Source organism: Scopulibacillus darangshiensis, from assembly GCF_004341035.1.
Taxonomy (GTDB): Bacteria; Bacillota; Bacilli; order Bacillales; family Sporolactobacillaceae; genus Scopulibacillus; species Scopulibacillus darangshiensis.
The window spans coordinates 1-50254 of the sequence record NZ_SLXK01000031.1; the positions used below are offsets into that span (position 1 = coordinate 1).

Annotated in this window: 44 protein-coding genes and 1 riboswitch; of the genes, 12 read left to right on the forward strand and 32 right to left on the reverse strand. The window is 42.4% G+C overall.

What is annotated here, in order from left to right:
• Positions 1 to 212: 212 nt before the first annotated feature.
• The 4 genes from EV207_RS16935 to EV207_RS16950 all read right to left on the reverse strand — a co-directional run bounded on the left by EV207_RS16935 (position 213) and on the right by EV207_RS16950 (position 6712).
• A complete protein-coding gene (locus EV207_RS16935) occupies positions 213 to 2006 on the reverse strand; it encodes an ABC transporter ATP-binding protein (RefSeq protein WP_132747337.1) in 1794 nt (597 codons plus the stop codon).
• Positions 2003 to 3760, reverse strand: a complete 1758-nt coding sequence (locus EV207_RS16940) for an ABC transporter transmembrane domain-containing protein (protein ID WP_132747338.1) — start codon at positions 3758 to 3760, stop codon at positions 2003 to 2005. The genes EV207_RS16935 and EV207_RS16940 overlap by 4 nt, the downstream gene beginning before the upstream one ends.
• Positions 3761 to 4024: 264 nt before the next feature.
• Positions 4025 to 5029: a proline racemase family protein gene (locus EV207_RS16945; RefSeq protein WP_132747339.1), complete on the reverse strand. Its 1005-nt coding sequence runs from the start codon at positions 5027 to 5029 to the stop codon at positions 4025 to 4027.
• 60 nt (positions 5030 to 5089) lie between these two features.
• Positions 5090 to 6712, reverse strand: coding sequence for a peptide ABC transporter substrate-binding protein (locus EV207_RS16950; protein ID WP_165886988.1), 1623 nt, complete (start codon positions 6710 to 6712; stop codon positions 5090 to 5092).
• A gap of 293 nt (positions 6713 to 7005) precedes the next feature.
• On the opposite strand from EV207_RS16950, the gene EV207_RS16955 reads away from it, so the two are divergent.
• Positions 7006 to 8088, forward strand: coding sequence for a M24 family metallopeptidase (locus tag EV207_RS16955; RefSeq protein ID WP_279389202.1), 1083 nt, complete (start codon positions 7006 to 7008; stop codon positions 8086 to 8088).
• Positions 8089 to 8803: 715 nt separating this feature from the next.
• Positions 8804 to 9349, forward strand: coding sequence for an HXXEE domain-containing protein (locus EV207_RS16960; protein ID WP_132747341.1), 546 nt, complete (start codon positions 8804 to 8806; stop codon positions 9347 to 9349).
• Between the two features lie 35 nt (positions 9350 to 9384).
• On the opposite strand, the gene EV207_RS16965 is transcribed toward EV207_RS16960, so the two are convergent.
• Positions 9385 to 10407, reverse strand: coding sequence for a proline racemase family protein (locus EV207_RS16965; RefSeq protein WP_132747342.1), 1023 nt, complete (start codon positions 10405 to 10407; stop codon positions 9385 to 9387).
• The gene (locus tag EV207_RS16970) at positions 10404 to 11573 is read right to left on the reverse strand and encodes an NAD(P)/FAD-dependent oxidoreductase (RefSeq protein ID WP_132747343.1); all 1170 of its coding nucleotides are present in this window, start codon (positions 11571 to 11573) and stop codon (positions 10404 to 10406) included. The genes EV207_RS16965 and EV207_RS16970 overlap by 4 nt, the downstream gene beginning before the upstream one ends.
• 160 nt (positions 11574 to 11733) lie before the next feature.
• Between EV207_RS16970 and EV207_RS16975 the strand changes: the two genes are divergently transcribed.
• Positions 11734 to 13476, forward strand: coding sequence for a sigma-54 interaction domain-containing protein (locus EV207_RS16975; RefSeq protein ID WP_132747344.1), 1743 nt, complete (start codon positions 11734 to 11736; stop codon positions 13474 to 13476).
• A gap of 62 nt (positions 13477 to 13538) precedes the next feature.
• On the forward strand, positions 13539 to 14600 hold the full coding sequence (locus tag EV207_RS16980; protein ID WP_132747345.1) for a M24 family metallopeptidase: 1062 nt from the start codon (positions 13539 to 13541) through the stop codon (positions 14598 to 14600).
• A 59-nt stretch (positions 14601 to 14659) separates the two neighbouring features.
• On the opposite strand, the gene EV207_RS16985 is transcribed toward EV207_RS16980, so the two are convergent.
• Positions 14660 to 16273: an APC family permease gene (locus EV207_RS16985; protein ID WP_132747346.1), complete on the reverse strand. Its 1614-nt coding sequence runs from the start codon at positions 16271 to 16273 to the stop codon at positions 14660 to 14662.
• 243 nt (positions 16274 to 16516) lie between these two features.
• Here EV207_RS16985 and EV207_RS16990 point away from each other — a divergent pair, with 243 nt between their 5' ends.
• The 5 genes from EV207_RS16990 (at position 16517) to EV207_RS17010 (ending at position 20745) form a co-directional block, all read left to right on the forward strand.
• Positions 16517 to 16783, forward strand: coding sequence for a (2Fe-2S)-binding protein (locus tag EV207_RS16990; RefSeq protein WP_132747347.1), 267 nt, complete (start codon positions 16517 to 16519; stop codon positions 16781 to 16783).
• A gap of 3 nt (positions 16784 to 16786) precedes the next feature.
• Positions 16787 to 17122 carry a (2Fe-2S)-binding protein gene (locus EV207_RS16995; RefSeq protein WP_132747378.1) on the forward strand — a complete coding sequence of 112 codons (336 nt, stop codon included), beginning with the start codon at positions 16787 to 16789 and terminating at the stop codon, positions 17120 to 17122.
• Positions 17119 to 18306 carry an NAD(P)/FAD-dependent oxidoreductase gene (locus tag EV207_RS17000; protein ID WP_132747348.1) on the forward strand — a complete coding sequence of 396 codons (1188 nt, stop codon included), beginning with the start codon at positions 17119 to 17121 and terminating at the stop codon, positions 18304 to 18306. The genes EV207_RS16995 and EV207_RS17000 overlap by 4 nt, the downstream gene beginning before the upstream one ends.
• Before the next feature lie 71 nt (positions 18307 to 18377).
• On the forward strand, positions 18378 to 19259 hold the full coding sequence (locus tag EV207_RS17005) for a dihydrodipicolinate synthase family protein (RefSeq protein ID WP_132747349.1): 882 nt from the start codon (positions 18378 to 18380) through the stop codon (positions 19257 to 19259).
• Positions 19260 to 19284: 25 nt separating this feature from the next.
• The gene (locus EV207_RS17010) at positions 19285 to 20745 is read left to right on the forward strand and encodes an aldehyde dehydrogenase family protein (RefSeq protein ID WP_243647123.1); all 1461 of its coding nucleotides are present in this window, start codon (positions 19285 to 19287) and stop codon (positions 20743 to 20745) included.
• A 164-nt stretch (positions 20746 to 20909) separates the two neighbouring features.
• Here the strand turns inward: EV207_RS17010 and EV207_RS17015 are convergent, their stop codons facing one another.
• Positions 20910 to 22091 carry an aminotransferase-like domain-containing protein gene (locus EV207_RS17015; protein ID WP_132747350.1) on the reverse strand — a complete coding sequence of 394 codons (1182 nt, stop codon included), beginning with the start codon at positions 22089 to 22091 and terminating at the stop codon, positions 20910 to 20912.
• A 174-nt stretch (positions 22092 to 22265) separates the two neighbouring features.
• Here EV207_RS17015 and EV207_RS17020 point away from each other — a divergent pair, with 174 nt between their 5' ends.
• Positions 22266 to 24356 (forward strand): DNA topoisomerase III, encoded by a 2091-nt coding sequence (locus tag EV207_RS17020; RefSeq protein ID WP_132747351.1) that lies wholly within the window; start codon positions 22266 to 22268, stop codon positions 24354 to 24356.
• A 41-nt stretch (positions 24357 to 24397) separates the two neighbouring features.
• On the opposite strand, the gene EV207_RS17025 is transcribed toward EV207_RS17020, so the two are convergent.
• The 8 genes from EV207_RS17025 to EV207_RS17060 form a co-directional block, all read right to left on the reverse strand.
• Entirely contained in the window at positions 24398 to 25018 is a 621-nt protein-coding gene (locus EV207_RS17025; RefSeq protein WP_165886989.1) for an NAD(P)-binding protein, read from the reverse strand.
• The gene (locus EV207_RS17030; protein WP_132747353.1) at positions 24993 to 25754 is read right to left on the reverse strand and encodes a sirohydrochlorin chelatase; all 762 of its coding nucleotides are present in this window, start codon (positions 25752 to 25754) and stop codon (positions 24993 to 24995) included. Before EV207_RS17030 ends, EV207_RS17025 begins: the two co-directional genes overlap by 26 nt.
• Before the next feature lie 3 nt (positions 25755 to 25757).
• The gene (cobA, locus tag EV207_RS17035; protein ID WP_132747354.1) at positions 25758 to 26528 is read right to left on the reverse strand and encodes a uroporphyrinogen-III C-methyltransferase; all 771 of its coding nucleotides are present in this window, start codon (positions 26526 to 26528) and stop codon (positions 25758 to 25760) included.
• A gap of 22 nt (positions 26529 to 26550) precedes the next feature.
• Positions 26551 to 27150 (reverse strand): adenylyl-sulfate kinase, encoded by a 600-nt coding sequence (gene cysC / locus EV207_RS17040; RefSeq protein ID WP_132747355.1) that lies wholly within the window; start codon positions 27148 to 27150, stop codon positions 26551 to 26553.
• 13 nt (positions 27151 to 27163) lie between these two features.
• The gene (gene sat / locus EV207_RS17045; protein ID WP_132747356.1) at positions 27164 to 28324 is read right to left on the reverse strand and encodes a sulfate adenylyltransferase; all 1161 of its coding nucleotides are present in this window, start codon (positions 28322 to 28324) and stop codon (positions 27164 to 27166) included.
• Complete coding sequence (locus EV207_RS17050) at positions 28321 to 29382, reverse strand: inorganic phosphate transporter (RefSeq protein WP_132747357.1); 1062 nt, start codon at positions 29380 to 29382, stop codon at positions 28321 to 28323. Before EV207_RS17050 ends, sat begins: the two co-directional genes overlap by 4 nt.
• A gap of 18 nt (positions 29383 to 29400) precedes the next feature.
• The gene (locus EV207_RS17055) at positions 29401 to 30111 is read right to left on the reverse strand and encodes a phosphoadenylyl-sulfate reductase (protein ID WP_132747358.1); all 711 of its coding nucleotides are present in this window, start codon (positions 30109 to 30111) and stop codon (positions 29401 to 29403) included.
• 90 nt (positions 30112 to 30201) lie between these two features.
• Positions 30202 to 30342 (reverse strand): YezD family protein, encoded by a 141-nt coding sequence (locus EV207_RS17060; RefSeq protein ID WP_243647124.1) that lies wholly within the window; start codon positions 30340 to 30342, stop codon positions 30202 to 30204.
• Positions 30343 to 30422: 80 nt separating this feature from the next.
• A riboswitch (SAM riboswitch) is annotated at positions 30423 to 30529 on the reverse strand.
• A 330-nt stretch (positions 30530 to 30859) separates the two neighbouring features.
• Here EV207_RS17060 and EV207_RS17065 point away from each other — a divergent pair.
• Positions 30860 to 34024, forward strand: a complete 3165-nt coding sequence (locus tag EV207_RS17065; protein ID WP_132747359.1) for an efflux RND transporter permease subunit — start codon at positions 30860 to 30862, stop codon at positions 34022 to 34024.
• Positions 34025 to 34484: 460 nt separating this feature from the next.
• Here the strand turns inward: EV207_RS17065 and EV207_RS17070 are convergent, their stop codons facing one another.
• The 9 genes from EV207_RS17070 to EV207_RS17110 form a co-directional block, all read right to left on the reverse strand.
• Positions 34485 to 34940, reverse strand: coding sequence for a UPF0158 family protein (locus EV207_RS17070; protein ID WP_132747360.1), 456 nt, complete (start codon positions 34938 to 34940; stop codon positions 34485 to 34487).
• 1 nt (position 34941) lies between these two features.
• A complete protein-coding gene (locus EV207_RS17075; protein WP_132747361.1) occupies positions 34942 to 35322 on the reverse strand; it encodes a hypothetical protein in 381 nt (126 codons plus the stop codon).
• A 152-nt stretch (positions 35323 to 35474) separates the two neighbouring features.
• Positions 35475 to 36443, reverse strand: a complete 969-nt coding sequence (locus EV207_RS17080) for a sugar phosphate isomerase/epimerase family protein (protein WP_132747362.1) — start codon at positions 36441 to 36443, stop codon at positions 35475 to 35477.
• Positions 36444 to 36446: 3 nt separating this feature from the next.
• Positions 36447 to 37505, reverse strand: a complete 1059-nt coding sequence (locus EV207_RS17085) for a Gfo/Idh/MocA family protein (protein WP_132747363.1) — start codon at positions 37503 to 37505, stop codon at positions 36447 to 36449.
• Between the two features lie 28 nt (positions 37506 to 37533).
• Positions 37534 to 38244: a ThuA domain-containing protein gene (locus tag EV207_RS17090; protein ID WP_132747364.1), complete on the reverse strand. Its 711-nt coding sequence runs from the start codon at positions 38242 to 38244 to the stop codon at positions 37534 to 37536.
• A gap of 15 nt (positions 38245 to 38259) precedes the next feature.
• The gene (locus EV207_RS17095; protein ID WP_132747365.1) at positions 38260 to 39087 is read right to left on the reverse strand and encodes a carbohydrate ABC transporter permease; all 828 of its coding nucleotides are present in this window, start codon (positions 39085 to 39087) and stop codon (positions 38260 to 38262) included.
• A gap of 12 nt (positions 39088 to 39099) precedes the next feature.
• The gene (locus EV207_RS17100; protein ID WP_132747366.1) at positions 39100 to 40413 is read right to left on the reverse strand and encodes an ABC transporter permease subunit; all 1314 of its coding nucleotides are present in this window, start codon (positions 40411 to 40413) and stop codon (positions 39100 to 39102) included.
• 39 nt (positions 40414 to 40452) lie between these two features.
• On the reverse strand, positions 40453 to 41745 hold the full coding sequence (locus EV207_RS17105; RefSeq protein ID WP_132747367.1) for an ABC transporter substrate-binding protein: 1293 nt from the start codon (positions 41743 to 41745) through the stop codon (positions 40453 to 40455).
• Between the two features lie 65 nt (positions 41746 to 41810).
• Positions 41811 to 42803, reverse strand: coding sequence for a LacI family DNA-binding transcriptional regulator (locus EV207_RS17110; RefSeq protein ID WP_132747368.1), 993 nt, complete (start codon positions 42801 to 42803; stop codon positions 41811 to 41813).
• 283 nt (positions 42804 to 43086) lie between these two features.
• Here EV207_RS17110 and EV207_RS17115 point away from each other — a divergent pair, with 283 nt between their 5' ends.
• A complete protein-coding gene (locus EV207_RS17115; RefSeq protein WP_424511380.1) occupies positions 43087 to 43689 on the forward strand; it encodes a pyridoxamine 5'-phosphate oxidase family protein in 603 nt (200 codons plus the stop codon).
• 6 nt (positions 43690 to 43695) lie between these two features.
• Here EV207_RS17115 and EV207_RS17120 read toward each other — a convergent pair whose 3' ends face one another.
• The 7 genes from EV207_RS17120 to EV207_RS17150 all read right to left on the reverse strand — a co-directional run bounded on the left by EV207_RS17120 (position 43696) and on the right by EV207_RS17150 (position 50077).
• Complete coding sequence (locus EV207_RS17120; protein ID WP_165886990.1) at positions 43696 to 43905, reverse strand: hypothetical protein; 210 nt, start codon at positions 43903 to 43905, stop codon at positions 43696 to 43698.
• 52 nt (positions 43906 to 43957) lie between these two features.
• Complete coding sequence (locus tag EV207_RS17125; RefSeq protein WP_132747371.1) at positions 43958 to 44173, reverse strand: hypothetical protein; 216 nt, start codon at positions 44171 to 44173, stop codon at positions 43958 to 43960.
• 215 nt (positions 44174 to 44388) lie between these two features.
• On the reverse strand, positions 44389 to 45909 hold the full coding sequence (locus EV207_RS17130; protein ID WP_132747372.1) for a tripartite tricarboxylate transporter permease: 1521 nt from the start codon (positions 45907 to 45909) through the stop codon (positions 44389 to 44391).
• A gap of 15 nt (positions 45910 to 45924) precedes the next feature.
• Positions 45925 to 46380 carry a tripartite tricarboxylate transporter TctB family protein gene (locus tag EV207_RS17135; RefSeq protein ID WP_132747373.1) on the reverse strand — a complete coding sequence of 152 codons (456 nt, stop codon included), beginning with the start codon at positions 46378 to 46380 and terminating at the stop codon, positions 45925 to 45927.
• 79 nt (positions 46381 to 46459) lie between these two features.
• On the reverse strand, positions 46460 to 47449 hold the full coding sequence (locus EV207_RS17140) for a tripartite tricarboxylate transporter substrate binding protein (protein ID WP_132747374.1): 990 nt from the start codon (positions 47447 to 47449) through the stop codon (positions 46460 to 46462).
• A 341-nt stretch (positions 47450 to 47790) separates the two neighbouring features.
• Positions 47791 to 48474 (reverse strand): response regulator, encoded by a 684-nt coding sequence (locus tag EV207_RS17145; RefSeq protein ID WP_132747375.1) that lies wholly within the window; start codon positions 48472 to 48474, stop codon positions 47791 to 47793.
• Entirely contained in the window at positions 48461 to 50077 is a 1617-nt protein-coding gene (locus EV207_RS17150; RefSeq protein WP_132747376.1) for an ATP-binding protein, read from the reverse strand. Before EV207_RS17150 ends, EV207_RS17145 begins: the two co-directional genes overlap by 14 nt.
• Between the last annotated feature and the right edge of the window lie 177 nt (positions 50078 to 50254).

The window sequence follows — 50254 nt, forward strand, 5'->3', positions numbered from 1 at the left end:
ACGTGCTAGTACTGGCGTTGTAACAGGATGTTACGTCTTTAGCCAGTGCACTTATGTGCGTCAGAAAGTTATACTTTCTGATTAACTAAAGAAAAAGGCTACATTTCGTTCAAAATCAAACGAAATGTAGTCTTTTTAAATATAGATACACTTATAAATTTGAAAAAGGTATGTTTTTTCAGCGGCCTCTCACTTAATGAAGGGGGACTTTCTTACTCATTTATAACCTTTTCCAATTCCTTTTCACCTTGCTGTAAAACAAACATTTTATGGTATAAGCCCCCCTCTCCGAGCAGCTCTTGGTGTGTCCCGCGTTCGACAATTTCCCCCTGATGCATGACCAAGATTTGATCAGCGTCCTGAATCGTTGACAATCTATGGGCGATAGCGATTGTTGTTCGTCCTTTTCGCATTTTCTTCAAAGCTGCTTGGATATTTTCCTCGGTCTCGGTATCGACACTCGCCGTCGCTTCGTCAAGGACAAGGACCTTAGGGTTGATCGCCATTGTTCTGGCAAATGACAATAATTGCCGCTGTCCGCTTGACATCGTCGCCCCTCTTTCGCCAATGGGTTCATCGTATTTCCCCGGAAGCTTTTGGATGAAGGGGTCCGCCTGAACAAACGTTGCAGCCGCTGCCACCTCCTGATCTGTCATATCAAAATTGCTTAACCTGATGTTTTCTTTGACATCTCCGACAAATAAGAATGAATCCTGCAGCACTAGACCGATCCTCTTTCTTAATTCCGTGTCATCAAAAGTTTTTAGCGGTGCGCCGTCAATTCTAATCTCGCCTCTTTCCACAGAATAGAAGCGCATTAATAAATTGATTATCGAGCTTTTGCCGCTCCCTGTATGGCCGACGAGTGCCACAGTTTCACCCGGTTTCGCTGTAAACGATATATTTTTTAACACATCGGTTTTGCCGTCGTACGAAAAAGTGACGTCACGAAATTCTACCATTCCTTCATTTATTTGAGGATAGTGATTGTCTTCCTTAACAGGAGCCATCCGCTCATCATCGAGCAGACCGAAGACCCGCTCAGCTGAGACAATCGCTTGTTGAAAACGGGTCAGCTGAAACATCATGGAATTAACGGGCTCAAAGAAACGGTCAAGGTAGCTGACAAAAGCATACAACACACCGATCTCGATCGGCCCGCCAAAAGATTTAATCCCAAAAAAGCTTAAAATAATGATTAAAACGATCAAATATAATACGGTTACTGCAGGTCTTAACATAAGGCTATTCAAACGGATGCTTCTCATGATCGACGTGTTATGCTGCTGGTTAATAACTGCAAACTCGCTCTTTAACCGCCCTTCTTGCCGCATAGCTTGAATCATATTCATCCCCTGCAGCGATTCATTTAATTTTGCATTTAGCTGACTTAGCTTTTCTCTCGATACACGGTATATTTTCGAGCTGAGCAACCTATAAGCTTGCATCAAAATAAAGATCACCGGGAGGATCACAAGGCAGAGCGCTGCAAGCTTTACGTCCAAGAAGAACATGCCGACAAAGATGCCAATTAAGAAAATAATGCTTTGAACAAAAGTTGACAGCACACTGACATATAAATCTTTAATGGCTTCTGTATCATTAGTAATTCTTGAGACAAGGCTGCCGCCTGGCGTTTGGTCAAAAAACTTTAGCCCCAAATGCTGAACTTTGCCAAACACATCGACCCGCAGCTTCTGGATGATTTTCAATGCGATTTTTTGGAAAGAGATCAGCTGGAAGTAATGAAGGACAACGGATATCGCATAAAGCATAACAAATCCGCCTGCAAGCAATGTTAACGGTTGCCAGTCAAAATTCCTTGGTGTTAAATAATCGTCAATAAACACTTTGGCTAAAATTGGACCTAAGACATCCGCAGCGGTTGCCAGGATTAGCATAGTAAAAGCAAGGGCAAGGGCTGATTTGTGGTTTTGCGTATAACCAATCAGCCTTTTGAAGACATTTTTCCGTGATAATACCTCCTTTGTATAATCCTCGCTCATATTGTTACCCCTCCTTTCTCCACCAGTGATTCGAGCTGTTGTCTCCTGTACATTGCCGCGTACCACTTCTCCTCAGCCATTAGGGAATGGTGTGTCCCCCGTTCCACAATTTCTCCGTCCTCCATGACAATAATGAGGTCGGCATGTTTGATCGCACTCAGTCGATGTGCAGATATCATTGTTGTTTTATTTTCCCGATTCGCTATTAATGCCTCAAGAATCGCTTCCTCTGTATGGGCATCAACGGCTGACAGTGAATCATCAAGAATAAGAATTTCCGGATTAATAAGCAGCGCCCTTGCAATCGATATCCGCTGTTTTTGACCACCGGATAAAGTGACACCGCGCTCACCGACAACCGTATCGTATCCATTCTCAAATACGAGGATATCATCGTGAATTTTGGCGAGTCTCGCAGCATGGTGTATCTCGGCTTGTGTGGCTTCAGGCTTTGCAAAGGCTATGTTCTCGGCAATTGTTGCCGAGAACAAGAAATGATCTTGCGGCACATAGCCGATGATCCCGCGCAATGACGCCTTTTGGTAGCTATAAATTGATTCATTGCCGATCTTTATATAACCGTTTTCACAATCGAATTCTCTTAAAAGCAGCTTGAGAAGAGTTGTTTTGCCGCTGCCTGTTTTTCCGACAACACCCAATGTCTGCCCTTGTTTTAATGAGAATTGGATGTGCCTAAGTGCAGGGATTGTTTTCTCTGGATAAATAAGTTCTTTTATGTCATAGACGATATCACCGCTTGGTGCTTGAGACAGCGCCTCTTCTCTATCTACAATGTCAGGCTTAATCGAAAGCAAAGTGCGAATTCGGTCATATGAAGCGCGGCCGCGTTCTACAATATTGAACAATAAGCCGAAGGCCAGCATCGGCCAGACAAGCTGCCCCAGATAGAGTGTGAAACTCGTCAGTTGACCGATTGTCATTGATCCATGGACAACAAACACAGCACCAAAGGCTATTGACAGAAAATAAGACATGCCTACGATAAAGGTGATTGTTGGGTCAAATAGAGCATCTACTTTAGCGACGGCAATATTCTTTTCCACAACATCAGCTGATTCTTTCCGAAACATCTTTTTCTGGGCCCCTTCTTCACCAAACGCCTTAATGACCCGTACCCCTGAGACATTTTCCTGCACTTTATCATTTAAATCGGAGAATGCCGCTTGAGCTTTATGGAATCTTTGGTGGAGCAGTGAACCATAGTGGCTAACCGCCCACGCCATAAACGGCATGGGGACGAGCGCGATCAATGTCAGTTTCCAGCTGATCAGCCATGACATGGCGGTGATAACCATGGCACCCATTGTAATGGAATCAACAAGTGTCAGGATGCCATCCCCAGCTGCTTCTTCGACGGCTTTAACATCATTTGTTGAATGGGCCATTAAGTCGCCGATTCTGCTTTTGCTATAAAAGTTGGGCGAAAGTTTTGTAAAATGTTCATAGAGACGATTCCGCAAAAGTTGTTCTAACCTGAGCGACGAACCAAAAATAAATTGACGCCAGGCATAATTTCCGGCATAACATACTAGTCCCGCCAAAGCCATAAGTCCGAGCCATTTCCCCAAAACAGCAGGCGTCAAATGATCTAACCTGATTGCATCGACAATGACTCCAACCACATAAGGCGGAAACATGGATAAAAGACTCGAACAAATCATTATGACGATGCCAAGAATATACTTCCATTTTTCTTGTTTGAAATACCACCATAAATCCAAAAATATTTTCATGCCCTGCCCCCCTTAAATGCAAAAATGCCATGGGAGAGACACTTCCCCCATGGCATAAATAGACCTTTTTGCAAAAAGCCTAAATTCTTAAGTCAGCCGGTTATAGCGGACTTCGAAGGGGTTGTCATATCAGTCAAATGAAAATAGTTAATTTCAATATTGAACTTAGACATGACAACATCCCCCTTTTTTTGAAATGAAATGATTACCAAATTAATTATACAAATTTTATAATTGTCTGTAAAGATAAATTGTTAAAAATATTTATTTCAATAGAAATCCTTCCTTAAGCGGATCAGCCGGGTCAACAACAAACTGATGGTAACCGGTGATAAAAGCACTGCCTGTTAGTTCCGGAAGGACAGCATTGAAAGGTCCAACTGTTGTCTTAGCCAATACCCGGCCTGTTAGTTGACTCGCTACGATGCTTTCTGACACAAATAACTCCCCTTGTTTTAATTGTCCTTTATGAAAGAGCTCGGCCATTTGAGCACATGTGCCCGTCCCGCATGGGGAGCGGTCAATCTGCCCATCGGCAAAAATGGTGACATTTTTCCTGTCTGAATCTTCTTTTTCAGCATCATCACAGATAATAACCCCATAGATCCCCTTAAGTTCCTTTTCCAAAGGATGAACAACGTCCAGCTCTTTTTCGATTTGCTCCTTTATTACCTCTCCCCAGTCTTTAAGTTTTGCGACTTTTTCAATACCCACGCTGACACCGAGGTCTTTTGCTTGAACAATTGCATAAAAGGCGCCGCCAAATGCAATGTCTATCTCAAATGTTCTTCCCTTTAATTTAAGTGGAACATGTGACTGATAAATAAAGGACGGGACATTCTCAAATGAAACTGATGCCACTTCAAGACCATCATGTTCCGCGCGGGCGATAATTTTTCCAGCGGGGCTATCTATGACAAATCTTACCTTTTCTTCCCGGCTTTTAAAATATCCCGTTTCCACAAGCGCCGTTACCACGGCGATAATGCCATGGCCGCACATTGTACTAAAGCCTTCATTATGCATGAAAAGCACACCGAAATCGGCATCATCCGATACCGGAGGAGTGACGACACATCCATACATCCCTTCATGTCCTCTTGGTTCATGCATCAACACCTTGCGAATATGATCCCATTCTTTCTTAAAAAACGCCCGTTTTTCAAGCATTTTCTTGCCCGGAACAGGCGGAATCCCTCCTGTTATAATCCGCAGCGGCTCACCAGCTGTATGGGCATCAATGGTTGTATATTGATCTTCAAATTGCATGCTATTCCCTCCAAAATGGTTTGACCTAGTCAATCTAACATAATGCAATTTCCGTGCCATTTAATTTTTAATGACTGTCCATTTGTAACTGGAAACGCCTGTCGTTGGAATCATTAAATATCCCTTTACATAGGGCTTCATTAAACGCGCCTGTCCCGCTTGATACATGGGGGATATCACCGCATCTTCTTGAATTAAAATGTGCTCGGCTTTTCTTAAATCATTAAATCTTGTTTTTAGATCTGATTCATTTATTGCTTTTTGAATAAGTTGATCATATTTAGGATTAGAATAATCCGACCAGTTGAACGGGCCATTTGATACAAATATATTTAGGAAAGGCATTGGATCTCTATATTCCGGACGCCATCCGGAAAAATCCAAATCATAATTCTGTTGACCCTCCAATTTTAATTTCTGTTTATTTGGCATTTGTTTTATGTTAATTGTCAGATTGGGCAAATTCTTTTCTAACTGATTTTTTATATAGCTGGAAATTTCTTTACTCTGGTCCTTATCGTAGCTTAAAAATTCCAGATCTACTTTTTTCACCCCTAATTCCTTCAAACCCTTTTCCCAAAATTCATGAGCTTTTTTGATACCTCCTTTGTTATAACCTTTGTATTTATTGCGAAAATCTTCGTCATTAGGTCCAAACGCAAAGTTTTCCGGTACTAAATAATAGGCTGCCTTTGATCCGTTTTTTAATAGATTTTCAACACCTTTTTTATCCCAAGCCATATCAATTGCCTTTCTAATATTCCTATTTTTCAAATATCTATTTTCCTGATTCATCCTAATAAAGTACATTTCAGGTTTTTGTATCGTTTCAAAATCATCGTGGTTTCGATATTTTGTTACAAACTCTGCTGAAAGATCCGCAATATCAATTTTATTTGTTTCATACAAATTGACTATTGAGCTCACTTCTTTAACAATTTTCACATTAATCTTATCCAATTTTACATTTTTGGCATCCCAATAAGTTGGATTTTTTTTGTAAGTCCAGCTTGCGCCGTGGTTCCACGAATCTAAAATAAATGGGCCGTTGAAAATTAAATTTTTGACTTCTAAACCATATTGTTTACCTTCCTTTTCTACAAATGTTTTCAGTTGTGGATAATAAACAGGTAGTGTTGTGAGAGTAAGAAAATAAGGAGTAGGATGTTCGAGTTTTACTTGTAATGTATGGTTATCGATTGCCTTAGCCCCTAAAGTGTTAACTTTTCCGTAAAACTCGCTTTTCTTGTTACCTATTTTTTTAGCATTTTCTATGCTATCCATCAAATATGCATGCGGTGAAAGTGTTTCGGGATTTAAAGCCTTTTTCCAGGCATAGATAAAATCTTGTGCTGTAACAGGTTTGCCATTGCTCCATTTTGCATTTTTACGCAAATAAAAAGTATAAGTCTTTCCATCTTTGCTTTTATCGTATTTCTTTGCCATGCCAGGTACAGGCTCATTATTGGGACCTATCCTATATAGCCCTTCGAACACGTTATTCATAGCTGTACCCACTGTTTCGCTAATAACACCCGTACTATCCATAGTGCCGATATCATCAGTTGCTACAAGATTCAATGTTTGTTCTTTTTTCTGCTCTTTTTGTACTGAGTTTGAACACCCTGAGAATAGGATGATGATCAGCAAAAAAGATATGACAAAAAACTTTTGTTTAATCATTTTGAACCCTTCCTCCCTCATTAAATAAGTTGTAACCCCGTTTTACCATAGCTGTCTAAATCTTCATACTTATCCACTTGCAATAAGTGTGCCAATATTTATTAAATTAAAGTTTAGCAATCAATCTACCAACTTTATAACGATGGATGTTTAAAATATAAGACATAATCTTTCAATGTGTATAATTTTTTGGAAAATCTAATGATTGCCATGACAATTGCAGATTTATATTTTTTGGCATAGATTTTGCATATTGAAAATTAGTATAGTAAAAGGGGGAAAGGACATTGACATTGACATTGAAATTGCAAAAGCTTCGGGACCAACTAGTAAAAAGTAGTGTCGACGGTATCTTAGTCACTAGTCCAACCAATCGAAGATATCTTACTGATTTTACAGGTACTTCTGGTGTGGCTATTGTCTCCGCAACACAAGCTAAACTAATTACTGATTACCGGTATATTGATCAGGCGAAAACACAATCACAAGATTTCGACATTATTATTCACAAAGGACATAAAGGACCAAAAGGCTTAATATTTGAGGAAGTCGGCAAACAAGTGAATAAAATGGGTATTAAGAAGCTTGCTTTTGAAAAGGATCATCTTTCATATGGGGTATTTTCCAGTTGTAATGAGTATATTACTGCAGAAATGATACCGACATCAGGAATTATTGAAATATTGCGGAAGGTTAAAACCGATGTTGAAATAGGAAAACTAAAAATTGCAGCAGATATTGCTGACAATGCCTTTAATCATATTTTAGAATTCATCCGGCCTGGTATTTCGGAAATAGAGATTTCTAATGAATTGGAATTCTTCATGCGAAACCATGGTGCTGCAGCGTCAGCCTTCGATACCATCGTTGCATCGGGCTGGCGCTCCTCACTGCCCCATGGTGTAGCTTCGGATAAAAAAGTTGAAAACGGGGACATGATTACACTTGATTTTGGTGCAAATTACCAAGGTTATCGATCAGACATTTGCAGAACAATCGCTTTAGGACAGCCAATAGAACAATTAAAACGCATTCATGCCATTGTTTTAGAAGCCTTCCAGCGTTGTGTAGAAGGTTTAAAACCTGGTTTATCGGACCATGATGTCGATGCATTAATGAGAAATGTTATACGAGAAAACGATTTCGAAGATAAATCTGGAACTGGAACGGGTCACGGTGTGGGCTTGGACATTCATGAAAAGCCTTTTTTTTCTACCGACAAGAAGGATGTGTTACAAGCTAATATGGTTATTACCGTCGAACCGGGAATATATCTTCCAGGTGTTGGTGGCGCACGGGTAGAGGATGTCATTTTAATCACACCATTCGGCAGTGAAGTTCTCACACCTTCCGCTAAAGAGTTGATTATTTTATAATATTTTTAACCCCCCATTCCCATCGTTTCGGTCATATGACTAGAAATGGGGTGATTTTATGTTCAGGAAATCTTCATTTTATTTATGCTGCTTTTACCGTTAAAGTTGACTTTGATCTTGGTTATATTTTTAAGCAGATGGCTTATTGATGCATATTGATTGCGTGATGTGCTAGGCTGGTTCACACATGAATTTATTATAATTTACCACTTTTAAAGGGGCAGTACCAGCAAAACTGGCACACTGCCCCTTTTATACTATAGCAACATATTTTAAAAATATTACCCCTCTTATATGTCCTGGTACATATAAAACATTTAATGCAACCGAACATGGTCCCATCTGATAAGCAACATATAATCTATTTGATTCCAATTAAGCTTTCCTAGGAAACAACCCACCATTTTAAAAAATATTCTCTTCACTTATTCCATTCTGAACGTCTAATTTAAACGTGACACCGGTATTACCTACACCGCAGTTGGGTGCTTCTTAAAGTATTACGTAAAAATGATATGGTGGTTGTCTATAAATCAAATTAGTGCACCTATGGAGCATTTTGAGGCAGAGGGTATTCATTTAATACCCTTTAAAGACAAGTTTTACACGATAACTGCAATAACTTTCGGTATAGTTTTTAGTGCTTGGACATATATCATTAACAGGACAACAAATCGGTAAAAAGCCTGTAACCTTAAGGAATAGGAGACAAAAAATGTTTGAGGGACTGCACAAACTTTTTGATATTGAAACAGTTATTTGGTTGTTCCCAGTCTTTTTTATGTTTCATGACTTAGAGGAGATCATAACAATTGAAAGTTTTATGACTAAGTACAAAAACAAAGCCCCGAAGGTTTCACTCGCCAAACTTGCGTTAAAGATTAAAAAAAAATTAGGCGAGGAATCCGCTCAAGTTTCTGTTGCTGTTGCCTGGATTTTGCTAATTATATCAATCGTTACATTTATGACCGCTCACTCCCTTCCAAGTGGAGGAAACTTCCTTCTGTTTACAGCTACAATAAATGTATTTTTTCTGCAGGCGTTTTCTCATATTGGCCAATCGATCATTTTTCGAGGTTATACACCTGGCGTCATAACAGCACTAGTCATTGTCATACCTTATTCTCTTCTGACCTATTATCGCTTATTGGAAATGGATTTTATAAACTGGCATTTAATAGTCGCAAGCATTCCCATTAGCATTTTAATGGTGCCGATTTTCCTTGTAGGGAACCTTTTAGGACGTCACTTCATTCGTTAATCGAACTGCACTTTCTTTCATGGACTATTTGATTATTAATGTCCTTCCATTTCAGGAATCAGCAGGAAACCCGCCATCTGCGGGTCTTTTTCATTCAAAAAGAATTGATGGAACCCCATAACCCACGCGGAGCCTCCAATATAATTAACGACCCCTTCATAGCCGCAAACGTTAACTGTGTCAACAATCTTGCCCCGGAAGAGCGACCCTACGATACTTTCATGGATAAACCATTCGCCCTCTTTTAGCAACCCTTTCGAATATAAGGTTGCCATTTTTGCTGATGTTCCCGTTCCGCATGGTGAGCGGTCAATGCCGCCTGGAGGAACAACGACGGTGTTTTTAACAGTGGCTTCCGGATGATCAGGCTTAGTGGAAAATTCAATGTGTGTCAAACCTTTAATAAAATGATTTTCCGGATGAACGACTTCAATCTGCTGGTTGATTTTGTTCCTTATTTTGATCGCGGCTTCTATTATCGAATCACTGTTTGTTTTACTCAAACGTAATCCCATTGTCTCCGCAGATATGATACCGTAAAAATTCCCGCCGTATGCGATGTCGACATCTACAATTCCAATACCGTCCACTTCAATGTCAATCCTTTTGTATAAAAAAGACGGAACATTTTTAAAAGAAACCAACTCAGCCTTGCCATTTGCGATCTCAATGTCAACAGTGACTAAACCTGCGGGTGTATCCAGTGTCAAATTCGTTAGTGGTTCCTTATAGTCAATTAAGCCGCCTTCAACTAACGCTGTACAAAAACCGATCGTGTCATGACCGCACATCGGCAAATAGCCGCCCGTTTCAATATAAATAACACCGACGTCAGCATCGGGATGGCATGGTTCCTGAAGGATTGCCCCTGACATCACCCCATGGCCTCTCGGTTCATTCATGAGTGTCTGGCGGAACCAATCGCAATGGTCCTTCATGTAGAGCATCCGCTCGCTCATTGTTTCTCCTTTTAACAAAGGCGCACCGCTAAGGATCGTTCTTGTAGGATTCCCTCCTGTATGCGTATCAATCGTGGTAACCATTCTGTCCGCCCTCATACATAAACCTCCTTATTAAATCGGTCATACCGCAATGGATCAGTCTCAATACTCGTTTTATCGCCGCTGATCATTTCCGAAATCACTTTCCCTGTTATCGCGGCAAGACTGATCCCATCCCCCTCATGGCCAGCCGCAATGTAATATCCCGGGTATTTATCAACCTTTGATACAATAGGCAAGTGATCCTTCGTCCAGGGCCTCAGCCCCGCATACATCCTGATCACATTCATATCGCTCATTTTTGGATAAAAACGGATGCCTCTCTTAGCCATACACGTCACAACATCCCAATTCACATCAATATCGAAGCCGGCAAATTCCCGGCTGGATCCAAGCAGAAAGTTCTGGCTTTGGGTCGGCTCAAAGACAAGCGCCACACCATATCGTTCCGTTTCCGCATCCACTTGACGCTTCCCTCCGAATTTGGACATCAAATAGCCGAATTCCATCACCTTGCGCGGTGAAACAGGAACTTGTCTTGATGCCACTAAGAGGTGGCCTTTGCGAGGGAAAATAGGAATGGGAATCTCAAGCATCTCGCCAATCTTCGGTGCCCAAACCCCGCCGCAATTCACGACATACTTCGCGGTTACTGATCCCTGATCAGTTTCAATAAGGTATTGGTTATTTACAAAGTTTATATTCATGACTGTCGTTTTCTTTAAGAACGACACACCATATGTTTTTGCCTCTTCAAATAAAGCATAAGTCAACATGTAGGGGTTGACGGTCGAATCTGACGCACACTCCAATCCCCCTGGTAAATCATCAGCTAAATATTTGGATTCTTGTCTTAAATCGGATCTATCCAGCATGCGAAACGGCAAGCCGGCTTCTTTCTGCATCTTTACCCACTTTTCAGCGGCTTCCATTTCATCGTCTGTTTCGCAGACGAGGATGCTTCCCGGCTGGCGATATTCAAATTCAAGTGACAACTCTTTTGCGAGCTGGTCCACCAATTCCTGACTCTTTAAAGACATTTGACTATCAAAGCCGGGATCCTTATCAATCGCCAAAATATTGCCATCACAATGTGAACTAGTACCGCTGGCTAACTCATCCTTTTCTATAATCGTCACGGCTACTCCGCGCTTTGCTGTATAATAAGCAACTGCACACCCGACAATCCCGCCTCCGATAACGGCAACCTCCGTATGTTTCATAACATCATCCCCTTCTCATTGCCTACTTCTAGTTCTGCAAATACCATGCCAAGATCTTTTGCCGCACTCACTTATTAGCAATCTATATTTCTAATAAATTAGACATTATGATTGATGTGATGTCTAAAATCTAATAACATAAATTTTAAGGGGGGATCAAATGAAAGACGTACTTCCGGATCTAGGCAACTTTGTCATTGATCAGTTCATATATTGCGAAAATGTAAACGCTATTATGGATGAAAGTCAAATCGGCAGTGATTTCAAGCATCCTGTTTTTTTCAAACATAACGATGAGATCTTCTTTCTATCTATTAAGACATTACAATTGGCTGTTAAATATAGTATCCCCGTTAATGAGCTGCCTTGGCAACATGCTGCCGCAGTATCCGTATCGGATGACTGGTACCACATTCAGCAAAAATCACGGGACACTGAGGCACTTCTTGTACACGATGGTACAATGCCGGCAGGATACATAGAATCAAAGCAGCTGCTTCATCATGTGTTATCAACTTATAATACTCTTCTCGCCTATCATCAAACGATTCTGGACACGATGGAAGGAAGCATATCAGTTATTGATGAAAATAAAAATACCGTTGTATGGACAAATGGAGCGGAAAAAATCTTTTCTATTAAAAAGAAGGAGATTATTGGCCAGCCAATGAATAAATTTTTCCCTGAAAAAATGCTGGAATGCTTCAAAACACTTGAAACTGGACAATCAGTACTGAGAAAACAGCATCAGCCTAGGGAAGATTTGTTTGTTCTTATTAATACGAATCCGATTATGATCAATAATCAAATTGTTGGCGTTGTTGTCGCGGAAACTGATGTCACGAGTCAAGTCAGGCTTAATGAACAATTGGCCGATGCGAACAACAGAATTACGCATTTGCAAAATGAAGTATTAAGAATGACACCAGCCAAAGATCCCTTCTTTGCCATAAAAGGCTCCAGTCCGGCCATCAAAAAAACTCTGGAAAAAATAAAATTGGCGGGGACAACGGAAGCCAGGGTTTTAATTTTGGGAGAATCCGGGGTAGGGAAAGAGCTTTTTGCGAAAGCGCTTCATGATTTCCGTGAGAAAAAAGGCGCCCCTTTTATTGCTCTTAATTGCGGTGCTATTCCCCCTTCTTTATTCGAAAGCGAGTTGTTCGGATATGAAAAAGGCGCTTTTTCCGGTGCTGATGCGAAAGGACGCAAAGGGAAATTTGAAATAGCGCATGGCGGGACTTTATTTCTCGATGAAATTGGCGAGCTTCCTTTGGATATGCAAGTCAAGCTGCTTCGGGTTTTACAGGAAAATAAATATTATCGGGTCGGGGGGACAAGGCAGCAGACAGCCGATTGCCGAGTGATCGCCGCAACAAATAAGCCGCTCGAGGAATTGGTCAAAAAAGGGAAGTTTAGAGATGACCTTTACTACAGATTAAATATTGTCAGCATCAAGATCCCGCCGCTTAAAGAACGGACCCAGGATATCGTTGAACTAAGCCATTTATTTTTATATGAATATGCCACAAAGTATAATAGAAACGTGAAAGAAATCCCTAAGGAAATCATGTCAGAATTGCTTTATTATAAGTGGCCGGGGAATATCCGGGAACTCCGGAATACGATCGAGCGGCTCGTTGTCTTCGCATCAGATGGACAATTAGATAAGGATGACCTCCCTTTTAAGCCAGAAAATAAAGAGCAGATGGACAATATTAATACCAAAGTTAAAGTTCGCAAACCTGGCATGACACTTAAAGAATCGCTTAATCTATTAGAAAAAGAAATAATCGAAGACACCATACACGAAAGTAACGGCAATAAAATTACCGTTGCAAAAGAGTTGGGTGTATCGAGAGCAACCCTGTATAATAAGATGAACAAGCTTGGGATTCCAAACTAAAATGGTGATTGGCATCAAACTTGCAAGGCTTGAAATGACTATATAACAAGAGGTGAACTTCTATGAAGAAATTAACTGCACTAAGGAAAAAGTTAAAAGAGCAATCACTTGACGCGCTTTTGGTTACATATGACCAAAACAGAAGGTATCTCACCGGTTTTACCGGCACAGCGGGGACGGTTTTGGTTACAGAGGAGCGTGCCTTCTTGCTGACCGACTTTCGTTACACTAATCAAGCCACCGCCGAAGCACCGAACTTTGAAGTCGTGGAATTTAAAGAATCTGTCTTTAAAAAAGTTGGTGAACTTGCGGAAGAATCGGGAATTAAGAGCATTGGTTTTGAACAAGCCCATATGTCATTTAAAACCTATCAAACCGTCAAAGAGACCGTAGGCTGCGAGCTTGTGCCGACTGATAATTTGGTAGAAGCGCTTCGCGAAATAAAAGATGAAAATGAAATTGCCTTGTTGAAAACAGCTGCAAATATTGTGGACCAAACCTTTGACCATATGCTAACCCAAATCAAACCAGGTGTGTCTGAGCTTGATCTGTACCATGAAATGGAGCACCACATGAGGATGCTCGGTGCGACAGCATCATCCTTTAACATGATTGTGGCTTCCGGGAGGCGCTCAGCCCTTCCTCATGGTGTAGCAAGTGAAAAAGTGATTGAAAAGGGTGATATGCTAACGCTGGATTTTGGTGCCCTATATAAAGGCTACCGTTCAGATATGACCCGAACCGTAGCGGTCGGGGACCCTGATGACAAACTTGTTGCTGTCTATGATATCGTTCAGAAGGCATTGCAAATCGGCACTGAATCGATCAAACCCGGTGTCGAATGTAAAGCCGTTGACAAAACAGTCCGTGATTATATTACAGAAAAGGGTTACGGCGAGAATTTTGGCCATGGGACCGGACACGGCATTGGTCTCGATATTCATGAAGGACCTTCCCTCTCCTACAAATCAGAAGCAACGCTTGCGATTAATATGGTCGTTACTGTTGAACCTGGGATCTACCTTGATGGTCTCGGCGGCGTCAGAATTGAAGATGATATATTAGTAACGGCCGATGGCTATGAGGTTCTAACCCACTCTCCCCGCGATCTGATTCGTTTATAGTATTTCATCCTAAAACAAGGCTGCAAACTTTGCAGCCTTGTTTTCTTTATGCCAGGACGCTATTGATCAATACTATGAACCGTTTTGACTGACACAACAGGTCCGGTTGCCTCAATATCATCATCATCAAATATTGCCTTAGGCAAGCATGTGAAAACACCCCAATAATATGTGATCAGGGCTGTAAAAGCCACAATAACCATATCTAAAGGATTCTCTAATACCCCGCTGCCGCCGAAAGATCCTAAATATGAAATAGCCATCATCATGACATAATAGAATACAAGCCACCATGATGACTTGACTTGCTGTGCTAAGCTGACTTGGTCAGTAGGAACGACCTTTTTAAAGAAGAGGTAGATGACGAACATCACCAGCTGAGAACCGAGCAGCCAGGAAATTGTGCGCCACCCAGACCAATAGACGATGAGCGATGCAACAATGAATGACAGCGGTCCAATGATGCCCATGGCTTTAAGATGAAATGGGCGCTGCAAATCCGGGGCATTTCTTCTAAAGGCTCCTGCGGAGATTGGCGCAACGGCATAGCTCAATACAAGAGCAGCCGAAACGACACTTATCAGCGCACTCCATGAAGGAAAAGGCAATGTCCAAAAGACAGACATCAAAAAGGTTAACCAAAGTGATGGTCGTGGAATGCCAGTTTTATCATCCACCCTGGCAAAGATTTTAAATAATGTTCGATTTCGAGCCCAGCCGTATACGACACGTGATGTTGAAGACATATAGATGTTACCGGTTCCGCTTGGTGAAATGATCGCATCGATAACAATAAATACCGCAAGCCAGCCCATCCCAAGGACCACTGCAATGTCTTTGAATGGGAGATTGAATTGCTCATTAACTTGACCCCATCCCCCTGATATCATATCCGTGGGAATGCTGCCGACAAAAACGATTTGCAGCAGGACGTATACTATGGTTGATAAGACGACTGAGAGAATCAGCGCAATAGGAACCGTTTTTTGCGGATTCTTTGCCTCGCTCGCCACCGAAACAATTGGTTGAAGACCGAGGTAAGCAAAGATGACACCTCCTGTCGATATAGCCCCCTCTATTCCAGTCAGACCGAAAGGCGCAAAATTCTCAACTGAAAAATTGACTGACTTTATTTGTGTCAGCAAAACAATAATGGTGAGTGCCGGGACGAAAAATTTAAAAATCGTAATGATCGTATTAGTTTTGGCGAATGTTTTGACACTCCAGTAATTAAGCAGAAAGAAAACAGCAAGCAGTGCCAGTTGAACAAACCAGCCGAGAACGGTAGGCAAACTTGAATGCTCCTTAGACAGTGCCGGCCACCATGACGCTGCATATTGACGCGCAGCCTCCACCTCAATGGCGATCAGGCTTGAAAAGGCAATGAGTGTTATGAATCCGATGAGGTATCCCATTAAAGGACCATGTGAATAGACTGGATAACGAACAATACCGCCTGCTCGGGGCACAGCGGCACCAAGTTCAGCATACACCAGCCCTAATAGGATGACAGCAAATCCCCCGGCTACCCAGGAAATCCATCCTGAAGGTCCTGCGATCGAAGCAACTTGACTTGCTGCAAACAGCCATCCTGAACCAAAGATCGCTCCGAATCCTATAAAAGTAAGATCAGATAAAGACAATTCCTTCTTAAACCTTCCTTGACTTCCCATGCCTGTCAAAACCCCTTTCTAAAAATATAATTCCGACCCTATCCACAATATTGCAATTATTGTGCCAATTATAAAGCCCCTTTATATTTCCTGTCATGTGTTTCATTCGTTTACCTTTTTAGACATGATAATCTAGACATGTAAAAGAAGCTATACACTTCCTTTTACATGCCGCAGACGCCTTCCTTGGCACAAAACTTGCAATATCAATTTTGTAAGGTTTTTAAAGGAGGGTGAAAAGCCATGGAAAATGAGAATGTCATCATTTGCCGTTGTGAAGAAGTGACATTTAAAGAGATCTGCGACACTTTAAAACAGTATAATTGTTCATCCCGTGAAGTGAAACTGCGGACTAGAGCAGCTATGGGCTACTGCGGAGGGCGGTCATGCCGATCCTTTGTCGATACACTTGTAGCTGAATTTAGCCGTCGGCCCAGGGCGGATGATGTTCAATTAAAATATCGGCCGCCTGTAAGGCCAATGCCCTTTAAAACGTTGGGAGGTGAGTGATTGATGAAGACGCTTCGCATAAAAAAGCATCCTATTCTAGGTCCGGACGATTTCCGCAATACTGTGGCGTTCACTTATAACGGGAAAACGATAAATGCTTTAGAAGGTGATACACTTGCTGCGGCATTATTGGCTAATGGGATCCGCTCCCTCCGTGCCCATGAGGAAAGCGGATCACCTCGAAGTTTTTATTGCAATATCGGCCATTGCTTTGAATGCAGGGTAACGGTCAACGGAAAAGAAGGTGTCAGGGCCTGTCTTACTCCTGTCAGTAGAGGGGTGGTCGTAGAGTCGGGCAAGAAGCTGCCCCTCCCTTTTAAGGACGGTGGTGAAAAATGATCGATTGTCTTATTGTCGGCGCCGGCCCGGCAGGACTTTCAGCTGCAATTGCCTGCGCTGAAAATGGACTAAGCACAATGGTTCTGGATGAATTTATGAAGCCCGGCGGCCGGCTACTAGGACAGCTTCATGAAGAACCAAACGGTATTTGGTGGAATGGCATTGATGAGGCAGAAAAGCTTTATCAAAGAGCAAAAGCACTGTCGATTTCTTTCCATTTAGAAACAAGTGTATGCCATTTGGAAAAGGTTGATGGAAAGTATTGGACACTTCATACCGATAAAGGAAAGTTCAGCGGTAAAAATCTTCTGATTGCCACCGGCGCGGCTGAACAAAGCCTTCCCATCCCTGGGTGGACTCTGCCTGGGGTCATGTCTATAGGAGCCGCCCAAGTCATGGCTAACGTCCATCGTGTCAAGCCAGGCCATCGGGGTATTGTGATCGGTGTCAATGTCCTTTCGGCAGCCATCGCGCGTGAATTGCTATTGGCAGGGGTTAACCTCGAAGGCATCGTCCTTCCCCCTCGTTATCTGCTAACAAAAGGACAAAGTGAACCGAAGGATGTTTTCCAGTCCCTTCTGCATATGGTCCATCTTGCCCCGTCACATCTAATGAAAATTGGCGGGAAAATGGCGCTGAAGTCATCCTTCATTAGAAAAATGGCAGTGGGAACTTACCCTAAAAAAGGCTTTAAAGTATGGGGGATGCCAATCAAGCTGAAACAAACTGTAACCGAAATTATTGGCAAGGAAAATGTTGAAGGGGTTAAAGTGGCTTCAGTCGATTCATCCGGAAACATCATCGAAGGAAGTGAAGAGATACTTCCTGTCGATTTTGTTTGCATATCAGGCGGACTCTATCCGCTCGCTGAATTGGTCAGCTTAGCCGGCTGCCCTTTTAAATATATCCCTTCCCTCGGCGGCCATGTTCCGGTTCATGATCATAACATGCAAACACCTGTGGAAGGTCTATATGTTGCAGGTAATGTGACGGGAATCGAAAGCGCTAAAGTGGCGATGGCTCAAGGTCATCTCGCAGGGCTTTCCATTTCATCTCAGAAAAATAAAGTTTCCGATGGTGAGGCGCTTCAAAATGCGAGAGAAAGTGTTGTATCCACTAGGACAAACGCGCTGATTCATTTCCATCCAGATATTTTGGATGGCCGCAGAAGATTGTATGGTTAACTAAGATAGCAATTGGCATCATTTTTGCAATGTGAAAAAAGAAATAAAATTTAAAGGAGTGTCGTATTTCTATGGCGAAATTTGATGGTGTCTATGTAGCTTTGGTCACACCAATGACTGAAACCTTTGATGTTGATTATAAAAGGCTGCATGACATAAGCAGATGGCTGATTAGCGAAGGTGTCAATGGACTTATTCCCGGTGGATCACTCGGTGAATACGCTGCTCTATCCAACAGGGAGCGGGCAAAGGTTGTGGAAACGGTAATAAGTGCTTCCCAAAATAACGTTCCGGTTGTTGTGGGAACTGGCGCACCCTCAACAAATGATGTCTTATCCTGGGCGGAACATGCCAAGGAAAAAGGTGCGGAAGGCCTCATGGCTCTCCCTCCTATCAATTATAATCCCCTCGAAAATGAAGTGATCGCCCATTATCAGGCATTAAATACGGTTGGGCTGCCGATCATTGCCTACAACAACCCTAGAGACTATGCGACAGATCTGACACCGGAATTACTCGCCAAAATCGCTGCTTTTGATCATGTCGTTGGCGTGAAGGAATTCAGCGGTGATGTCCGCCGTGTTCACGATATTTTGGAAAAAACAGATCTTGAGGTCATGATCGGCGTCGATGACTTGGCAATGGAGGGCTCTCTTGCCGGTGCAACCGGCTGGATATCCGGCGTCCCTAATGCTCTGCCAAACGAAGGGGTAAAATTGTTCCAGCTTGCAAGAGAAGGCCGAATCGAAGAAGCACTTCCACTTTACCGCAAGCTTCTTCCGCTCTTTCATTACGATGCGGAACCGCAGCTCGTACAGGCTATTAAATATATGATGTCGCTTGCGGGACAAGATGCCGGGCCAACACGGCCGCCGCGGCTTCCTTTAACCGATGAAGCATACGGCCGTATTAAGGATGCCTATCTTCATGCTAAACAGCCTGCATTAAATTAATATCAATATTTTTGTGGGAGGGAAAATGATGTCGCAAAACTATACTATAAACCACGTTCAATCTGGTAATTACATTAACGGTGAATGGGTGCAAGGCAAAGGGGAAAGCTTTTCTGTTAAAAACCCCTCCGATCTATCTGAAACAATCGGTGACGTTGCTTTCTCTACTGTCGATCAGGTGAAAGATGCGGAGGAAGCAGCGAGAGGCGCCTTAAACTCATGGAAGAATCTTACCGGCAGCGCACGCGGTCAATATCTCTATAAGATGGCCGCTGCCTTAGAAGAAAATCTTCAGACACTTGCAACCCTTGCCAGCAAAGAAATGGGCAAGCCGATCAGTGAAATGAAAGGTGAAGTTACGAGAGGCATCCAGTTGTTAAACTATTACGCCTCCGAGGGTGTCCGTTCAGAAGGAGATGTTATCCCTTCTGCTTCGGAGAAGGTTTTGCAATACACGAAAAAGGTTCCTTTGGGCGTTGTCGCCCTGATAACACCGTGGAATTTCCCAGTTGCCATCCCCATTTGGAAACTCGCTCCCGCATTAATTTGCGGCAATACAATTATATGGAAGCCTGCGGAAAACAATGCCTTAATCTCATCTAAGTTATGTGAGGTCTTTGAAAAAGCCGGCCTTCCGAACGGTGTACTTAACATGGTGATTGGCAGCGGCAAAGAAGCTGGCGCTTATTTGACGGAAAAGGCAAAGATTAATGGGCTGTCATTTACGGGATCAACTGCCACAGGTTCAACAATCGCCGCAGCCTGTGCCCAAAGAAACATTAAATTCCAAACGGAAATGGGCGGCAAGAATGCGGCTATTGTATTAAATGATGCTGACCTGAAAAAAAGCATTCCGCCAATTGTCAGCGGCGCTTTCCGCTCCGCCGGGCAAAAATGTACCGCTACGAGCCGAATCATTGTCGAGGAAGGGATTTACGATCAATTTATTGCTGAGCTAAAAGAAGAAATGACGGATGTCAAACTCGGGCCAGCCCTGGCAGAAGAATCCTACCTCGGCCCCGTTGCTTCGAAAGATCAATATGAAAAGGTTCAAGGATATGTCGATCTGGCACATAAAGAGGCAGAAGTGATTTTTGAAAACCAAGATAAAATAGCAAGTGATGGCTATTACATCCATCCATTGATCGTTACCGGGATTGAAAGTGATCACCCTCTTTTTAAAGAAGAGATCTTCGGTCCCGTCGCCGTTGTAATTAAGGTTAAGAACTATGATGAAGCGGTTGCCTTGCTCAATGATACAGAATATGGGCTCTCAGCCTCTATCTTTACGAATGATTTAAATAAAGCCCACCGGTTCTTAGACGATGCAGATATCGGCATGGTCCGCGTCAACTTAGAGACAGCCGGTGTGGAATACCAAGCACCGTTCGGCGGCATGAAGCAATCCAGTTCCCATACCCGTGAACAAGGCCAAGCCGCTCTTGACTTTTATACAAGCACAAAGACCTGTGCCGTTCATTATTAGTGATAAAGAAAACTTGGCTTATCGCCAAGCTTTAATGGCGAAATCCTTAGTTGCACTTATACTTTATTCCGCTTTTTTGCTTTAGCGAACTTAAACATTCTTAAAGTATAAATAATAAGGGATATCCAAAAAGCCTGGTTTCTGACTTTTTGGATATCCCCCTTTCACATTAAAAGATTCCCCAATATTCTAATTCCCTTAACAATATCGTTTTTATCAGCATAACTAAAAGAAAGACGAAGATACTCATTTCCATGTTTTTGATTCAAGAAGAAATGTTTACCCGGAACAAATGATACACCCGCAGATAATGCTCGATTCAACAAAAGAGAGGTATCGACGCCTCGGATTTTGATCCATACAAAGTAACCGCCCTTCGGTACAAACCAGGAAACATACTCGGGAAGGAACTTTTCCATTGCAGAGATCAATACATCACATTTATCATGGTAAGTATTTCTCAATAATTTAAGCCGTTCCTCATAATTTGTTTTATCTAGGAAAACAGCCATAGTGGCCTGAGTAAATGAAGGGTTTAAGTCTTTCTTAAACCAGGAACAAGCGGTAATGAATTCTCTTGCACCTGCTACCCATCCAATTCGCATTCCGGGTGCTACTGTCTTTGATAGTGAACCAATATGTATGACTGGTCCATCATTATCTATTGCTTTAAGCGGCAGTGGACTCTTTTCAAAACCTAATTCCCCATAAGCATCATCCTCTAATATAAGAAAGTTATATTTGACAGCAAGATCTAATACATGTTGCCTGCGCTCCGCAGACATGGTTGTCCCTGTAGGATTATGGAAAGTTGGAATGGTATATAGAAGCCTTGGAAGTGCGAGCCCTTTACCTCTTCTTTCTTCTAGCACTCTTTCTAATTGATCCGTTTGGAGGCCGTGCTGATCTATTGGAATACTAATAAAACGTTGAGTATAATTTTTGAAAATTTCTAAGGCCTCCATATAAGTGGGAGACTCAACAATAACAAATGTTTCATCGTCAAGCAAAACCCGAGCAATCAAATCAATAGCCTGACAAGCGCCAGATGTCATCAGGAGTTCTTCTCCCGATACATGAATATCGCGCTCTGCTAATTTTTTTAGGATTTTTTCCTTTAACTTTGCAATTTTCGGACTCCCAAGATAATGAAGAGGCAAATCATGTTCCTCTTCAAGAAGATTAACTACCGCTGCCTTTAGTTCCTCCGTGGGAATGAGAGCTGGTGCAGGGTAGCCAGAACTTAGGCGAATACACTTATCAGGGAGGTTTGGCATCCACATACCCGGTGGTTCATTTTTTAGTGCTGCTTTTATTTTTCGAGGAAAAAATGAATCAACGATCACTTCTACCACACCTTTCTTTTTAGCGTTGAACAATTATTTTATAGATTATAATTTTCAGTGTAAAGAGAAATAGCCAATAATGAAAGTTTCCAAACGTCATTCATTTTAAGAAAAGCCCCTCTTCCGTTATACTAGTATAAGATATAATGGTTCAAGCCTTGAAAGGAGTTCTTTATGAAATCATTAGTACTCGCTGAAAAGCCGAGCGTTGCCCGCGATCTTGCGCGCGTCCTTGGCTGTAAAGATAAAAAGAAAAGCTATATTGAAGGGCCTGGGTATATTGTGACATGGGCGCTTGGGCATCTTGTTGAATTGAAAATGCCTGAGGACTACGAAAAAAGATATAAAACATGGAAGATGGAGGATTTGCCGATCATTCCGAATCGGATGGGACTAAAAACGATTAGGCAAACAAGCCACCAATACCGCGCCATTGAACAGCTGGCTAAAAGAAAAGATTTGAAGGATCTTATTATAGCGACTGATGCCGGCCGTGAAGGAGAACTCGTGGCAAGATGGATCATCGAACGGCTGCATTGGAAAAAGCCTCTGAAACGACTCTGGATATCCTCGCAAACCGACCGGGCGATCCGCGATGGGTTTAAACAGTTGAAACCGGCGAAGCAGTATGACAATCTCTATCAGTCTGCTGTATGCCGCGCCGAAGCTGATTGGCTGATCGGCCTGAATGTGACCCGTGCGCTGACAACGAAATATAATGATCCGCTATCAGCCGGGCGGGTGCAAACCCCGACGCTCTCAATGATTCTCGATCGGGAGAAAGACATTCAGGGCTTCAAACCACAGGAATATTGGACGATACAAGCAGCCATTGGACCGCTCACCGCAAGCTGGGAAAAGAACGGAGAAAAGCGGCTATTTGATCAGAACAAAGCTGAGTCGATTCAGGACAAAACAAGTGGAAAATCAGCGGTGATTCGAGATATTAAAAGACAAGAAAAATCGGAACCGCAGCCTCTTCCCTATGATTTAACCGAACTGCAGCGGGATGCTAACCGCCGCTTTGGCTTTTCGGCAAAGCAAACGTTAAATGTACTGCAGCGGCTATACGAACAGCACAAGCTTGTCACATATCCCAGAACAGATTCCCGTTATTTAACCAAGGATATGGAAGCCACAATGAAAGATCGCTTGAAGGCCATCTCCTCTGTATATAAGAAAGAAACACAGCCGATTTTAAAACAGCACGGCAAAGTGGCGGCCAAAAGGATCTTTAATGACGCCAAGGTGACGGACCATCACGCGATCATACCTACGGATCAATCTCTTTTCATGGGAGATTTATCGGCTGATGAACGAAAGCTTTACGATCTTATAGCGACACGTTTCCTAACACTCTTCTATCCTCCGTATAAATATGAATCGATTCATGCGGTTTTTGATGTTGAAGGAGAAACATTTACAGCAAAAGAAACAGCTGTGATCGATAAAGGTTTCAAAGCTGTTACAGGAAAAGATGATGAAAAGGTGGCGGGTCACCATCTCGCAAAATTGAAAAATGGCCAGACGTTATCTACTAAGGACGTTAATATCGCGTCAAAAATGACGGAACCGCAGCAAAGGTACTCTGAAGCTGATTTGCTAACGCGTATGGAAAAGTATGGGCTCGGCACACCGGCAACCAGGGCTGACGTCATCGAGCGCTTGCTTAGCGGTCAAGTCGTTGAACGAAAGAACGCCAGACTTTACCCAACACCTAAAGGGAAACAGCTGATCGACCTTGTGAATGATGAGCTGAAATCACCAAAGCTGACCGCCCGCTGGGAACATCAGCTGGAGGACATCGCACATGGCAAAGGAAATGCCGGTGCCTTCTTAGCAAATATTCGCAAGCAAACAAAACAACTTGTTTCTGAGATTACATCAAGCAGCAAATCCTACAAGGCTCATAATTTAACTGGGTCCAAATGTCCAGAATGCGGCGAGCTTATGAAGGAAATCAAAGGGAAAGACGGAAGAATTCTTGTCTGCTCGAGCCGTGAATGCGGACATCGCAAACGGAAAGATCCGAAGCTATCAAACCGGCGCTGTCCGAAATGCCATAAACGAATGGAAATTCACAACGGCGAAGCTGGCGTCTACTTCCAATGCCGTTCATGCAATGTTGTTGAAAAAGCCGATAAAAAGAAAAAAGCTGTTAACAAACGTGAGGAAAGACAGCTTATGAAAAAATACGGTCAACAAGAATCAGTCGGCAACAGTATGGCCGATGCACTAAAAGCCGCACTTGAGGATAAAGAATAGCAATCATCAAAGCCCCGGATAATGCTGTCCGGGGCTTTGATTTATTTACTTCTACAAAATGCTTCGAAGTTCATCATGACTTCTTTCTGCCTGTCAGGTGAACGGTAGCCAGGTTGTAGAAGCTGTTTTAACAGCTGGTTTTTCCGGCTATTATGAAGACTTTTCAGTTTCAGCCTTTCACGGCACGCAAACAAAAAGTCCAGATAATCTTCATAATGCTCATCAAAGTTTCCCGCCAAGTCATCCCGGATTTGCCGGGCAAGGAGCGGGCTTGCTCCAGCCGTCGATACCGTAATGGATAATCTTCCTTTATTGAATACAGCCGGAAGCTGGAAGTTGCCAAGATCGGGCTGGTCACAGACGTTTATCAATTGATGCTCCTCGGCAATTTGAGCCGCTTTGCTGTTCACATTGGCATCATTGGTCGCGGCAATGACAATAAATGCATCGCTAATATCCTCAGATTCAAAAACCCTTTGAACCCATTTTAACTTGCCATTGCCGCTAAGCGCCGCAAGCTGCTCTATAGCCTCCGGACTAATCACAGTCACCAAGGCACCAGCATCTAAGAGAACCCTTATTTTGCGAAAAGCTACTCTTCCTCCGCCGATCACCACCGCTTTTTTCCCTCTTATATCAAGCATGATAGGATAGCTGTTCATCATCATTGCTCCTAATAGATTCTTCTATGCGCCGACTAAGCAGCTTCTTAAGCTTGGCATGATAGCCGAGCGATTGGCATAGGATAAAAGATTGGTTGCCCTGATTACGTTCCCGTATCGTTTGTTCCATTTCTTTCATTAATATCCCGGTAAATAATAAATAAGGAACGACAAAGATTTTCTTATATCCTGTTGCCTGTGCAAAGTCCAAACCTTCCTCGAAAGAAGGATCAGCTGCAGCTAAATAACAGGGGAAGGCCCGAGTAATGCCTCTTCCCTCAACCATTTGTTTGATTTGTTGAAAGTCGGTTTTTATACATGGGTCGCTGCTCCCCCTTCCGACAAGCAAAACGAAAGCATCATCAGAAAAAGCGTCCCCTTGTTCCTGGATCCTTTCAATTAAAATGTCAATGATCATATCATGTACACCAAAGGGATGGCTGTAAATGAATGTAATATCAGGATAATCCTTAGCCGCTTTCTCAATTTCCGCAGGTATATCTTTTTTGATATGTCCTGCTGCCAGAAGCAGGACAGGTTGGATAATGATACGCGAGGCACCACGCTGAACACAGCGGCGAATGCCCTCCGGAATGTCCGGTTCAGCCAGCTCCAAAAAACAGATTTCCTGAATGGGCATCCTGCAAGTCTCCATGCATGAACTGATAAATCGCTTAGCTTGATCAATCCCTGCCTTAACACGGCTGCCGTGTCCAATATACAAGACAGCATCCATCAGTTAAAAGGCCTCTTTGAGTGGTTCAGCTGGATGCAGCTGCTCAAACCAGCTCAATTTCTCACGGAGCCTGACAACCTCGCCGACAACGATCATTGTTGGATTTTTCACATGATGTTGTTCCGCTTTTGCTGCCATGTTCGCAAGCGTCCCCGTCACGGTTTTCTGTTCTTTGGTCGTTCCCCATTGTATAAGAGCAACAGGTGTTGACCCGGAACGGCCATGTTTTAATAATTGTTCTGATATATAAGCAAGCTGGCTGACACCCATGTAAATCGCCAACGTATCGATAGCTTTCAAGTTTTCCCAGTGTTCATCTTCTTTCAGACCCTGTTTGCGGTGGCCGGTGACAAAGGCGACAGATCCGCTGAAATCGCGATGTGTCAGCGGGATCCCCGCATACGCAGGGGCAGCAATACCGGATGTAATCCCCGGTATGATTTCAAATGCAACCCCGTGTTGTGCAAGGCTTTCCGCTTCTTCACCGCCCCGGCCGAATACAAACGGATCACCGCCTTTTAACCTTACAACTGTCTTCCCGCTTCTGGCATAGCTTACAAGGAAATGATTAATTGTTTCCTGTTTCATAGTATGATAGTTTGGCAGCTTGCCGCAATAAACCAAATTTGCCTGCGGGTCGGCATATTCCAGCAATTCCTCATTGATGAGACGATCATATAAGATTACATCTGCCTTCTTTATACATTTTAAGCCCTTAACAGTAATCAAATCAGGATCTCCCGGTCCTGCCCCAACCAAATACACTTTTCCCATCGCGAAAGCACCCCCCTTTAACTTAAATCACTAGCCGTTCTTTTAATAGATTGATAACCCGCTCCGCTGAAGCCTCAACTGTTTCTTTTTCCGTATCGAGAATTAATTCAGGTGATTCGGGCGGTTCATAGGGTGCATCAATCCCCGTAAACGTTTTTATTTCTCCCGCTCGCGCCTTTTGATACAAGCCTTTTGGGTCCCTTTTTTCACATTCATCAAGCGAACACTTGACGTAAATTTCAAAGAACTCGTTATCCTCAACCAACTCACGAACTTCTTGCCGATCACTGATATAAGGTGAGATGAAAGAAGTGAGAACAATGGCGTTGCTGTCGACAAACAGCTTCGCAACCTCTCCGATGCGGCGGATGTTTTCTTTCCGGTCATCTGCTGAGAATCCTAGATTGTTATTTAAACCCGAACGGATATTATCACCATCGAGTAAGTAGCTTCTGGCGCCAAGCGCATACAACTGGGCTTCCACTGCGTTGGCAATTGTAGATTTTCCGGCACCGGATAAACCGGTGAACCAGAGAACCGCACTTTTGTGCCAATTTAGCTTTTCTCTATCTGCTTTAGTAATGGTCGCATCATGCCACACAATATTTTTTGGCTGTGCCATTTTAACATCCTCCTTATGACGTGATTCCAGCTTTTTCTCTTTCTTTGAGTCCCTCTATTAAGACATCGATGACTTCCGGTCTGCTGAAAGTTTTTGGCGGCCGTTCGCCATTGCGCAGCAATTCTCTAACCTTTGTCCCCGATAGAATGACATGCTCTGTATCATCATGTGAACATGTTTTGTATGATGCCATGCTTTCACATCTTTTGCAGTAAAAGCTGTGTTCAAAAAACAGCGGCTCTATTCCCAATTCATTTGGCGCAAATTCAGAGAAAATCTTTTGTGAATCGTACGTGCCATAATAGTTTTTCACCCCGGCATGATCCCTGCCTACAATGAAATGCGTGCAGCCGAAATTTTTGCGGACAAGGGCATGGAAAATTGCTTCACGCGGTCCAGCATATCGCATCGCCGCGGTAAAGACCGCGATGGTCACATGGTCCTTAGAATAATAGTTATCAATAAGGGCACGGTAGCTTTTCATCCGAATATCAGCGGGAATATCATCGCTTTTGGTCTCACCGACGAGCGGGTTAATGAACAAGCCGTCAACAGTTTCCAAGGCGGACTTTTGAATATATTCATGTGCCCTGTGAATAGGATTGCGTGATTGGAAACCGACGATTTTTTCCCAGCCAAAGGCTTGAAAACGGTCGCGGATAGCTGCCGGGTCTTGATAATAATCCGGAAATTCAGGATGGCGGTCAGCTCGCTTGATCAGGCTGATTGGCCCCGCTAAATAGACTGTGCCGCGTTCATATAATTTTTTGACGCCTGGATGAGCAACTTCTGTTGTACGATAGACTTTAGCAGCCTCATGTTCTTTATCGGGATGGTATTTTTCTGTAATAACAATCGTGCCATATACAGTTCCTTCATAGCTAAGTGTCGCTTTATCACCAATCTCAACAGAAGCCGCAGCATCTTCTGTAACCGGCAGTGTAATCGGAATGCTCCACGGCAGACCATTTGAGAGGCGCATTGTATCAACAACCGACTGGTAATCTTCCTTCGACAAAAATCCTTCAAGCGGGCTATAAGCTCCATTTGCAATCAATTCCAAATCACTCAAAGCAATCCGGTCTATATCGAGATTTTTCTCGATGTGAGAGACATCCTCATTTAATTGTAATCTATTAATTAATTTTCCTCCGTGTGGTTGATTTATTGTCATTTCAATTCCTCCCTTTGAATTTTCGAGATGTTTTCTTTATTAAACATCTTGTAAAGTGTTAATAATCCTATCGTTGATAAGCAAACACCCGCCATGATAACGAATGTATAGACATCATTTTTTAAAATAACCTGAATCAATCCATATGAAAGCACTGTTGAGATTACAGGTGAAACAGCCCAAACAATTAATATTTTCCGGACGATCCGTTTTTGTTCATGACCGAAACCCTTTTTGGCTGTTCCGATCCCCAGTATTGCAGAGGTCGTCATTTGCGCCATTGGCACTGGCACCCCGAGCACCGAGGCGACAATGACCAATATGGCTGTCGTGCCAGAAACAAATCCCCCTTCCACAAGTGTTAGCGGTGTTATTTTTTTGCCATTGGTTTCAAGTGTCCGCCCGCCAAGAACGACTGCACCAAGACTCACGAATAGCCCTCCCAGCAGAATGCCATTTGACGGGGTTAATAAATCGACGCTGACCAAAGGGCCAATCGCATTGGCAACATTGTTCATTCCAGCCGAAAAGGCCTCTATGAATCCTAAGCCAACAACGATAATGACGAGCCATTTCTTCACCCTGTTTTCATACCTGTTAAGTCGGTTTATGGCATGCGCTGACCCAAATGCTGCTAAAAAGGAGACCGCAGGCATCAGCAGCCAGAAAGTTAAAATGAGAATCAAATTCCCGATGTAAAGCTGATGGGAAGCGAGACCCAAACCAACGATGGCACCAACAATAACTTCACTGGTTGATAAGGGAATCCCAAGCCAATTCGAACTAAATAAAGTCAGAGCTGCAGCAATAAGAATCATCAAGGTCACGTTAAGTGTGACTGACGAGGACGGCACAATCCCATCACTTAAGGTTTTGACAACTTCACCACCGCCGAGGATAGCACCTAAAAACATACCGATGGCACATAACCATATACCCCTTCGCCTCGTCACCGCCTGCGCGCTATAGGCAATGCCCATAGAAGTTGCCGCACCGCTTGCTCCGATGTTGGCCGCGAAAAAGAAAGCAATAATGAAAACCGAGAGCAGAAGCAGCATGTTAATCCTTCCTTCCTTTTAATCCCAGTGAAGGCCGCATTCCGTTTTTTCAAGGTTTGCCCATCGGCCTGCTCGTGAATCCTTATGTCCCTCCACTTGGGATGTGCAATATTCACAGCCAATACTTGGATAGCCATGATCATGGAGGGAGTTATAAGGCAAATCATTTTCGCGGATATACTGCCAAACATCATCCCAAGTCCAGTGAATAAGCGGACAAATTTTCATAAGCTCGAACTTGTTGTCCTTATTAATAAATTCGACATCCTTTCGGGTCGATGACTGGTCCCTTCTTAATCCGGATATCCAAGCCTTTTTCCCGGATAACGACCTTTTCAACGGTTCGATTTTTCTAATGTTGCAACATAGATTAGGGTTGGTTTTCCATAATTCGCTGCCATACTGATCAGCTTGTTGTGAAGGTGTCAGTTCGGGCTTTTGCATATTAATTTTTAAACTGGGATATTTCTCTTTTACCTTATTAATCAACTCATATGTTTCTTTAAAATGAAAATCAGTATCCAAAAAAACAATCTCTGCCCGGCTTTCAATCTGGCTGATTAAGTCGATTAAAACGATGCCTTCAGCACCGAAGCTGCAAGCGTATATGATATCGTCGCCATAGGTTTTATAAGCCCAATCGAGGACGTGCCTGCTTCCTTTCAAATCCCCTTCGACAGGAACATCCAACTGTTTTTCATCCCAGCCGTCGTATGTCACATTAGACATTTATTAACCTCCTTTATGCTTTGAATCGAACAACAGAGGCGGACAGCATTCATCATGCCGTCCGCCTCTAGTTTGTCTAGTCAGCGCCTCTTATTTGATTCTTACTTTCTCGTTTTTTTCAAGCTGAATAATCTTTCCATCTTGTACCACAAGGGTAATTGAGCCATACTTCATCGTTGATAATAGTTTCTCGATTTGGTCTGCAATTTTTTCAAACTGATTTTGTTCCACCCGAATCCCCCTCTTTTTCAAATATAAGATAATACGAAAAAAACCTTTGCCATTATGGAAAGGTTCAGTGTCCGACGTATCACCTATCTTCCAAAATGGTGTGCCATTTTGCTGGATTTAGCACCTTGCACGATCTGCAGGTTGCCGGGCTTCATCGGGCCAGTCCCTTCGCCTCTCTGGATAGTAATTTGATTGATTCTCATTTTACTTAGCTTGAAGGCTGGTGTCAACACTGTTTTCATCCCGTTTATCATCAATATCTGGTTGTTTCTTGTATTAAAATACCTTAAACCCATTGGTATACTTGGTTTTAATGTTATTAGTTGCCCTGATTATTTTTTTAAAAAAAATTTAAAAATAAATCTTTTGTCCTATTTTAATCACACCTTCTCTTTTGTCACAATCCTTTCAGATTCTTCCATTCAACCGGGTTGTATTTACAAGGCTAATCAGCTATATTTTAAATGCTGTGACAAGTCAGTCAAAGATATAGAGACTTAAAAAGGGGTGACGTTATTTGCATAAAATCATCAATTTTTGTTTAAAAAACAAATTTGCCGTTTGGCTGTTAACAATTATTATTACAGTCGCTGGATTATACGCAGGCTTTAATATGAAGATGGAGACCATTCCAAGCATCACAACGCCAATCGTCTCCATTACCACGACATATCCTGGCGCACCGCCGGCAGAGGTTGCCAAGGAAGTAACTGAACCTATTGAGCAGCAAGTTCAAAATCTTCCAGGGGCTAAGGCGGTGAGCTCAACCTCGTTCCAAAATGCCTCTTCCATTCAAATTGAATATAATTATAAAAAGGATATGGACGAAGCAGAACAAGAGGTAAAAGAAACAATTGCCAAGCTTCATCTGCCTGACGACGCCAAAAAACCCGAAGTTTCTCGTCTAAGTTTTAACGCCTTTCCGATCATGTCTCTAAGCGTTACGAATGATAATGAATCGCTTTCGGGGTTAACAAAGCGTGTCGAAAAAGATGTTGTCCCCGCGTTAGAAGGCATTGAAGGTGTATCCTCCGTCCAAATCGCCGGGCAAGAAACTCAAGAGGTGCATCTGACTTTCGATGATAAAAAGATGCAGAAATATGGCTTGGATCAAGAAACGGTACAAAAACTTATTAAAGCATCAGCTGTTACATACCCACTTGGACTTTACCAATTTGGCAACAAAGAAAAATCTGTCGTTGTGGATGGCAATGTCACAACCTTAAAGGATTTAAAAAACCTAAGAATCCCTATAACCGGTCAACCACAAACACCGAAAACGGCTGGCGCGGGAACGGATCCTCAAGGGGAGAGCCGGAGTTCATTGCCGCCAAATGGCCGGGGCTCTGACATGGTTGGTTTAAAAGGTTTGCCGACTGTTAAACTTAGTGATATTGCAAAAATTGACCTTGTTGATAAGGTTGATTCGATATCAAGAACGAACGGCAAGGACTCCATTGGCATTCAAATCGTGAAAGCAGCTGACGCTAACACGGTCGATGTCGTGAATAACGTTAAAGAAAAGGACAAGGAACTGGAGAAGCAATTCAAGGGTTTAAATGTTGTCCCTATATTTGATCAAGGCCAGCCTATTGAAGAATCGGTCAATACGATGTTGAACAAAGCGATTTTCGGGGCGATTTTTGCTGTGCTGATCATTCTTCTCTTCCTTAGAAATATCCGGACAACATTGATATCTATTATTTCCATTCCCCTGTCACTATTGATTGCTGTTCTTATTCTTAATCAGATGGGTATCTCATTAAATATTATGACACTTGGAGCCATGACGGTCGCCATTGGCCGTGTTATCGATGATTCAATTGTTGTGATTGAGAATATCTACAGGCGAATGACCAGATCCGATGAAGAACTGAAAGGTGCTGACCTCATTCGCGAGGCTACAAAGCAAATGTTTATCCCGATCATGTCATCGACAATTGTGACCATTGCCGTGTTCTTGCCGCTTGGCTTTGTCAAGGGTGCTGTCGGTGAGTTGTTCTTACCGTTTGCTTTGACGATTGTGTTCTCACTTTTGGCGTCTCTCTTAATCGCCATCACCGTCGTCCCGATGCTTGCTCACTCACTTTTTAAAAAGGATCTGACCAGACAAAAGGGCCACAGAAAGCAAAAGAAAAGCAAACTAGCAGGCTATTATAGAACGCTCCTGAACTGGTCATTGAACCATAAGTTGACCATGTTTGGCCTCGCCATCATTCTGCTTGCAGGCAGTATTTTCCTCGTCCCCTTAATCGGTGTCAGTTTCTTGCCGTCCGATGAGCAGAAAATGGTTGTTGCCACATTCAATCCAGAACCTGGTCAAACCGACAAGGACATTAACAAAATTGCGACGGATGCTGAACATTACTTTTTGGACCGCAAAGGCGTTACAAAAGTTCAATATTCTGTCGGCGGCGGCAACCCAATGAATCCCGGCGGCTCTGACCAAGGGCTCTTCTTTGTTGAGTATGATAAAGATTATCAAAACTTCGCTCATGAAAAGGAGCAAGTGATTAAGGATTTGCAAAAAATGACTGGAAAGGGAGAATGGAAATCACAGGATATCTCTACGACGGGCAGCAGTGACCTGAATCTATATGTCTATGGTGAAAATCAAAAAGATGTTGAGACGGCTGTCAAAGATTTAACGGATATAATGAAAGATGATGACACTTATACAGATGTCGAATCGAGCCTGTCCCATCCGTATGATCAATATACACTTGTTAGTGATCAAGCAAAGTTAAGCCAGTATGGCCTAACGGCATCGCAGGTTGGGATGATGTTAAGTAATGTCGGAGAAAAGCCAGCTCTGACAACCATACAAAGGGACGGCAAAAAGGTGAATGTCTATGTTCAGGTTAATAAACAACATTATAAGAACATCGATGATCTTAAGGATACGAAAATCAAAACACCTTTGGGACCAGACATCACTCTATCGGATGTGATGAAGGTTAAAAGTGGCAAATCACCTGAGCAAATCACTCGGCGTGATGGCAAACTCTATGCGTCCGTTTCATCTAAACTGACAACCGATGATGTCGGCAAAGCCTCAGCCGATTTAAAGAAGAAAATAGACAAGATGTCATTGCCTGACGGGGCCTCGATTGATTTTGGCGGTGTGACCGAACAAATCAATGAGTCGTTCACTCAGCTGGGATTAGCGATGCTTGCCGCCATCGCGATCGTTTATCTTATTTTGGTCATTACATTCGGCAGTGCGCTCGCACCGTTTGCGATTCTGTTCTCATTGCCTTTTAGCATTATCGGCGGTTTACTCGCGCTTTATCTCTCTGGTGAAACGATCAGTATATCCGCCATGATCGGTGCGCTGATGCTGATCGGGATCGTAGTCACCAACGCCATTGTCTTAATCGATCGTGTGAAGCATAAAGAGAATGAAGGTCTCTCAACAAGGGAAGCCCTTTTGGAAGCCGGCACCACTCGACTCCGCCCCATTTTAATGACGGCGATTGCGACAATTGGCGCCCTCGCACCCCTTGCAATAGGATTAGAGGGCGGCGGCCTGATTTCCAAAGGACTCGGCGTTACGGTTATCGGAGGATTGACAAGCTCCACAATCCTAACGCTCATCATCGTCCCGATCGTCTATGAGTTTTTCATGAAATTCAAGAAAAAGCCCCGCGGATCGGGGAAATTGGATAGCGGCAATATATAGAATAAAGAACTCACACATACCACTAGCGCTTTGGCAGATATAATTAGTGATTATCTAAGTCGTCATTCCGGAAAAAGTAAGCTATAAACCAAAAAGATGGCAATCAGCTTAGTAATATAAGGCTGATTGCCTTTGATTTCCCATATATTTATTATTTGAGTAAATTACGCCCGCCCTTGTTGGAAAAGGATTTTAGAGAGTAGAAAAGAAGGTACTTCCCTCAAATCTCAAAATAGTTAGTTTCCAAACAAATAAAACTATAGATATGTCTGAGGATTATTGGACAAATTTAGAGTTTTTCTTAAAACGGAGATGTTTTTTGAGATGAAAATGTTCTATTAAAGACTTTTTTAGCCTCAACCACGTAAGATTCCTATGACCATCCGTAAGAATTTCAATTTTCCCGTAAGAATCGCAGTAAGTATCATGTTTTGTTCCGTAACTTTTGCTTTAACATAGATCAATTGCTTTTTTCCCCACGGCCTGCTTTAAACTTTTCATTTAATTCTTTATATGATAAGCCCTTCAACTCAATCCAATCTTTTATTTCTTGTCTAAAAAAGGCGTCTTCAAATTTATACCATTCATCCTCAATACCTAATTGAATGACAGCATCTTTAAATCTTCGAAAAGGTCTTCTGCGATCTAGCGCATCAAATAAGAAATCCCTTGATTTGCTATTATCTATTTGTCTTGCAAAATCAACCATGAGTCGATACCCTTCATTTGAATCTGTTTTAGGTATTTCTATATAACGTTCAGCTGATTCATCATCGTCCCAATCAATCTTAGGTTCTTCACCAGTCATTGATTCCTCCATTTCCAGAATGATTTCACCTGTCCATAAATCAAGAAAGTACGCATGTTCAAAAGAGTTATCAGAATAAGAAAAAATTAATTTATCCATTAATTCCATTTTAATCACCTTTCTTTTTCAAACGATTTGAATCGATATAATGTGTTGCATAAGCCTTTTCAAGGATTGGATTCCCGCTCTTAGAAAATGTCAAATCCACCTTCTGTCCTTTTCCCCAAGATTTATAGGATGTCCATGAAGCTTTTAGCTCCCTTTTCCGTGCATGCAACCTTATTTCTTTCATAATAAAAGAAAACTGGTTTAAATTGCCCCTCATAACACGTTCCAAATAAGGGATCCGCTTTTTTCGCCATGCCTCATAATTTTGTTTTGAGAGCTTATCCAGTTTTAAAAATACATCAACAGGAGTTATGTAGCCTTTTTCATAGATGGTTTGATCCATAATTCGCTTTATTCTTTTTGCTAATTGGTGACGATTCATCAATTAAACCCTTTCAAATCTTTTTGCTTAGTATCAGTTTGACAAAGAAATACTGAATCTGTCAATGATCACCGCAGCTATTCTCATGAATTTGGGTCTTCATCACACCGATGAAGACCCTGCGTTTCCCTTATGCACTTTTTACCCTTAAGTTAAGCCCACCACATATCTGCCGGCTTATCCTTAATTAAGACTGATTGCAGATTGGTCACGGCCCGCTTAAAGCCTTCTTCTACTGACATGAGCGGGTCTTCGTGCTCAATGCTGACAACGTAGTCATAACCGTAAGTACGAAGTGCACTCATCATGTCTGACCATTCCTGAATGCCGTGTCCGCAGCCGACGGATCGGAATGTCCAAGCCCGCGTCTGCACATTTCCGTAAGGCTGCATATCGGTTAAGCCGTACATGTTGACATTGTCCTGGTCAATGAATGTGTCCTTGGCATGGAAATGGTGAATCGCCTCGGCTTTACCCAAAATTTTAATTGCACCCACCGGGTCGATGCCTTGCCACCATAAGTGACTCGGATCTAGATTAGCGCCAATTGAAGGACATGTTTCCTCTCTTAATTTCAATAATGTATAAGGTGTGTGGACAAGGAATCCGCCATGCAGTTCAAGACCGACTTTGATCCCACGGTCCTCGGCAAATTGACCAGCATCTTTCCAATAAGGAATGAGCTTTTCTTCCCATTGCCACTTAAGAACATCACTATACTCAGTCGGCCAAGGCGACACAGGCCAGTTCGGATATTTTGCACCCTCGTGGTCACCCGCCGTCCCTGAAAAACAGTTGACAACCGGCACATCCAGCATTTCGGCGAGCCGGACTGTTTTAATAAAAGTGTCATGTGACTCATTTGCATAGGCTTTGTCTGGGATAATCGGATTGGCATGGCAACTGAAGGCACTGATAGACAGCCCCCGAGAATGAATAGCCTCCATATAGGCTTTTCTTTTGTCCTCGCTCTCAAGCAAAGCATCCAGATCACAATGGGCATTGCCCGGGTTGCCGCCGGTCCCAATTTCAACAGCATCAAGCCCTGCCGCTTTTACATAATCAAGCATGTCCTCAAAAGATTTCTCTGAAAATAGCACAGTAAATACACCTAGTTTCATAGATTACACTCCTTTTTTATTTTTAAAATATGACGTTTCCACTTTCACAACTTGTTTCGCCCTATTCGACTCAAGCGCCGCCAAAATTATATCAAGTGATTTCATGCCCTCTTCACCTGATACCGGCGACGGCGCATCATTAAGGACGCAAGTTACGAAGTGATCAATGACATGAGAGCCTGTTTGTCCGCCCTCATCATTAGATTGAATTTGACCTAGTTCATAATTCACTCTCTCACCTGACTCGTATTGCACAACCAATGAATATTTCGGATCATCCTCTAATCTCATGATCGCCTTCTCCCCATATATAATGGTAGAGTTATCTTCAACAGGCACATAGGACCAACTTGCCGTTAGCGTTCCAATGATGCCGCTTTCCGTTTTTAAGACACAGACGGCATTATCATCCACATCCGTATTTTCCTTGGCCTTCGTCTCAACAAGTGCTGCAACCTCGACAACCTCTTCACCAAGCAAATATCGAATCAGATCTGATTTGTGAACACCCAGATCACCCATGGCGCCAATAAAGGCTTGATCTTTCTTGAAAAACCAGCTGTCTTTACCATCAATGCTCCATGATTCCGGACCGCCGTGGCCAAAGGTCGTACGGAAACTGTAGATTTTCCCAATCTCACCGCTCTCAATTATTGCTTTCGCTTTTTGGTGTGATGGTACAAACCGTTGATTATGCCCAATCATTAACCTTTTATTGTTTCTCTCCGCAGCCTCAATCATCGACAGTGCTTCTGTCCTTGACGTTGCCATCGGTTTTTCACAAAGGACATGCTTTCCGGCGTTAAGCGCATCAACAGTGATTGGTGCATGCAGGTAGTTTGGTGTACAAACGCTGACCGCCCCAATCGTCTGATCCTCCAATAAATCATGATAATCAGTATAGGCTTTGGCTCCATATTTGACTGCCAGTTCCTCCGCTCGGTCTCCAATAATGTCACAGACACCAGTAATCTCAACGTGCTTATTTGCCTCATATTCCGGTAAGTGGCGGTGTCTTGCAATACTTCCGCAGCCAATCACCGCAACCCTTAATTTTGTCATCGTCCTCAACTCCATCATTGAAATGTGATTAAATTTGTTCCAGCGGATTCGCATTCCCATATATCGGCTTCGGCCCTTTCACCGGTTCTGCCCAATGAACGGCATTGACAAGAACTTTCTGCACGTCTTCGTTATAATACGTCGGATATGTTTCATGGCCCGGTCTGAAATAAAAAATTTTCCCCCGGCCCCGCTTATATGTGCAGCCGCTTCTGAAGACTTCCCCGCCGGCAAACCAGCTGACAAAGACAAGTTCATCAGGTGCCGGAATATCGAAATGCTCCCCATACATCTCCTCCTTTTCGAGATCGATATATTCTCCTAATCCTTCAGTGATCGGATGCGCCGGATCCACAACCCAAAGCCGCTCATTTTCACCCGCTTCCCGCCATTTAAGATCGCACGACGTCCCCATTAGCGTTTTGAAGATTTTCGAAAAGTGTCCTGAATGGAGAACGATCAATCCCATCCCATCAAGAACGCGGGCTTGGATTTTATCGACGATGTCATCTCTGACTTCCTCATGCGCGATGTGGCCCCACCAAACTAATACATCCGTTTTGCTTAAGACATCATCAGTTAAACCTTGATTGGGATCGTCCAATGTTGCGGTTGTCACGTCCAAACCGCCTTTTTCCAAAAAAGCAGCGATCGCGCCATGGATACCATTCGGATATACTTCCTTTACCCGAGGATTCTTCTTTTCATGCCGGTTTTCATTCCAGACTGTAATTTTCATTTCAATCACTCCTATTTATTCTTTAACGGATCCTGATGTTAAACCTGACACAATCCGTTTTTGGAAAACTAACACCATAATAACTAGCGGGATGGTAACGACAACCGTTGCAGCGCAAATTTCACCCCATGGAATCGTGTACTGTCCCTGAAACATGGCTATGCCGACTGGAACTGTTTTATAATTATCAGATGTATTGATCGTTAAGGCGAATAAAAATTCATTCCAAGCAGCAATAAAGGCTAAAATCGCTGTTGTAAAAAGGCCCGGGACAGCGAGTGGAAAAATGACCTTCCAATAGGTTTGCATATGTGTCGCCCCATCGATTTTCGCTGCTTCCTCGAGATCATGTGGAATCTTTCTAAAAAACACAACAAGAATCCAAATTGACAGCGGCAGTGTGATCGTTGTGTAAGGAATAATCAGACCTATGTAGCTGTTGGTCAGTCCTAAATTCTTCAAAATGATATAAATCGGTGATAATGTCGCAATTTGCGGAAACATGGATACGGATAAAACCAAACCCAAAATCACCGTCTTACCTCTGAATTGCATTCTGGCTATGGCATAAGCGCAAAAAGAGGCAATGAAAACTGTATAAATGGTTGTGATTGAAGAAACGACGAAGCTGTTCCATAAATACTTCAGAAAAGGATAATTCGTAAACACCGACACATAGTTTTTGAATGTCGGCTCATCACTGAACCAATCAAAGGCGTTATCGCCAAACAGGTCGGACGAAGGCTTTATCGAGCTTAAGAAGATCCAAATAAACGGGAACATCACGATGAAAACAAAGATCACCATAAAGACATAAAAGAGCGGTCCGGCTTTTTTCTCCATTTTTATCCCTCCCTACTTTTTCGAGCTTTCCGGCAGAAGATCAGAACCAAGCACCTTAACAAAGATCATTGAAATGAAGGCGACACAGATGAAGACTATCACTGATAACGCTGACCCGGCACCAAAATTCGTTTGGGAAAACATTACTTTATATGCAAGAATCGATATTGTCTCTGTTGAATTTGCCGGACCGCCTCCGGTCAATACATAGATCAGGTCAAAGACACGGAAAGCATCCAATGTTCTGAATAATAGAGCGACAAGAATGCTTAATTTCAACATCGGCAATGTGATGTTTGTAAACTGTTTCCACTTGCTGGCGCCATCGATCGATGCGGCTTCATAAAGTGATTTCGGAATCACTTGCAGACCGGCCAGGAGCAAAAGCGCAATATAAGGTGTTGTTTTCCACACATCTGACAAAATGACGGAAAACATCGCCCCAGCCTTTGATGACAGCAATGCACTCATATGATCGAGCAATCCGATTTCGGAAAAGAATTTTGCGACTACCCCATATTGACCATCATAGAGGAACTTCCACATCAAAGCTGAGACAGCGGTCGGTATTGCCCAGGGAATTAAGACGGTTGCTCTAATCAAGCCACGGCCAAAAAAAGCTTTATTTATGAGAAGAGCAATGGCAAGGCCAAGGACAAACTCGATAAAAACAGAGACAATCGTAAAGAAAACGGTGTTCCACAAGGATGACCACATCCGGCTGCTCTTTAATTCCTCAGCATAATGATGAAAGCCAATATAATTCGGTTCAAAAATCACACCTTTAAGTCCGTTTGCGAGACCGATTACGTCCTTTTCGTTCTTAAGTTCATTATCATTGCTAATTTGTTTTAATTGTTTGTTCACTTTTTCGATCGTGCTTTGAAAGGATTTCGCTGTCTTATCACTTATTTTGACAACACTTAATGATGTACTCGGCGATTCAAAATTTTGATGGATCTCTTTTACCTTTTGATAGTTTTCTTTGGCGTCCTTCCTGATATTTTGATCCAATCCTTGCAAGTTTTGCTTGATTTTTTTTAACCTGGATCGTTCGGTCCCATTTGCTGCTTTTACCTCTTCCGTTAAGTCATCGACAAGGAATGGATAATAGTAAAAATACTGTTCAAGATCAACGTTATAATTTAAATGAACATCCGCTTTTTGCGGATCATTTAATCGTAAATCAAACAAACTGAAGTAAAAGGACTGAAGAACAGGATAAATGGCAATCACCAAAATTAAAATTAACGCGGGCGCCACAAGTAAATAAGCTGTGCGTTTCTCACATTTGTCAATTTTTGGTTTATTGCTATCGGTTGCCATACATACACCTCAATTCCTAATCAAATGTTTAAAGCACTGTTATTTCAGAACAGCTTTAAGTTGTTTTTCCATATTCCTGACTGCTTGCTCGGCTGTTTCCTGTTTGGCAATGGCTTTGGAGACTTGAATTTGAATGATTTCAGATACCTCTTGATAGTTCGGAACGACCGGGCGCGGGACCGCCGCCTTAATTCCTTCAAGAAAACCCTTTTCCCCAAAGAACGGGTTTGCCGCAAGCACATCTTTTTCTTTATATAATGGCATGATCGCCGGGGCGTGGCTTCCCTTGATCGCATTAATTTTTTCTCCTTCAGGACCAGTTAGAAACTTCAGTAATTTCCATGCCGCCTTTTTATGTTCGGAATACTTATTCATCGCCACCATCCAGCCCCCGAGCGCTGATGCTCTGCCTTTATCACCCTCTGGCAAAGGTGCGACGGCGACATTCCCAGCAATTTTTGACTGTGTGTTATCATTGGCTACTGAATAGGCATATGGCCAATTTCGCATAAAAGGTGATTCTCCCTCAATAAAAGCTGTATGGGATTCCGTTTCCATAAAAGTTGTGATATTCCTTGGGACAAAGTCAGAATTCGCGATCTCAACCATTTTCTTCAGTCCCTTTATCGTACCCGGGCTATTTACGGCAACATCACCATTGTCATTGAGTATTTCACCTCCATAGGCATAGATGAATTCAACAGCGTTCGTCACTAATCCCTCATATTGTTTGGCTTGCATTAAATAGCCGTAATCCGTTCCTTTCTCACCTTTTAACTTTTTTGCTTTTGCAATCAGGTCATCCCATGTCTTAGGTGGCGCGTCTACCATATCGGTCCGATAGAATAATAGACCGACATCGATAAACAACGGTATCGCCCACTGCTTGCCATTAAATTGTCCGGCACTGATGGCGGCATTGTTATATTGACTGAGATCAACATGGCCTTTCTTAATGAAGCGGTCAAGCGGATAGACATAACCGGCTTGCGCGAGCTCGGCCGGCCAAACCGTATCGATATTGAAAACATCGATTTCCGATGACTTGGCATTGAGCATAGTCACGTATGCATCATGCTGCTTACCGGAATCTGCCGGCATTTGCCTATATTTAACATGGATATTGGGATATTTTTTTTCAAACGCATCGATCATCATTTTTGTTGCACCTGTGGTATCCTTTCCGGTCGCATACACAATGGTGATCTTACCGCCATTTGATTTTTCCGAAGAACCTCCTTGCGATCCCACGCTTAAACTGCATGATGCAAGAATCAACACCATTGACAAAGCACCGCATGTTAATAATCCTCTTATCTTCGTTACTTTCATCTGACACATCCTTTCTGAAATCGTTTTCACATCCAAGGGTACTGACCCTTCATTTCTTCCCTCCTTTATCTTGTTGATTCCCTTACGACTAAGTGAAATGGCAGCTGAATAAATTGGTGTTCCAGCTTCTTCTTGCTAACCAATATATCAATCATGACATCCATAGCTTTGATTCCGATCTTTCGCACCGGCTGATGGATTGTAGTAATGCCTGGCTCAACTAATTCTGCGATCGGCTGATCATCAAATCCAAGGACGCCTAAATCATTTGGGACGGTTATGCCATGACGCTTTGCTTCTGTAATTAATCCTGCAGCGACTTCATCACTGCCGGTAAAAATCGCATCAGGCCGATTATCCATGGAGGCAATCTCCCGTAAAATTTGTTTTCCATCATCAATTGTCAATGCATCTTTAAATAACCATTGATCCGAAACATTTAATCCAGCCTCTTTAACCGCAGCCATAAAGCCCGCCCTGCGATCACGGCTTAAACACGTTGCTTTGGATCCCCCGCAATAAGAAAGCCTTTTATAGCCTCTATCAATAAGGTGCTTCGTGCCAATATAAGACCCCTTATACTGATCAAGACAGACAATTGGGACGGGAGCTGTTTCGGCAAAATCGTTGCAAAAAATGATCGGACCATACTTTAGAAATCCTTCGACAATTGACCATTCATTTTCGATCGAAGCAAAAATGACAGCATCGATCTGTTTTGTCTTCAGCAGGTTTAAATACTTGAGTTCTTTTTCTTTATCATTGTTGGTTTGACAAATAAGCAATTTGTAGTTATTTCTATCCGCAATGATGTCCATGCTTTCAACAAGCTGACTAAAAAAAGGATTGGCGATCCGCTGAATGAGTACGGCTATCGTTTCCGTCTTCTGTCTCCTAAGCCTCTGCGCGTTCGAGTTTGGCACATAGCCCAATTCCTTCATTGCTTTAGCCACTATATCTTTTTTTTCTTGTGATACATACGGGTGGTTATTGATTACCCGTGATATCGTTGCCGGGGACAATCCTGCTAATTTAGCAACATCTTCAATAGTAGGCATAGTGCAGATCCTCCAAAAAAGTGTGAAATCGATTTCAGTCGTGGTGAAATAAAAAAACGATGGTACTGCAATCGTTTTCATAACTTATTGTATGCAAAGTATGGTAACTTTTCAAGTCATATTTTGAAAAATGTCATTATTACATTATTTCGCGCGGCCCCATTTACTTATTACAATATGATGGCGATCGAGCATTTTTCTTTAAAATATGCGTGTAAATCCCTTTTGTTATAAGGATTATTGGCATTATAATTGTCTTAGGTTTAGATGTGGAGTGATAACGTTGAATTATAATAGCGGAGAGCGATATCTCCAGAAAAAATACGGAACTGAAAAACAAGCCTTGGCCTTTTATCAAAACCAAATGCTTTCTTATCTAAACAGCCTTATGATTGATTTTATAGCTGAACAAGATATGGTGTTCATATCAACAGCGAATAAAACTGGTGAGTGTGACGCATCATTCAAATCCGGCACAAAAGGGTTTGTAAGGGTGCTTGATCAAACAACCCTCGCCTATCCCGAATATCGCGGCAACGGTGTGATGGCGAGCTTAGGTAATATCTATGAAAATCCCCATATTGGACTCATGTTCGTCGATTTCTTTCAACACCAAGTGGGCCTTCATGTGAACGGGACCGCGGACATCATTGAAAATGACCGTTTTTTCCAGGATATTCTCCAAGACCAAACACTCAAAAACACGATATATAATTCAGAGGGCACCAAGGCAGAGAGATGGGTTCTAATCTCTCTAAATGAAGCCTATATTCATTGCTCAAAGCATATTCCTGTTTTGAAGAGAACAAAACATAATGGTTTAACTGAAACCGGGAAACAAAAAACCACGGGTGACTTTTTTCAAACAAGAAAGAATAAAAGTTAACCTTTGTCAGCCATCAATTAGACTTATCTGTAAATCATCATCGTTCGGGAGCTGGCCATACACTTTTTCGTATGTCTCAATGTATTCGCGGCATGCCGCCTCCCGCTCCTTTATATACGGTGCTAAATCAATAATTAACGGATTGCATTGTGCAGAATAAAGTTTACCTGATGCGACATATAAAGCATATCGTTTTTCCTTAATTAGTGAATCCATTTTCTCTCCCTTTCCTAATGCCAAAATAAAGACATCTTATGGCATATGGTTATCATAGCTTTGAAAGACTTATAATGACAATGATGGTTATGGCGACAGCCAATAAACAATTGGTCAAAAAAAGTTTCCGTGACAGCTTTTTGTTCATTTCAATCAATTTATCAACCTCTTCATGAGGCCAGTTTGATTGGGTGTTCCGCATCCAATCAGTGTCTTCGCCCAGGTCTTTTTCCCCTGTATGATGCGCCTGATCTTTATTATCCAGCAAAGCGCCTCGCCCCCCTCCGCGAGACTTGTGCCTCCCGCAATATAAATTATATTTCGTCACCCATAATTTTAGCAGTGTAATATTTTGATCAAGTAAAATTCATGTAAATTTCCCATCGCTATTTTCCAAATAGCAGATTTGCAACTATCAAAAAAAAAACAGCCATTCCATACATAGGAAAGGCTGTATCTAAAGCATATTGAAATAAAGGCCTGTTACATACTCTCATTCGCAGGGTCTGCGGATTTTTTTCGTTTTTTGAACCATTGAATGATAAATGGATAGGTCAGTGAGAGCAGCGTTAAAACAATAAGGGTAATACTAATCCCCGAGTGGAAGAAAACCCCTAAATCGCCATTTGATGATACTAAGCTTTTTCGGAAGTTTTGTTCCATATCGCCCCCGACGATTAATGCTAAAATTAACGGCGCAATAGGGAATTTTAAAAGTTTCATAACCAAACCGATAATTCCGAAGATCATAAGAAGATAAAAATCAACAATACTGTAATTCATTGTGTAAGTCCCGACAAATGCCAGAACCAAAATAATTGGGTAAAGAACTTTTGGAGGTGTGTCAAGTATTTTTACGAGTAGACCGACTAACAAGATATTTATGATAACCAAGAAAATATTGCCGATAAACATGCTGTCAATCAAGCTCCATACCATATCAGGACTGTCTTTAAATAATAGCGGCCCGGGTCTTAAACCAATCATGACAAGCGCACCAAGCATGACTGCTGTTGTTCCGGAACCAGGTATTCCCATCGTCAAAAGCGGAATCATCGCCCCGACAGAAGCCGCATTGTTTGATGATTCGGGTGCCGCCAGTCCTTCAATCGCGCCTTTGCCAAATTCATCGGGACGCTTCGATATTTGCTTTTCTGTTGTGTAACTCAGCATTGATGCAATCGATCCGCCCGCTCCTGGTAAACAACCTATCACAAATCCTATTGGACCGCTTCTCAATATAGGGCCTAGTGAGCGTTTCCATTGTTCTTTCGTGATCCATATTTTACCAACACCCTTTTTGCCTTTCGATGACAGTTTGTCAATCCCAATCAGATTATATAAGACTTCACCAACAGCGTAGATGCCGATAATAACTACGAGAAAATCGATGCCGTCGCTTAATTGAGAAATGCCGAATGTGAAGCGATAAACGCCTGTTTGCTGATCGATACCTACCGTACTCAGCAATAATCCGACCGCCATTGAAATAAAGCCTTTAACCATCGCCCCTTTAGATAATGAAACAATGGCAGATAAGGTAAATAAAAATAATAAAAAATACTCGGCAGGGCCAAATTTTAATGCGAATTTGGCCAAAGGTCCTGCAAGTAGAATGAACCCTACTACTGCGATTAACCCTCCGATAAGCGAAGCAATCGCTGACATGGCCAGCGCCTGTCCTGCCTGCCCCTTCTTGGCCATAGGATAACCGTCAAAAGTTGCCGCAATCGCCGAACCATCCCCTGGTGTATTCAATAATATCGAACTTCTTGAACCGCCGTACATCGCACCATAATAAATGGCTGCCATTAAAATCAATGCGGAAATAGGGTCCATGCCAAATGTAATCGGTATGAGAACGGCAACCGCCGTTGCGGGACCTAATCCCGGCAGCATGCCAACGATGGTGCCAAGAAATCCGCCTATGACAACGAATAATAGATTAATTGGCATCAGTGCAGTATGAAAACCTTGAATCATGTCGCTAATGTTATATCCCATAGTACCCCTCCTTCATTACGGTAAACCGATGCCTAGCAGCTGTGAAAAACCATACCACAAGACAAATGAAAATAGCACAGCTACCGCTATATTTGTCACCCATTTCTTCCATCCGCGAAACCCGTTGATTACAAATAGCAACAGTCCCAAAAAAATAATGGTAGAAACAAGAAATCCTAATTTTTCAAACGTCAATGTGTATAAGATGCTTAAAATAAGAGCTGCAATAATTAATTTAGGCGTCCGTCCTGCAAACAACTTCTTTAAAATTCCTTTTTCTTGATGCCTTACCTTTAGTTCTTGTATAAAATAAATGACACCCATGACAAATAAAAAACCGCTCAGAATCAGTGGATAGTACATAGGACCATTCGGGTCTCCCAGCGGTGCTTTCGGCAATAGGACTGAAGCAATAAACCAAGATAAACCGATGAAACTAACAAAAGCAGGCACCAGCATTCTTAAAATCATCCTGTTACTTCCTTTCCGTGAGTAAAATAAGGGCACCGGGATGAATTGGACCGATGCCCGTCATTGGTTTTCAACTCATTTATTTTTTGGCAAGGCCAGCTTCATCAATCAGGTCCTTGTACATTTTGTTTTGCTCTTTTAAAAATTTCTTGGTTTCTTTACTATTTTTATAGTAAGGTTCCCAATCATTATTTTTCATGATTTTCTTCCAATCATCCGATTTCACCATTTTACTCAGCTTTTTATCCCAATAAGCAATTTGCTCTTTTGTCATATCAGGCGGTCCCATTACCCCGCGCCAGTGAGGAAACTCCATGTCAACACCTTGCTCTTTCCATGTTGGCACATCATCTAATCCCTTAATTCGTTTATTAGAAGTCACCGCAAGAATTCTGAATTTGCCGGCCTTGTACTGTTCCTTTGCTTCTGAAACCGACATTGTTGCCACATCAACATGCTTACCTAATAAAGCAGTTACAGTGTCACCGCCGCTGCCGTAAACCAAAAAGTTTAATTTCGTTGCATCTACGCCATACGTTTTAGCCGCTTGGACAAAGGAAAGATGATCGTCATTTCCGAGGGATGGCGCAACGGCAACTTTTAATGATTTAGGATTAACTTTCAATTTTTTCATTAAATCTTTGGCGCTTTTGATCGGTGAATCCTTAGGAACAACAACAGCCTCCCATTCAGTTGTGAGGATAGCGAGCGGCGTGAAATCCTTATAAGTTAAGTCGCTAGAACCAAGAAGGTTGTTTGTCAACACAAGACTTGAGTTAATCGCTAAATGGTTCGGTTTTTGATTTTTGAGGTACTTCCACCCGACTTCACCTCCGCCACCCGGTTTATTAACGACGTTGATATTGTTTGTAATTAAATCATTATCTTTAAATACCTTTTGCATAGCCCGCGCTGTGGCATCCCAGCCGCCGCCTGGTGTTGCAGGTGCAATAATCTGCAGATTTCCTTTAGGGTATTGCTTTTCTCCCTCTCCTGATGACTGTGAAGAACAGGCTGATAGTCCCAAAGTTAAAATAAGTCCAAAAATTAAAAGCATGCTTTTTTTCATATTTACATCCCCTTTCTTTGTTAAGTAAAAGTGTAATTTACCATGGTGCTTTTGTAACCGTTTTCAACATAAAGGTCTTTAAGATTATTTTGGCTGTTTTGTTCATTTTGTTCACGGGCATAAAAAAGGCAAAACCACCATTTGTGATTTTGCCCGATATTATCTTTATTTTGTTTAGAAAGAAATGATTCCCAAAATAACAGCCACAACAATCATTGCTAATGCCGATCCGCAGGCCCACTTTAAAAATTTCCTTTGCTAATAATGGCTGTAATAATCGCAAAATGCGGTCCCAGTGCGTCGGGTATATAGGCCTTGGAAAACTTGTTTTTTTAATTTTGTTAAAGGCCATAGTATTTTCTTTCAGGGCGGCCGACAATGCCGTATTCAACTTCAGCTTTGCAGCGCTCAATAGAAATCAGATATTCCAAATAACGTCTGGCTGTCGTTCTGGAAGCTCCCATTCTTTGACCAACCATTTCTGCGCTCAAACCCCCGTTACTCTTCTTCAGAACAGCCAATACTTTTTGTAAAGTAATCTCATCTATACCCTTGGGCAGTTCGCTGTGAGCGGGGGGGCTTACTTGATGTAGTTTTCCGAATAGGCGATCAACGAATTCCTGATTAATCTCCTCTTGAGTTTGGAAGAGCACCCTTGTTTCGATATATTGATGAATCATTTCCGTGAAACGTTCCATCGTCACGGGTTTGATTAAATAATTTTGCACGCCATAACGGATCGCCATATCAAGAAAAGCTTTATCCGTTGCGGCGGTAATCATAACCACATCAACTTGTGGAAAATCCCTCCGTACTGATGACAAAATCTCTGTTCCAAGTCGGTCCGGCATGTATATATCAAGCAGCAACAGATCGATTTCTTGTGATTGCAATAAGGCAAAAGTCTGTTCGGCATTTAAAGCCCGTCCGGCCACTTCCACATCGGGTATTTTTTTGAGAAACTTTTCGTGAATCAGAGCGACCCGAAAGTCATCTTCGGCAATCGCCACTTTAATGGTTTCCATTTGCTCGATCTCCCCCTTTTAGGACTTTTGGAAGGTAAACAGTAAACACAGCGCCTTCACCAGCCTCACTTTGGACTTCAATAAGCCCCTTAAGCTCATTTACAGCCTCAAATGTGTTCGCAAGACCATACCCTCTTGGTTCTTTCCCTTCCTTCCGTGTAAAGCCCCTTTCAAAAAGCTGGTGCCTATCCTCTTCAGAGATGCCAACACCATTGTCATTTATCTCAAATATAATGTCCGCACCAATGTCTGTCGCAAAAAAACTTACTTCTGGATGTTCACACTTTGAAACTGCCTCAAAGGCATTGTCTAAAAGGTTGCCGATGATAATGATCAAATGTGATAAGCGGATATGTGCCGGTAAAGAACAGAGCGTTGTGTTAGCATCAATATTAAAAGCAACTTTTTTTTCCGATGCTTTGCCTAACTTTCCTAATAATATGGCTTGTACTTTTGCATCACCAATTTGGTCAAAGAGAATGCGATTCTGAAATTCAAATGCGGTGGTTTCATTTTGAATCATTTCGATCGCCTGATCGTATTCCCCTAGCTGCAGCAAGCCTGATAAAACATATAATTTGTTTGTAAATTCATGGGTTTGTGCCCGGAGATCTTCAGAATACCTTTTGACTTCTGAAAGAGTATTAATCATTTGTTCAACTTCTGTTTTATCACGAAAGGAAGCGACAACACCTGCCACACCTTCTTTGTCAAAAATCGGGGTCCGGTTCACGATGACAGTTCTATTTTCCAACTGGAGCTCTTTGTCCACTTGAGGCTTTCCTGTCTTTATGACCTCATAAAGGTGTGTTTGCGGCAGGAGATCGTCTATTTTAAGATAATGAAAATCCCCTCTAAAGTTTAAGAGTTTTCTTGCTGTCTGATTCAACATTGTAATGGTGCCGGTTTTGTCAACCGACAGAATCCCCTCTTTTACAGATTGCAGCACAGCCTCCCTTTCCTTATAGAGGGAAGCAATTTGGTATGGCTCAAGCCCCATCGTATCTTTGCGAATGTTGCGTGCCAACAAAACACTGCCAAAGACGGCAAAGCTAAGGACAAGAACAGCAACAAGTGTCACATTAATCACATTATTAACGATCTGATGTTTGATATCTTCTAAGAGGAAACCAACCGAAACAATGCCGATGATCTCGCCTTTCTTATTGTAAATAGGAGACTTCCCTCTTAAGGAAGGGCCAAGTGACCCTATAGCCTTTGATGTGTAATATTCACCCAACTTTAGTGCGCGGTAATTATCCCCGCCCTTCATGTGTTTGCCGATCCTGGCAGGAATAGGGTGTGAGTATCTAATGCCATCTTTATTGCCGACAACAATAAATTCAGCCCCTGTTTCTCTTCTAATCTTGTCAACAATCGGCTGGATTTTTATCGCTGGGTCGTCTAATTCGAAAGCCGAGATGACAGAGGGCATGAATGAAACGGTTTTGGATACTTCCAGTGCCAGCCTGCCTTTTTGTCTCTCAATTTGTCCTGCTTCGATGTATGTGAAAATCACGGTTAATAGAACGATAATAAAAAGGACAAGGGATAGCACAAGGCCAAGAATTTTTGTTTGCAGCGACACCTTTAGCCATTTCACTCTTATCCCTCCCCTCTTGTTGCCGCCAAAAAATGCTCTTTTAATATCTTAATTCTTTTTAATCATGAATCTCAAGTTTTTGATTAAGAAAAACCGGGCAAAAACCGCCCGGTCCTTTTTTGGTTAGAGAATATCCGATAGTTTATATTCCTGACCATGTACTCCTTTATAATACTC

Coding starts and splice junctions, on each gene's coding strand:
- EV207_RS16935 (WP_132747337.1), bottom strand. CDS start 2,006: ATGAGCGAGGATTATACAAAGGAGGTATTATCACGGAAAAATGTCTTC.
- EV207_RS16940 (WP_132747338.1), bottom strand. CDS start 3,760: ATGAAAATATTTTTGGATTTATGGTGGTATTTCAAACAAGAAAAATGG.
- EV207_RS16945 (WP_132747339.1), bottom strand. CDS start 5,029: ATGCAATTTGAAGATCAATATACAACCATTGATGCCCATACAGCTGGT.
- EV207_RS16950 (WP_165886988.1), bottom strand. CDS start 6,712: ATGATTAAACAAAAGTTTTTTGTCATATCTTTTTTGCTGATCATCATC.
- EV207_RS16960 (WP_132747341.1), top strand. CDS start 8,804: ATGTTTGAGGGACTGCACAAACTTTTTGATATTGAAACAGTTATTTGG.
- EV207_RS16965 (WP_132747342.1), bottom strand. CDS start 10,407: ATGAGGGCGGACAGAATGGTTACCACGATTGATACGCATACAGGAGGG.
- EV207_RS16970 (WP_132747343.1), bottom strand. CDS start 11,573: ATGAAACATACGGAGGTTGCCGTTATCGGAGGCGGGATTGTCGGGTGT.
- EV207_RS16975 (WP_132747344.1), top strand. CDS start 11,734: ATGAAAGACGTACTTCCGGATCTAGGCAACTTTGTCATTGATCAGTTC.
- EV207_RS16980 (WP_132747345.1), top strand. CDS start 13,539: ATGAAGAAATTAACTGCACTAAGGAAAAAGTTAAAAGAGCAATCACTT.
- EV207_RS16985 (WP_132747346.1), bottom strand. CDS start 16,273: ATGGGAAGTCAAGGAAGGTTTAAGAAGGAATTGTCTTTATCTGATCTT.
- EV207_RS16990 (WP_132747347.1), top strand. CDS start 16,517: ATGGAAAATGAGAATGTCATCATTTGCCGTTGTGAAGAAGTGACATTT.
- EV207_RS16995 (WP_132747378.1), top strand. CDS start 16,787: ATGAAGACGCTTCGCATAAAAAAGCATCCTATTCTAGGTCCGGACGAT.
- EV207_RS17000 (WP_132747348.1), top strand. CDS start 17,119: ATGATCGATTGTCTTATTGTCGGCGCCGGCCCGGCAGGACTTTCAGCT.
- EV207_RS17005 (WP_132747349.1), top strand. CDS start 18,378: ATGGCGAAATTTGATGGTGTCTATGTAGCTTTGGTCACACCAATGACT.
- EV207_RS17010 (WP_243647123.1), top strand. CDS start 19,285: ATGATGTCGCAAAACTATACTATAAACCACGTTCAATCTGGTAATTAC.
- EV207_RS17020 (WP_132747351.1), top strand. CDS start 22,266: ATGAAATCATTAGTACTCGCTGAAAAGCCGAGCGTTGCCCGCGATCTT.
- EV207_RS17025 (WP_165886989.1), bottom strand. CDS start 25,018: ATGAACAGCTATCCTATCATGCTTGATATAAGAGGGAAAAAAGCGGTG.
- EV207_RS17030 (WP_132747353.1), bottom strand. CDS start 25,754: ATGGATGCTGTCTTGTATATTGGACACGGCAGCCGTGTTAAGGCAGGG.
- cobA (WP_132747354.1), bottom strand. CDS start 26,528: ATGGGAAAAGTGTATTTGGTTGGGGCAGGACCGGGAGATCCTGATTTG.
- cysC (WP_132747355.1), bottom strand. CDS start 27,150: ATGGCACAGCCAAAAAATATTGTGTGGCATGATGCGACCATTACTAAA.
- sat (WP_132747356.1), bottom strand. CDS start 28,324: ATGACAATAAATCAACCACACGGAGGAAAATTAATTAATAGATTACAA.
- EV207_RS17050 (WP_132747357.1), bottom strand. CDS start 29,382: ATGCTGCTTCTGCTCTCGGTTTTCATTATTGCTTTCTTTTTCGCGGCC.
- EV207_RS17055 (WP_132747358.1), bottom strand. CDS start 30,111: ATGTCTAATGTGACATACGACGGCTGGGATGAAAAACAGTTGGATGTT.
- EV207_RS17070 (WP_132747360.1), bottom strand. CDS start 34,940: ATGGAATTAATGGATAAATTAATTTTTTCTTATTCTGATAACTCTTTT.
- EV207_RS17075 (WP_132747361.1), bottom strand. CDS start 35,322: ATGAATCGTCACCAATTAGCAAAAAGAATAAAGCGAATTATGGATCAA.
- EV207_RS17080 (WP_132747362.1), bottom strand. CDS start 36,443: ATGAAACTAGGTGTATTTACTGTGCTATTTTCAGAGAAATCTTTTGAG.
- EV207_RS17085 (WP_132747363.1), bottom strand. CDS start 37,505: ATGACAAAATTAAGGGTTGCGGTGATTGGCTGCGGAAGTATTGCAAGA.
- EV207_RS17090 (WP_132747364.1), bottom strand. CDS start 38,244: ATGAAAATTACAGTCTGGAATGAAAACCGGCATGAAAAGAAGAATCCT.
- EV207_RS17095 (WP_132747365.1), bottom strand. CDS start 39,087: ATGGAGAAAAAAGCCGGACCGCTCTTTTATGTCTTTATGGTGATCTTT.
- EV207_RS17100 (WP_132747366.1), bottom strand. CDS start 40,413: ATGGCAACCGATAGCAATAAACCAAAAATTGACAAATGTGAGAAACGC.
- EV207_RS17105 (WP_132747367.1), bottom strand. CDS start 41,745: ATGAAAGTAACGAAGATAAGAGGATTATTAACATGCGGTGCTTTGTCA.
- EV207_RS17110 (WP_132747368.1), bottom strand. CDS start 42,803: ATGCCTACTATTGAAGATGTTGCTAAATTAGCAGGATTGTCCCCGGCA.
- EV207_RS17120 (WP_165886990.1), bottom strand. CDS start 43,905: ATGGATTCACTAATTAAGGAAAAACGATATGCTTTATATGTCGCATCA.
- EV207_RS17130 (WP_132747372.1), bottom strand. CDS start 45,909: ATGGGATATAACATTAGCGACATGATTCAAGGTTTTCATACTGCACTG.
- EV207_RS17135 (WP_132747373.1), bottom strand. CDS start 46,380: ATGATTTTAAGAATGCTGGTGCCTGCTTTTGTTAGTTTCATCGGTTTA.
- EV207_RS17140 (WP_132747374.1), bottom strand. CDS start 47,449: ATGAAAAAAAGCATGCTTTTAATTTTTGGACTTATTTTAACTTTGGGA.
- EV207_RS17145 (WP_132747375.1), bottom strand. CDS start 48,474: ATGGAAACCATTAAAGTGGCGATTGCCGAAGATGACTTTCGGGTCGCT.